At 57.9% G+C, this 54,369-nt stretch carries 63 protein-coding genes and 4 tRNA genes (1 of these 67 only partly in view); 59 read left to right on the top strand and 8 right to left on the bottom strand.

Annotation, left to right across the window (positions count from 1 at the left end; all coding sequences use genetic code 11):
• From B9Z48_RS13165 to B9Z48_RS13055, 23 genes are all read left to right on the top strand, one after another.
• Window positions 1-143 carry the 3' portion of a copper chaperone PCu(A)C gene (locus B9Z48_RS13165; protein WP_233261120.1) on the top strand. It extends 403 nt beyond the left edge of the window, so only the last 143 of its 546 coding nucleotides appear in the window; the start codon falls outside the window, past its left edge; its stop codon occupies window positions 141-143.
• 20 nt (window positions 144-163) lie between these two features.
• On the top strand, window positions 164-1,048 hold the full coding sequence (locus B9Z48_RS13160; protein WP_108378977.1) for an MbnP family copper-binding protein: 885 nt from the start codon (window positions 164-166) through the stop codon (window positions 1,046-1,048).
• Between the two features lie 21 nt (window positions 1,049-1,069).
• A complete protein-coding gene (locus tag B9Z48_RS13155) occupies window positions 1,070-2,218 on the top strand; it encodes a methanobactin export MATE transporter MbnM (RefSeq protein WP_108378975.1) in 1,149 nt (382 codons plus the stop codon).
• 9 nt (window positions 2,219-2,227) lie between these two features.
• Window positions 2,228-2,590 carry a DUF2946 family protein gene (locus B9Z48_RS13150; protein WP_108379094.1) on the top strand — a complete coding sequence of 121 codons (363 nt, stop codon included), beginning with the start codon at window positions 2,228-2,230 and terminating at the stop codon, window positions 2,588-2,590.
• 91 nt (window positions 2,591-2,681) lie between these two features.
• Window positions 2,682-4,799, top strand: a complete 2,118-nt coding sequence (locus B9Z48_RS13145) for a TonB-dependent siderophore receptor (RefSeq protein WP_108378973.1) — start codon at window positions 2,682-2,684, stop codon at window positions 4,797-4,799.
• 54 nt (window positions 4,800-4,853) lie between these two features.
• A complete protein-coding gene (locus B9Z48_RS13140) occupies window positions 4,854-5,735 on the top strand; it encodes a DJ-1/PfpI family protein (protein ID WP_199233521.1) in 882 nt (293 codons plus the stop codon).
• Window positions 5,736-5,868: 133 nt separating this feature from the next.
• Window positions 5,869-6,231 (top strand): DUF2946 family protein, encoded by a 363-nt coding sequence (locus B9Z48_RS13135; RefSeq protein WP_108378971.1) that lies wholly within the window; start codon window positions 5,869-5,871, stop codon window positions 6,229-6,231.
• A 98-nt stretch (window positions 6,232-6,329) separates the two neighbouring features.
• Window positions 6,330-8,459 (top strand): TonB-dependent receptor, encoded by a 2,130-nt coding sequence (locus B9Z48_RS13130; protein ID WP_108378969.1) that lies wholly within the window; start codon window positions 6,330-6,332, stop codon window positions 8,457-8,459.
• 89 nt (window positions 8,460-8,548) lie between these two features.
• Window positions 8,549-9,784 (top strand): hypothetical protein, encoded by a 1,236-nt coding sequence (locus B9Z48_RS13125; RefSeq protein ID WP_233261119.1) that lies wholly within the window; start codon window positions 8,549-8,551, stop codon window positions 9,782-9,784.
• On the top strand, window positions 9,768-10,307 hold the full coding sequence (locus B9Z48_RS13120) for a hypothetical protein (protein WP_146186280.1): 540 nt from the start codon (window positions 9,768-9,770) through the stop codon (window positions 10,305-10,307). Before B9Z48_RS13125 ends, B9Z48_RS13120 begins: the two co-directional genes overlap by 17 nt.
• Window positions 10,308-10,467: 160 nt before the next feature.
• On the top strand, window positions 10,468-11,001 hold the full coding sequence (locus B9Z48_RS13115) for a spore coat U domain-containing protein (RefSeq protein ID WP_108378965.1): 534 nt from the start codon (window positions 10,468-10,470) through the stop codon (window positions 10,999-11,001).
• Window positions 11,002-11,119: 118 nt separating this feature from the next.
• A complete protein-coding gene (locus tag B9Z48_RS13110; protein WP_158273263.1) occupies window positions 11,120-11,794 on the top strand; it encodes a molecular chaperone in 675 nt (224 codons plus the stop codon).
• Window positions 11,784-14,150 carry a fimbria/pilus outer membrane usher protein gene (locus B9Z48_RS13105; protein WP_108378961.1) on the top strand — a complete coding sequence of 789 codons (2,367 nt, stop codon included), beginning with the start codon at window positions 11,784-11,786 and terminating at the stop codon, window positions 14,148-14,150. The genes B9Z48_RS13110 and B9Z48_RS13105 overlap by 11 nt, the downstream gene beginning before the upstream one ends.
• Complete coding sequence (locus tag B9Z48_RS13100) at window positions 14,147-14,716, top strand: spore coat protein U domain-containing protein (protein ID WP_108378959.1); 570 nt, start codon at window positions 14,147-14,149, stop codon at window positions 14,714-14,716. The genes B9Z48_RS13105 and B9Z48_RS13100 overlap by 4 nt, the downstream gene beginning before the upstream one ends.
• A gap of 62 nt (window positions 14,717-14,778) precedes the next feature.
• Window positions 14,779-15,657: a TauD/TfdA family dioxygenase gene (locus B9Z48_RS13095; RefSeq protein WP_108378957.1), complete on the top strand. Its 879-nt coding sequence runs from the start codon at window positions 14,779-14,781 to the stop codon at window positions 15,655-15,657.
• 273 nt (window positions 15,658-15,930) lie between these two features.
• Window positions 15,931-16,941 (top strand): sulfate ABC transporter substrate-binding protein, encoded by a 1,011-nt coding sequence (locus B9Z48_RS13090; RefSeq protein ID WP_108378955.1) that lies wholly within the window; start codon window positions 15,931-15,933, stop codon window positions 16,939-16,941.
• A 157-nt stretch (window positions 16,942-17,098) separates the two neighbouring features.
• The gene (locus B9Z48_RS13085) at window positions 17,099-18,091 is read left to right on the top strand and encodes a sulfate ABC transporter substrate-binding protein (RefSeq protein WP_108378953.1); all 993 of its coding nucleotides are present in this window, start codon (window positions 17,099-17,101) and stop codon (window positions 18,089-18,091) included.
• Between the two features lie 9 nt (window positions 18,092-18,100).
• A complete protein-coding gene (gene cysT, locus B9Z48_RS13080; protein ID WP_108378951.1) occupies window positions 18,101-18,964 on the top strand; it encodes a sulfate ABC transporter permease subunit CysT in 864 nt (287 codons plus the stop codon).
• A complete protein-coding gene (cysW, locus tag B9Z48_RS13075; protein WP_089951969.1) occupies window positions 18,961-19,860 on the top strand; it encodes a sulfate ABC transporter permease subunit CysW in 900 nt (299 codons plus the stop codon). Before cysT ends, cysW begins: the two co-directional genes overlap by 4 nt.
• 116 nt (window positions 19,861-19,976) lie before the next feature.
• Window positions 19,977-21,071 (top strand): sulfate/molybdate ABC transporter ATP-binding protein, encoded by a 1,095-nt coding sequence (locus B9Z48_RS13070; protein ID WP_108378949.1) that lies wholly within the window; start codon window positions 19,977-19,979, stop codon window positions 21,069-21,071.
• A 5-nt stretch (window positions 21,072-21,076) separates the two neighbouring features.
• On the top strand, window positions 21,077-21,385 hold the full coding sequence (locus B9Z48_RS13065) for a metalloregulator ArsR/SmtB family transcription factor (RefSeq protein WP_108378947.1): 309 nt from the start codon (window positions 21,077-21,079) through the stop codon (window positions 21,383-21,385).
• A gap of 68 nt (window positions 21,386-21,453) precedes the next feature.
• Window positions 21,454-22,296, top strand: a complete 843-nt coding sequence (locus tag B9Z48_RS13060) for a PhaM family polyhydroxyalkanoate granule multifunctional regulatory protein (RefSeq protein ID WP_108378945.1) — start codon at window positions 21,454-21,456, stop codon at window positions 22,294-22,296.
• Window positions 22,297-22,303: 7 nt separating this feature from the next.
• Window positions 22,304-23,551 (top strand): FIST N-terminal domain-containing protein, encoded by a 1,248-nt coding sequence (locus tag B9Z48_RS13055; protein ID WP_108378943.1) that lies wholly within the window; start codon window positions 22,304-22,306, stop codon window positions 23,549-23,551.
• On the opposite strand, the gene B9Z48_RS13050 is transcribed toward B9Z48_RS13055, so the two are convergent.
• The gene (locus B9Z48_RS13050) at window positions 23,538-24,707 is read right to left on the bottom strand and encodes an ATP-binding protein (protein ID WP_108378941.1); all 1,170 of its coding nucleotides are present in this window, start codon (window positions 24,705-24,707) and stop codon (window positions 23,538-23,540) included. The two genes, B9Z48_RS13055 and B9Z48_RS13050, sit on opposite strands and share 14 nt — an antisense overlap.
• 47 nt (window positions 24,708-24,754) lie before the next feature.
• On the bottom strand, window positions 24,755-25,927 hold the full coding sequence (gene tgt / locus B9Z48_RS13045; RefSeq protein ID WP_108378939.1) for a tRNA guanosine(34) transglycosylase Tgt: 1,173 nt from the start codon (window positions 25,925-25,927) through the stop codon (window positions 24,755-24,757).
• A 218-nt stretch (window positions 25,928-26,145) separates the two neighbouring features.
• Here tgt and B9Z48_RS13040 point away from each other — a divergent pair, with 218 nt between their 5' ends.
• Window positions 26,146-26,874, top strand: coding sequence for an alpha/beta hydrolase family protein (locus B9Z48_RS13040; RefSeq protein WP_108379088.1), 729 nt, complete (start codon window positions 26,146-26,148; stop codon window positions 26,872-26,874).
• Here B9Z48_RS13040 and queA read toward each other — a convergent pair.
• Window positions 26,852-27,937, bottom strand: a complete 1,086-nt coding sequence (gene queA / locus B9Z48_RS13035; RefSeq protein ID WP_108378937.1) for a tRNA preQ1(34) S-adenosylmethionine ribosyltransferase-isomerase QueA — start codon at window positions 27,935-27,937, stop codon at window positions 26,852-26,854. The two genes, B9Z48_RS13040 and queA, sit on opposite strands and share 23 nt — an antisense overlap.
• Window positions 27,938-28,227: 290 nt before the next feature.
• On the opposite strand from queA, the gene B9Z48_RS13030 reads away from it, so the two are divergent.
• From B9Z48_RS13030 to ubiA, 4 genes are all read left to right on the top strand, one after another.
• On the top strand, window positions 28,228-28,641 hold the full coding sequence (locus B9Z48_RS13030; RefSeq protein ID WP_108378935.1) for a hypothetical protein: 414 nt from the start codon (window positions 28,228-28,230) through the stop codon (window positions 28,639-28,641).
• A gap of 79 nt (window positions 28,642-28,720) precedes the next feature.
• The gene (gene recG / locus B9Z48_RS13025) at window positions 28,721-30,790 is read left to right on the top strand and encodes an ATP-dependent DNA helicase RecG (protein ID WP_108379086.1); all 2,070 of its coding nucleotides are present in this window, start codon (window positions 28,721-28,723) and stop codon (window positions 30,788-30,790) included.
• A 16-nt stretch (window positions 30,791-30,806) separates the two neighbouring features.
• Window positions 30,807-31,769 (top strand): LysR substrate-binding domain-containing protein, encoded by a 963-nt coding sequence (locus B9Z48_RS13020; protein ID WP_089951940.1) that lies wholly within the window; start codon window positions 30,807-30,809, stop codon window positions 31,767-31,769.
• Window positions 31,770-31,844: 75 nt separating this feature from the next.
• Complete coding sequence (gene ubiA / locus B9Z48_RS13015) at window positions 31,845-32,696, top strand: 4-hydroxybenzoate octaprenyltransferase (RefSeq protein WP_108379084.1); 852 nt, start codon at window positions 31,845-31,847, stop codon at window positions 32,694-32,696.
• A 52-nt stretch (window positions 32,697-32,748) separates the two neighbouring features.
• Here the strand turns inward: ubiA and proC are convergent, their stop codons facing one another.
• Window positions 32,749-33,573: a pyrroline-5-carboxylate reductase gene (proC, locus tag B9Z48_RS13010; RefSeq protein ID WP_108379082.1), complete on the bottom strand. Its 825-nt coding sequence runs from the start codon at window positions 33,571-33,573 to the stop codon at window positions 32,749-32,751.
• Between the two features lie 411 nt (window positions 33,574-33,984).
• Between proC and rplN the strand changes: the two genes are divergently transcribed.
• The 18 genes from rplN to B9Z48_RS12920 all read left to right on the top strand — a co-directional run bounded on the left by rplN (window position 33,985) and on the right by B9Z48_RS12920 (window position 42,799).
• Window positions 33,985-34,353, top strand: coding sequence for a 50S ribosomal protein L14 (gene rplN, locus B9Z48_RS13005; RefSeq protein ID WP_089951934.1), 369 nt, complete (start codon window positions 33,985-33,987; stop codon window positions 34,351-34,353).
• A gap of 9 nt (window positions 34,354-34,362) precedes the next feature.
• Complete coding sequence (rplX, locus tag B9Z48_RS13000) at window positions 34,363-34,683, top strand: 50S ribosomal protein L24 (RefSeq protein ID WP_108378933.1); 321 nt, start codon at window positions 34,363-34,365, stop codon at window positions 34,681-34,683.
• A gap of 2 nt (window positions 34,684-34,685) precedes the next feature.
• Complete coding sequence (gene rplE / locus B9Z48_RS12995; protein ID WP_089952546.1) at window positions 34,686-35,225, top strand: 50S ribosomal protein L5; 540 nt, start codon at window positions 34,686-34,688, stop codon at window positions 35,223-35,225.
• Window positions 35,226-35,233: 8 nt separating this feature from the next.
• Window positions 35,234-35,539 carry a 30S ribosomal protein S14 gene (rpsN, locus tag B9Z48_RS12990; protein WP_089951928.1) on the top strand — a complete coding sequence of 102 codons (306 nt, stop codon included), beginning with the start codon at window positions 35,234-35,236 and terminating at the stop codon, window positions 35,537-35,539.
• 20 nt (window positions 35,540-35,559) lie between these two features.
• Window positions 35,560-35,955: a 30S ribosomal protein S8 gene (gene rpsH / locus B9Z48_RS12985; protein WP_089951926.1), complete on the top strand. Its 396-nt coding sequence runs from the start codon at window positions 35,560-35,562 to the stop codon at window positions 35,953-35,955.
• 16 nt (window positions 35,956-35,971) lie between these two features.
• The gene (rplF, locus tag B9Z48_RS12980; protein ID WP_108378931.1) at window positions 35,972-36,505 is read left to right on the top strand and encodes a 50S ribosomal protein L6; all 534 of its coding nucleotides are present in this window, start codon (window positions 35,972-35,974) and stop codon (window positions 36,503-36,505) included.
• A gap of 11 nt (window positions 36,506-36,516) precedes the next feature.
• Complete coding sequence (rplR, locus tag B9Z48_RS12975) at window positions 36,517-36,882, top strand: 50S ribosomal protein L18 (RefSeq protein ID WP_089951920.1); 366 nt, start codon at window positions 36,517-36,519, stop codon at window positions 36,880-36,882.
• Between the two features lie 17 nt (window positions 36,883-36,899).
• A complete protein-coding gene (gene rpsE / locus B9Z48_RS12970) occupies window positions 36,900-37,418 on the top strand; it encodes a 30S ribosomal protein S5 (protein WP_019429274.1) in 519 nt (172 codons plus the stop codon).
• Between the two features lie 14 nt (window positions 37,419-37,432).
• Window positions 37,433-37,615 carry a 50S ribosomal protein L30 gene (gene rpmD, locus B9Z48_RS12965; protein ID WP_089951917.1) on the top strand — a complete coding sequence of 61 codons (183 nt, stop codon included), beginning with the start codon at window positions 37,433-37,435 and terminating at the stop codon, window positions 37,613-37,615.
• Window positions 37,616-37,625: 10 nt separating this feature from the next.
• Window positions 37,626-38,057 carry a 50S ribosomal protein L15 gene (gene rplO, locus B9Z48_RS12960; RefSeq protein ID WP_089952544.1) on the top strand — a complete coding sequence of 144 codons (432 nt, stop codon included), beginning with the start codon at window positions 37,626-37,628 and terminating at the stop codon, window positions 38,055-38,057.
• Window positions 38,058-38,079: 22 nt separating this feature from the next.
• The gene (secY, locus tag B9Z48_RS12955) at window positions 38,080-39,399 is read left to right on the top strand and encodes a preprotein translocase subunit SecY (RefSeq protein WP_108378929.1); all 1,320 of its coding nucleotides are present in this window, start codon (window positions 38,080-38,082) and stop codon (window positions 39,397-39,399) included.
• A 105-nt stretch (window positions 39,400-39,504) separates the two neighbouring features.
• Window positions 39,505-39,618, top strand: coding sequence for a 50S ribosomal protein L36 (rpmJ, locus tag B9Z48_RS12950; RefSeq protein ID WP_011481465.1), 114 nt, complete (start codon window positions 39,505-39,507; stop codon window positions 39,616-39,618).
• Between the two features lie 24 nt (window positions 39,619-39,642).
• Window positions 39,643-40,008 (top strand): 30S ribosomal protein S13, encoded by a 366-nt coding sequence (gene rpsM, locus B9Z48_RS12945; RefSeq protein ID WP_019429278.1) that lies wholly within the window; start codon window positions 39,643-39,645, stop codon window positions 40,006-40,008.
• Between the two features lie 18 nt (window positions 40,009-40,026).
• A complete protein-coding gene (rpsK, locus tag B9Z48_RS12940; RefSeq protein WP_019429279.1) occupies window positions 40,027-40,431 on the top strand; it encodes a 30S ribosomal protein S11 in 405 nt (134 codons plus the stop codon).
• An 86-nt stretch (window positions 40,432-40,517) separates the two neighbouring features.
• Window positions 40,518-41,141, top strand: a complete 624-nt coding sequence (rpsD, locus tag B9Z48_RS12935; RefSeq protein ID WP_089951911.1) for a 30S ribosomal protein S4 — start codon at window positions 40,518-40,520, stop codon at window positions 41,139-41,141.
• A 100-nt stretch (window positions 41,142-41,241) separates the two neighbouring features.
• A complete protein-coding gene (gene rpoA, locus B9Z48_RS12930) occupies window positions 41,242-42,234 on the top strand; it encodes a DNA-directed RNA polymerase subunit alpha (protein WP_089951908.1) in 993 nt (330 codons plus the stop codon).
• An 83-nt stretch (window positions 42,235-42,317) separates the two neighbouring features.
• Window positions 42,318-42,704: a 50S ribosomal protein L17 gene (gene rplQ / locus B9Z48_RS12925; RefSeq protein WP_053172513.1), complete on the top strand. Its 387-nt coding sequence runs from the start codon at window positions 42,318-42,320 to the stop codon at window positions 42,702-42,704.
• Window positions 42,705-42,722: 18 nt separating this feature from the next.
• Window positions 42,723-42,799, top strand: a tRNA-Met gene (locus B9Z48_RS12920).
• Between the two features lie 68 nt (window positions 42,800-42,867).
• Here B9Z48_RS12920 and B9Z48_RS12915 read toward each other — a convergent pair.
• Genes B9Z48_RS12915 through apaG form a run of 4 tightly spaced genes read right to left on the bottom strand, consistent with a single transcriptional unit; the run spans window position 42,868 to window position 45,263 of the window.
• The gene (locus B9Z48_RS12915) at window positions 42,868-43,347 is read right to left on the bottom strand and encodes a CinA family protein (protein ID WP_255419491.1); all 480 of its coding nucleotides are present in this window, start codon (window positions 43,345-43,347) and stop codon (window positions 42,868-42,870) included.
• A complete protein-coding gene (locus B9Z48_RS12910; protein ID WP_108378927.1) occupies window positions 43,344-43,874 on the bottom strand; it encodes a phosphatidylglycerophosphatase A in 531 nt (176 codons plus the stop codon). The genes B9Z48_RS12915 and B9Z48_RS12910 overlap by 4 nt, the downstream gene beginning before the upstream one ends.
• Before the next feature lie 2 nt (window positions 43,875-43,876).
• Entirely contained in the window at window positions 43,877-44,836 is a 960-nt protein-coding gene (gene thiL, locus B9Z48_RS12905) for a thiamine-phosphate kinase (protein ID WP_108378925.1), read from the bottom strand.
• Window positions 44,837-44,870: 34 nt separating this feature from the next.
• On the bottom strand, window positions 44,871-45,263 hold the full coding sequence (gene apaG, locus B9Z48_RS12900; RefSeq protein ID WP_108378923.1) for a Co2+/Mg2+ efflux protein ApaG: 393 nt from the start codon (window positions 45,261-45,263) through the stop codon (window positions 44,871-44,873).
• 29 nt (window positions 45,264-45,292) lie between these two features.
• Here apaG and rpe point away from each other — a divergent pair, with 29 nt between their 5' ends.
• The 13 genes from rpe to B9Z48_RS12835 form a co-directional block, all read left to right on the top strand.
• A complete protein-coding gene (gene rpe, locus B9Z48_RS12895; RefSeq protein ID WP_108378921.1) occupies window positions 45,293-45,973 on the top strand; it encodes a ribulose-phosphate 3-epimerase in 681 nt (226 codons plus the stop codon).
• A gap of 16 nt (window positions 45,974-45,989) precedes the next feature.
• Entirely contained in the window at window positions 45,990-46,712 is a 723-nt protein-coding gene (gene gph, locus B9Z48_RS12890) for a phosphoglycolate phosphatase (protein ID WP_108378919.1), read from the top strand.
• Between the two features lie 285 nt (window positions 46,713-46,997).
• On the top strand, window positions 46,998-48,497 hold the full coding sequence (gene trpE / locus B9Z48_RS12885) for an anthranilate synthase component I (RefSeq protein WP_108378917.1): 1,500 nt from the start codon (window positions 46,998-47,000) through the stop codon (window positions 48,495-48,497).
• A 2-nt stretch (window positions 48,498-48,499) separates the two neighbouring features.
• Window positions 48,500-49,081, top strand: coding sequence for an aminodeoxychorismate/anthranilate synthase component II (locus B9Z48_RS12880; RefSeq protein WP_199233520.1), 582 nt, complete (start codon window positions 48,500-48,502; stop codon window positions 49,079-49,081).
• On the top strand, window positions 49,078-50,154 hold the full coding sequence (ltaE, locus tag B9Z48_RS12875; protein ID WP_108378913.1) for a low-specificity L-threonine aldolase: 1,077 nt from the start codon (window positions 49,078-49,080) through the stop codon (window positions 50,152-50,154). Before B9Z48_RS12880 ends, ltaE begins: the two co-directional genes overlap by 4 nt.
• A 4-nt stretch (window positions 50,155-50,158) precedes the next feature.
• Window positions 50,159-50,854, top strand: coding sequence for a LysE family translocator (locus B9Z48_RS12870; RefSeq protein WP_108378911.1), 696 nt, complete (start codon window positions 50,159-50,161; stop codon window positions 50,852-50,854).
• 38 nt (window positions 50,855-50,892) lie between these two features.
• The gene (trpD, locus tag B9Z48_RS12865) at window positions 50,893-51,921 is read left to right on the top strand and encodes an anthranilate phosphoribosyltransferase (protein ID WP_108378909.1); all 1,029 of its coding nucleotides are present in this window, start codon (window positions 50,893-50,895) and stop codon (window positions 51,919-51,921) included.
• A gap of 136 nt (window positions 51,922-52,057) precedes the next feature.
• Window positions 52,058-52,846 (top strand): indole-3-glycerol phosphate synthase TrpC, encoded by a 789-nt coding sequence (gene trpC / locus B9Z48_RS12860; protein ID WP_108378907.1) that lies wholly within the window; start codon window positions 52,058-52,060, stop codon window positions 52,844-52,846.
• A complete protein-coding gene (locus tag B9Z48_RS12855; RefSeq protein ID WP_108378905.1) occupies window positions 52,846-53,607 on the top strand; it encodes a uracil-DNA glycosylase in 762 nt (253 codons plus the stop codon). The genes trpC and B9Z48_RS12855 overlap by 1 nt, the downstream gene beginning before the upstream one ends.
• Before the next feature lie 61 nt (window positions 53,608-53,668).
• Window positions 53,669-53,754: transfer RNA gene (locus B9Z48_RS12850), tRNA-Tyr, on the top strand.
• Window positions 53,755-53,841: 87 nt separating this feature from the next.
• A tRNA-Gly gene (locus B9Z48_RS12845) sits at window positions 53,842-53,915 on the top strand.
• A 32-nt stretch (window positions 53,916-53,947) separates the two neighbouring features.
• Window positions 53,948-54,022: transfer RNA gene (locus tag B9Z48_RS12840), tRNA-Thr, on the top strand.
• Between the two features lie 73 nt (window positions 54,023-54,095).
• The coding region (locus B9Z48_RS12835; protein ID WP_233261118.1) for a GTP-binding protein at window positions 54,096-54,369 on the top strand (274 nt) is incomplete at its 3' end.

Below are 54,369 nucleotides of genomic sequence, written 5' to 3'. Positions count from 1 at the left end.
ACCTGATGCTGCTGGACATGGTCAAACCCCTCCAAGACGGTGACCGCTTCGATCTGGAGCTGGTCTTTGAAAAAGCAGGCACCCGGCGTGTGAACGTCTGGGTGCAAACACCGCGTGCAGGTGCGCCTGCGCACAAGCATTGATTTTTGAACTGGAGAACACGATGAAAAATCTTTTCACCCTGACGGCATTGGCCTTGACCGTGAGCGCCTGCAGCACCTTGCACAGCCCACCCACTTCCCAAGCCGTTGAGCTGAAGTTTGCTGCCCAAATCAACGGCCAGCCCTTTGCCTGCGGCCAGCGTTACGAAGGCGTGGGCAGCACGCGTTCGACCATCACGCCCAGCGACTTTCGCATGTACGTGAGCGAGGTCAAGCTGGTGCGCCAAGACGGCAGCACCGTACCCGTGCAACTCGCGCAAGACGGCGTGTGGCAACAGCAATCGGTGGCGCTGCTGGACTTTGAAAACGGCGCAGGCCCTTGCCGCAATGGCACTGAAGCCACCAACACCAGCGTGCGTGGTCAAGTGCCTGCGGGTGAGTACACCGGGGTGGAACTCACCGTGGGCGTGCCCTTTGCACAAAACCACCAAGACCCCACGGTCGCCCCCGCGCCGCTCAACTCCACAGCCATGTTCTGGAACTGGCAAGGCGGCTACAAGTTCATCAAGTTCGACACCGCCAGCAGCGGCATCAGCACAGACAAACCCGCAGCAGCCAACGCCATGGGCCCGGTCACGCGCTACTCGGTGCACCTGGGCAGCACGGCATGCGCGGGCGAGAGCAAAACCCAGGCCCCCAGCGCTTGCCAAAACCCCAACCGCATGACGGTGCGTTTCGAGGGCTTTGACCTGCGCAAAAACACCGTGGTGGCCGACATGGGCGCGGTGCTGGCACAGGCCAATGTGGACGTCAACGCCAAAGGCACATCGCCCGGCTGCATGAGCTTCCCCAAAGACGGCGACTGCCCACCTGTGATGCAGGCGCTGGGTCTGGCCTATGACGGCGTGGCCGCTGCAGGCCCTCAACGCCTTTTGTCCAAGCGCTGATCTGCACCCCAGAGCTCGGCCATGAACCCTTTGCGCAAAACCCTGAGCACCTGCCTGCTGGCCTTGGCTGGCTGGGCTGTGCTCACGGGCAGTTCCACAGACGTTTTTCATTGGGACCTGCCTGCCTGGGTGCCACGCCCTGTGGTGCCCGCAGACAACCCGATGAGTGCGGCCAAGGTCGAGCTGGGGCGGCACCTGTTTTACGACCAACGCCTGTCGGCTGACAGCAGCATGTCGTGCGCCACCTGCCACCACCAGGACAAAGCCTTCACCGATGGATTGGCCGTGGCCAAGGGCGTGACCGGGCAAGCGGGGCAACGCAGTGCCATGGCGCTGGCCAATGTGGCCTATCTGCCTGTGCTGACTTGGGCCAACCCCAACCTCACGGCTTTGGAGGTGCAGTCGCTCATTCCGCTGTTTGGTGAGCACCCGGTCGAGATGGGCATGGCAGGGCGAGAGAAAGAACTGTTTGCACGCCTGCAAGCCGATGCGCGTTACCGCGACTTGTTTGCCAAAGCCTTTCCGGTCGAAGCCGCAAAAGGCAGCGAGGCTTTGTATTCGCTGGGCACTCTGACCAAGGCGTTGGCCAGTTTTCAGCGCAGCCTGCTCTCGTTTGACAGCCCGTATGACCGCTACAAATACGGCGGCCAGCCCACGGCCATATCCCCAGCGGCCAAGCGCGGAGAAAGCCTGTTCTTTGGCGAAAAGATGGAGTGCTACCACTGCCACGGCAGCTTCACCTTCACCGACAACATCCGCCACAGCAAGCTGCCATTGGCCGAGCGCGGCTTTCACAACACAGGCTTGCACAACCTGGATGGCCGGGGTGCTTACCCCGCAGACAACCCGGGCATCAGCGAGTTCACGGGCGACGCCGATGACATGGGCAAGTTCCGCACGCCCAGCCTGCGCAACATTGCGCTGACTGCGCCCTACATGCACGACGGCTCGATGGCCACGCTCGACCAAGTCATCCGCGCACACTACGCGCAGGCCGGCCGCGCAGGTGGTACGGCCAACGGGCCCAGCCCCTTGCGCAGTTCATTGATCGGGGGCTTCGAGGTCAGCGAGCAAGAAGTCAGCGACCTGGTCGCTTTCTTGAACACCTTGACCGACCAAACCTTTGTTCACAACCCTCGCCACGCGAATCCGTGGGCTGTCAGTCGCTGAGGCATGGACATGCACCGTTCACACCCCTTCTTTCGCTCACTGAGCCGCCTCGTGCTGGTTGGGTACATGTTGTTTGTGGGCGTTTCGGTTTTGGCCGCCACGCTGCAGCCCAAAACCATGGACGTGGTGTGTTCCACCATGGGCATCATGAAGGTGGTGGTGCAAGGCGAGGGTGACGCCGCCCCCTTGAGCAGCAGCATGGACTGCCCGCTGTGCGCTCACGCCACACCCGCATTGCCGCCGCCCACGGTGGCAGCCTTGGCCCATGTGCCAGATGCACGCGCGTACATCGTGCAAGCCTTGCCCGAGGCGCTGCTGCTGGCCCGCACTGCGCCGCCACTGCCTTCTCGCGGGCCGCCTGACCTGATCTGAACGCCGCAAGGCGATTTGTCTCCACCCGAATTGATTGGGTGATGTCTTTTTGCGTGCTGTTTTTTCTTGCACACACAGATCTTGTCAGAACATGAAAACAAAACTGAACTTCTCCACCGTGGCCATGGCCGCATCGGCTTGCTGCGCCGCTTTAGCGCAAGCCCAAACTCAAACCATCGAAGTCACGGCTGACAAAGACCGATATCAGCCAGCCTTGACGCAAGCCGCCACCCGCTCAGCGGTGCCTGTTGAGCAAGTGCCTCAGTCGATCGTGAGCATTCCGCGTTCGGTCATCGAGGACCAGGGCAGCAAAACGGTTTCGGACGCCTTGCGCAATGTCAGCAATGTGAATGAAATCGATCCACGCGACAGCAACAACGTGGGCTTCAAAATCCGCGGTTTCAATGCGGCCATGGTGGTCGATGGTGTCTCGGTGCCAGGTTGGTTCCAAAACCAGGAGAGCCTGGTGGGCGTTCAGCAAATGGATGTGATCAAAGGCCCGGCCGGTGGCCTCTACGGCAGCGGCCAGGCGATTGGCAATTATTCGACGGTGGGCGGCACGATTGCCGTGACGACCAAAGACCCTGTTGCCAAGGCCTCGCGTGAAGTGGGTGTCAAGTTGGGTAACTTTGGCCGCCGCAATGCGCACGTTGATTTGAACCAGCCGATCAACGAGGCGTGGGCGTTTCGGGTCAACGGCGAGCATGACCGCTCTGACAGCGAAACCCAAGGCGTGTTCTTCCGAAAATCGGCTTTGAATCCGAGTCTGTCTTGGTCGCCCGATGCCAAAACCAAAGTGGTCATCAAGGCCCGCATGCTGGACAACACCACGGTGGATTATTCGGGCTTGCCCCGCGCCAGCGCCTCGGCCACCGAGCCTGCTGCAGGCGTAGGCCGAAGCACCTTTGTCACGGCCACGGGCTTGCCCGACACCACACAAAAGTCACGCGGTCTGAATGTGCAGTGGACGCAAGTCTTGAACAATGACTGGACCTTGAAGGCGCTGGCCGCACACAACACCGCAGAAGTGGATCAGCGAGGGGTGTTTCCATTCCCTTATGGCAGCGAAGGCCAGTACGGCAGTGGTTTTGGCTCCAACGTGGTCTTGAGTGGTGCCCGTCTGTGGGAAAAGCTCACATCGAACACGGTTCAACTCAGTTTGGCGACGGCCATCCAGTCGGGCAAGGCGCTGCACCGTGTCAGCTTGGGTCTGGACCGCGATGAGACTCGCGACGATGGCTTCATGGCCTTCGCCAATATGCCGTTTGTGATGACCGATTTGACCGGCAATGTGCGTCCAGCTTGGGGCGAGCCTGCTGTGCCTGCTGCGGCCAATCAGCAACAAAACCGCAGCACTTCGACTGTGGTTTATGTCCAAGACCAAATTCAAGTGGGTTCCTGGCACCTGCATGGCAGCTTGCGCCATACACGCACCGAGGCCAAAGATTTGTATGCGGATTGGGGTATCAACAACCAAAGCACCAACAACAAAGTCACGCCACGTTTCGGTGCCGTTTTTGACGCCAGTGAAGTCGTCTCGTTCTTTGGTGGATACAGCAAGATGTCTCGCGTGCCCTTTGGATCTCAGTTCAGTGTGGCGCCCAAAATGGAAGAGGCCGAGCAAAAAGAACTGGGTTTTCGCATCAAGGGCTGGCAGGGTTTGAGCGCCACAGCTGCTTTGTTTGACATCCAACGCAAGAACGCCGCCGTGGCTGACCCCGACCCCCTCAAGCCGGGATTTTCTGTACAAACGGGTGTTCAGCAAGCCAAAGGCCTCGATGTGGACGTGCGCTGGCAAGCCACACCTTCACTGGCCTGGATTGCGGCCTATACGCACCAAACTGCAGAAATCACGCAAGACACCAATGCCGCTTGGGTGGGCAAGCGCCTGTTCAATGTGCCTGAACAAACACTGCGCGTGGCAGCACGTTACGACGTGCGACAAGGCGAGTGGCGTGGCCTGGGACTGGGCTTGGGCGCGTCGCATCGCTCCAACCTGGCTGGTGACACCAGCAACACCTTCTTGATGCCCGCGGTCACCTTGTGGGATGCACAGGCCAGTTACAAACGCGGCGACATCCAGTACAGCGCCAGCATCAGCAACCTGCTCAACAAACAGTATTACGCGCCCATGGCCTATTTTGGTGGTGGCCAAGTCGTACCCGGTTTGCCGCGCAGCCTGGTGGTGGGCATCAGCACGAAATTCTGATTCATCCACCACGCCACAGGAGGGGGCATCCGCAAGGGTGCCCCTTGAACTCTCATGAACCGTCGTTATTTCTCTCGTTTGTTGTCCTGGCCCTCTGTGGTGCTGGGCTACTCGGCCGTGCAAACGTCCCAAGCGTTGGCCAAGCCCGCTGCCGTGCAAGCGCCCTCGAAGCAAGCTGCTGACGAGCACCACTTGGCCACCATGGACCGTTACGCGCCTCTCATTGGCGGTCCCAAAATCACCATCGGCATGTTGGTTTATCCAGGCATGTTTTTGCAGGATTTGGTCGGGCCCTTGACCGTGTTCGAGGCCTTGATGAACAAGGAAATCCACCTGCTCTGGAAAGATCTGGAGCCCGTGGGCAATGAAAGCCCGGGGCCTGCCGCGCTCATTCCGGTCAAACCCACCACCACCTTCGCGCAATGCCCCGAGCAGCTGGACGTGTTGTTTGTGCCGGGTGGCGTGCCGGGCACCTTCACCATGATGGAAGACCCGGAAGTCCTGGCCTTTCTCAAGGCCAAAGGTCAAACCGCCCGCTATGTGACCAGCGTGTGCACCGGCTCCTTGATTTTGGGGGCAGCGGGTTTGCTCAAGGGCTACAAAGCCACCTCGTATTGGGACACCCGCGATGTGCTCAAGGAGTTGGGTGCCATTCCCACGCGGGGCCGCATTGTGGTGGACCGCAATCGCATCACAGGCGGCGGCGTGACGGCCGGGATCGACTTTGGCCTCAAGTTGGTGGCACTGCTGAAAAGCCGGGTCTATGCCGAGGCGGTGCAGTTGTACCTGGAGTACGACCCGCAGCCTCCCTTCAATGCCGGTTCGCCCGAAAAAGCGCAGCCACTGGCCAGACAGTTCTTGAAAGACATGTTTGCCGGGATGCGTGCCAATGCGTTGGCGACAGCCAAGAGGGCGATGCAAAGGCTGGGTGCGTGAAGTTCATTCAGGGTGGCATGCCCCAACATCGCCATCTTCATGTGTGCGTTACCGCGATGAACTTGCCGCATAACAATCGTGGTCAATTTGATTTGGATCATTTCAAGTAGGTCGTTTTGCGATAATCCACGCCATGTTTTTCCAACGCCCATTCCTGCGCCAACTGAGCCGCCTCGTGCTGGTTTGGTACGTGCTGTTTGTGGGTGTGTCGGTTTTGGCCGCCACGCTGCAGCCCAAAACCATGGATGTTGTGTGTTCCGCCATGGGCATCATGAAGGTGGTGGTGCAAGGCGAGGGTGAGGCCACCCCAGTGAGCAGCAGCATGGAATGCCCTCTGTGCGCCCACGCCACACCCGCATTGCCGCCGCCCACGGTGGCGGCTTTGGCCCATATGCACGATGCTCGCGCGTACATCGTGCAAGCCTTGCCCGAGGCGCTGCTGTTGGCCCGCAGTGCGCCGCCTTTGCCTTCTCGTGGGCCGCCTGTTTTTAATTGATCCACACCTTCGCACGCTGAGCCCACCTTGGGTGGTCGGCGGCTGTTGTAGCCCTTGGCCTGAATGGCCGATGGCGACCGATCGATTGAAAACTTGTCATGAAAAATTCCCTCTCTCTTTCTCCTTTGTCTGTGGCCGTGTTCGGCTTGTTGTCCAGTTTGAGTGCCGCTGCGGTGGCCCAAACCGCGCCTGCGCTGGACACCATCGTGGTGTCGGGCTCGCGCTCTGAAACCAAATTGTCCGAAACCCCCGTGTCCATTGGGGCCGTCAGCCGCGCCCAGTGGGACGCCGACAAGCCCAAGTCGGTGGGCGAGATCATCAACCGCATTCCGGGCGTGCACTGGAACGATCTGGGCAACGAGCAGCACAGCATGGCCATTCGCCAGCCCATCAGCACCAACGCGGTCTACCAGTACCTGGAAGATGGCATCCCGATCCGTCCATTGGGCGTGTTCAACCACAACGCCCTGAACGAAAACAACATGAACGGCTCGGGCGGGGTTGAAGTGGTCAAGGGTGCGGCCTCGTCGCTGTACGGCAGCAATGCCGTGGGTGGTGCGGTCAACTTTTTGACGCAACGTCCTTCACGCACACCCACGGGCTATGTGGGTATTCGACACGACAACACCGACGGCTTCACCCGTGTGGACTCGGGTGCGAGCAACACCTGGGGTGATCTGGGTTTGCGTTTCTCGCACTACAGCTCGCAGCGCGACACTGATAACTGGCAGCAGTACAGCGGCGGCAAAAAAGACTCTTTCACACTGCGTGGCGACTACAACCTGAGCGACAAGTCTTGGTTGCGTGCCTCGCTGGTGCACACGAACCTGGACTCGGACACACCCGGCAGCTTGTTTGAAAACGACTTCCGCAGCAACCCCGGCAAAAGCATCAACACCTTCACTTGGCGCAAAGACAAAACCACCCGCGCCAACCTGGCTTGGGAAGGCGAAACCACGCAAGGCGGCTTGACCACGGTGACCCTGTTTGCCCGCAACAACGACCACGGCCAGTTGCCCAACTACACCATCTCGGCTTGCTCGGGTGCCACCTGCAAGGGCACCTTGAACAACAACCACGTTGAGTCTCTGGGCGTGGACGTGAAGCACGAGCAAAAGCTGGACTGGCTGCGCGCCCGCCTGGTCACAGGCGTCTACATTGACCGCAGTCAGAACGACTATGTGTCGGACAACCTGAAAGTGGTGCGCGATGTGCCGACTGGCCGTTACATCAGCTACACCTTGAACAGCGTGGCCAACCCCGGCGGCGTGCGTGACTACGGCGCGGGCATTGCCAACGATGCCGCGTTTGCACAGCTGGAGTTCAGCCCCAGCGAGCAAATCCGTGTGGTGGCCGGTGGCCGTTATGACAGCATCCGCTACGACTTCAAGAACAACCTGACGCCAGGGGCCAACTACGGTGCCGCCAACGAGGTGCGCAGCTTTGCCAAGTTCAGCCCCAAGTTGGGCGCGACCTATGCCCTGAGCCCCACCAGCAGCCTCTACAGCAACCTGAGCATGGGCTTCACACCGCCTGAGGTCAGCCAGCTGTACGGCAAGACCGCCATTCCAGAACTGAACTCGGCCACCTACGACAACGTGGAAGTGGGCTGGCGTGCCTTGTTGGCCTCGGGCATTCGCCTCGATTCGGCCTTGTACCAACTCAGCGGCAAAGACACCATCGTGTCTTACACCTCTGAAATTGGGGACAGCTTCAACAAAAATGCGGGCAACACCCGCAGCCGGGGTCTGGAGCTGAGCCTGAACCAGGATTTGCGTGGATGGGATTGGCGCGTGGGCGCAACTTGGGCCGAGCACACTTTTGTGAGCTACCGCGTCAGCGACAAAGTGGGGGCCATCGAAGACTATTCGGGCAAAGGCATGCCGCAGGCCCCCAACCACACCCTCACCGCCCAAATCGGCTGGAAATTCACGCCAGCATCCCGTGTGGCTTTGGGCCTGGTCAAGCAAGGCAGCTACTGGATGAACAACGCCAACACGGTGCGTTATGCGGGCCACACCCTGCTCAACCTGACGGCCAGCCACAAGTTGCAAGATGGCTGGGAAGTCTGGGGCCAAGTGCGCAACCTGACCGACAAGTTGTATTCGGACAATGCGTCCAGCAGCTACAAAAGCGGCGCTTACACACCCAACACGCAAAACACCTACGCCGCTGGTGCGCCGCGCAGCGTCATGTTGGGTTTGACCAAGTCGTTTGGTCAACGTTGACGTGAAGTCTGGCTGGCGATGATTTGTCAAAAAGTGACGATGATTTCGCCAGCCTTCAATTCAATCTCCCGACTTTGTGAGAGAAGCCCATGAACTTATTGAACCGTTGGTGTGCCGTGTTGGGCCTGGTGATGGCCGGGCTGTGTGTGGTGCCGCAGGCTGGGGCGCAAGATGCTGCCAAAGAAGTCAGCAAGCCTGCTGCGACTTCACAGCACCGCCACCAGCGCCCGCAACTGGCCATAGGCGCAGCCATTGCACCCGATGGCCGTTTGTGGGTGGTGGGTTTGAATGCGCAAGCGCAACTCTTTGTGCAAAGCACGCCTTTGGGCGGCGCTTTGCAATGGAGTGAAGCACGCATCTTGAACACCGGTGCTGACCCGATTGCGGCCGATGGTGAAAGCCGCCCAAAAATCGCGTTTGGCCCCCAGGGCTGGGCGGTGATCAGCTACACCATGCCGCTGTCCAAGCCCTACACGGGTTTCATCCGCATGTTGCGCAGCAGCGATGGTGGGCAAACCTTCAGTGCGCCCTTCACGGTGCACCAGGATCGGCAAGAAATCACCCACCGTTTTGATTCGGTGGCCTTTGACGCGCAAGGTGTGTTGCACACACTGTGGGTGGACAAGCGCGACCAGCCGCCCAAGGGTTCGGCACAAAAATACGCTGGTGCCGCGATTTACCGCAACGAGTCCAAGGACGGAGGTCAGACCTTTGGCCCCGACACCAAGCTGGCCGACCACTCGTGCGAGTGCTGCCGCATCGGTTTGGCCCGCAACCCGCAAGGGCAGTTGCAAGCCACTTGGCGGCATGTGTTCGACAGCAGCACGCGAGACCATGCTTTTGCCAGCGTGGGCGCCCCCGCCAACCGCATCACCCGCAGCACGCACGACAACTGGCAGATCAACGCTTGCCCGCACCACGGCCCCGGTTTGGCGCTCAATGCAGGCACGTCGGGTTACCACACCGTCTGGTTTGGCATCCGCAAAGTGAATGGCCAAGACCAAGCCGCCGTGCGTTATGCCCGTCTGAATGCGCAAGGTGAGCCTTTGCCCGAAACCCTTCGCGTGTTGCCCGATGCACGGGCCGAGCATGCCGATGTGTTGGCCGATGGCCAAAACGTGGCGGTGGTCTGGCGCAGCAGCGAAGGCGCTGTGACCTCACTCAAAGCCTGGCTATCCACCGATGGTGGGCAAAACTTCACGCTCAAAACTTTGGGCCAAGCCACGGGCTACAACGACCACCCCCGCCTGGCCCAAAGTGGCGCACGCATGGTGGTGGTCTGGCGAAACACACAAGAGACACAAGTCCATGAACTCCGTTTTTAAATCCACTGCACTCGCCATCTGCACTGTCGTGCTGGGCCTGAGTGCCTCGGCGGTTTGGGCACAAGCACACCACCATGCACACCCTCAGGCTCAAGCCAAGCCACCTGCCCCGCGAACGGTGTTGCCGTTTGACGAAAAAACCTGGGCGCATGCGCTGCAACACGGCCCACGCCCAGCGGCTTATTTGTTCACCACCTCGTATTGCAGCACCTGCCCGGCCGCGTTTGCGGTGCTTCACAAGGCGGTTCAGCAGCGCAAAGACAAGCCCGAAAGACAGGTTGAACTCAATGCCGTCATGATGGATGTGGCCGGCCCGCAGGCACTGCGCCATGCCTCTCACTTCAAGGGCATGACACAGATGTACGCCTTTGATGGCTTCGAGCCCGCCATCCGTCAGGCGGTTGATCCGGCTTGGCCCAATGTCACGCCCTATGTGGTGCTGGTGGACGCCAAAGGCCAGACGCAAAGGGTGATTGGGCCGCCTGCGCCAGAGCTGCTCAAGCGCTGGTTGACACCGACTTGATGGTGTGTGTTTTTCCTGAAAGCAGGCTGTAGCCAAAAAGATTGCAGCTGTGTATGTGCTGGCGCACAGTGAGGTGGCAAGCTTTGGCGTAGTCTGGACTGATCCCTGCAGTGGGTGGACCGTTTGGTGCACTTGAGCGGGTTTTTCAAAAGGAAACACCATGAACGCCCGATTCACCCCGCGCACCTTTCGCACGGGCTTGCTGTTGTGGGCCGTTTCGCTGGTCACGATGGGCCAGGCCGCCACAAGCACCGGCAATTTGACCGTGAGCGCCACCATCGAGACCGGTTGTTCCGTCACGGCCAGTCCGATGGATTTTGGTGTCGTTGTGCCCGGCGTGACCAAAGAGACCGAGTCCACACTTTCGGTGGTGTGCACCTCGGGCACCACGTACACCGTGGACTTGGGTGACGGCCTGAACCACACCACAACCGGTGGCACGGGCATTCAGTACCGCAGGCAAATGGCCTCGGCCGCCAACCGTTTGCCCTACGTGGTTTACCAAGAGGTGGCCCGTGTCACAGAAATTGCGGCCACTTCTTCTTTGGCGGCCAACAACAACGTGTTGACCTCCACCGTGGGCAATGGTTTGGCGCAGGACAAAGTGATTTTTGGCCGTGTCATTGGTGCTGAATCGGTGGCCAATCCTGCGGGGGTTTATGTCGACACGGTCATTGTGACGGTGGCCTTTTGATGCGGGCTTGGCCGTTGTGATGACTTTATGGGGTCCGCTGAGGTGGTGGCGTCTGAGGCCTTGGGGCCGGTGTTGGCCGGCGTTGCTCGTGGGCGTGTGCACGGGCGTTCAGTGTGCGGTGACCATCAGTCCGGTCATCGTGCACATCCCCTCACAGGGGCGGGCGATCATCACGGTTCGCAATGACCGTGCCCACGAAGTGATGTACCAATTGACGCTGCTGCGCTGGTTTCAGCAGGACGGTGCGGACCATTTCGAGCCCACCCAGGATTTCATCGCCAGTCCCCCGCATTTCGCTTTGGCGGCGCATGCCACACAAGTCATTCGTTTGGGTTTTCGGCGCCCCGAACGCTCGCCTGTGGAGCAGTCGTATCGACTGGTCCTGGCCGAGGTGCCCCAAGTCCGCGACACCCAGCGCGGGCCAGGGCGTGTGGACTTTTCAATGCAATACGCCTTGCCTGTTTTTGTGGCACCCGCTCAGCCCGAGAGCCCACCTACTTTGATTTGGCAATGGCGGCAAGAGGCCGGTGCGGTCGTGCTGCGTGCTGACAACCCGTGTACACGCCACATGGTCGTGAACCAAGTGGGCTTGACCGATGCCGCCCACCCCAATCCAGTGGTGCAACACCTCAGCCAGCGACGGGTGACGGTGTTGGCCCACGCTTGGCGAGAGTGGCGTTTTCCAGGGGCCCGCCTTGAGGGGCCGTTGCCATGGCAAATTTGGGTGATGAAAGACGGGCAAGAGGCCCCAGAGCACGTTCCCGTGGGCCAATTGCCCCGTCATGCGTGCTGAAGCCCAACGCTGTGCTTGGCGGCTGCTGTTGAGTGGCCTTGTCTTTGGGGTCGGTCGCTTGGCCGCCATGACCCCCGAAAGTGGTGCCGTGGCAGGGGCTTTTTATGGTGTGGTGCTCAATGGCGTGCCCCAGACCGGTTTTGCCCTGTTGGTCTTGGACGCCGATGCGCGGCCCTACATGGCACAAGAAGATTTTGTGCGTCTGGGTTTGGCCAGGGCCATTGCGCCGGTCATGCGCGATGGCGTGGCCCTGGTGCCGCTGCAAGGTCACCCAGGCATGGTGGTGTACAGGGATGCGCAGCAGCTGAGTCTGAGGCTAGAGGTTGAACCCGAGTGGTTCGCGCCCACCCGCATGAACCTGCATGCACCACAAGCCGGTCGTCCCTTGCCTGCGTCACCGGGTGCCTTGCTCAATTACACCCTGCAAGCCACACGCAGCGAAGGCCATCCCATGGCTTGGGGTGGGACGCAATCTTTGTCTTTGTTTGGCTCGCCAGGCTTGTTGCAGCTGAACACGGCCATCCATTCGGGTGACGGGGGGGCTGCATCTTGGCGTCGGCAGTCAAGCGCCCGAGTTTCCCGCTTGGCGACCACTTTTTTGCACGATGACGAGCAGCACCTGAGCACCTGGTCCGTGGGGGACGCGGTTTTGCAGTCCACCTCAGGCGTGCCGAGCTTGCGCTACGGTGGCGTGACCTGGCAGAGCAATTTTGGGCTGGACCCGGCCTTCTCGGCCTTGGAGTCGCCCACCTTGTTTGATTCGGCCCGCTTGCCCAGCACCTTGGAGTTTTTTCTCAACGATCGGCGAGTCGGCGCTCCGGTGGCTGTGGCGGCAGGGCCTTTTGAGGTGAGTGGTTTGCCCACGGTGGGCGTGAACGGCACAGTGAATGTGCTCATCCGCGATGCCCTGTTGAACGAACGCACCGTCACCGTGCCCTTTCTGAACACGACCAGCTTGTACCGGCAGGGGCTGCGCAGCTTCAGTTACACCGTGGGTTGGCTGCGACCAGAACTGAACACATACCAAACGCCTTTCTTGAGCACATCGCACCGTTGGGGGGCCACGCGCAGGGTGACCTTGGACGCCGGGGCCACACTCAGCACCGACCAGCGCAGTGCAGGCCTTGGGGCCAGCGCTGCGCTGTGGGGACCACTGTTGGGCCATGCCCATGCAACGTGGAGTCAGGCCCTGAGTGGCGCAGGACAACAGTGGGGTGCTTCACTTCAGTGGCAAGACACGCGCACGCGCATGGGGGCCAGCTTCAGCCGTGCATCGCCCCATTTCAGCCTGTTGGCCGACCGTGTGGATTCACCGTTTCAAGTCAGGGACGAGTTTCGTTTTTTTGCAGCCCAAGCCTTGGGTCAGGCATGGGGCAGTGTCAGCGTCAGCGCGGGAGGTCTGTCGGATGGGCAAGGGGGCACACGCCGCATGGGCAGTGTGGGGTGGTCCAAAAGTCTGGGGCTTGCCAACGTGTCTCTCAGTGCGGTGCGCAGCACAGACCAGACGATTTTGCAGGTGTTGCTCAGTGCGCCTTTGGAGCGGGGGGCCTTCATGAGTGGCAGCGTGCAAAAGATGGCCCATGCCCTGACCGGTCGTGTCGATTACGCCAGTGCCCCGGTCACCTCAAAAGGTATGGCCTGGCGCTTGGGCCTGTTGGCCAAGGACCCCACCATCACCCACGAGCGCACCGGCTTTGTGGGCGCGGTGGATGTGTATTCGGGCGTCGGTCAACATGGTGTGGATGTGGCCAGCAGTGCGGCAGGACAAACTTGGCGGGTGCGAACGGCTGGCAGCGCAGGGGGCTTGGGCGGACACTATTTTGTGGGCCCACCCATCACGGGTGGCTTTGCGCTGGTGTCGACGGGCGATGCCCCGCAAATACCGGTTTACCGCTGGAACTTGCCGGTGGCGGTGAGTGATGCACGGGGTGTGGCCTTGGTCACCGCTTTGAGTCCCTATCAAAAAAATCTGCTGGCCATCAAGCCCGAGGAGGTGCCCCTGCAGTACCGTGTGGCCAGCCACGAAGTCACCGCCATACCCCGAGGTCGTGGCGGGGTGTGGGTTGATTTTTCGGTCTTGCGGGAGCGTTCGGCGGTGTTGATTTTGACGGGGCCTGATGGCCAGGTTTTACCTGCAGGCAGCCGGGTGCATGTGTCGCCTGGTGCCATGTCTGCCGCCGTTGGTTTGCGTGGTGAGGTGTATGTTCAGAACTTGCCAGCCCGTGCTCAATTGCAAGTGGACGCCCAGGTGCTGGGGCTCACCCAGCATTGCCTGATCGAGGTCGATGCCCCCATCACCGACGACCCGCAGCCGCGCCTGGGGCCCTATGTTTGTGCACTGAGGCCTGGGCCATGAGCCCGCTTGCCAAGGCCGTGTCTGAGGCTGCCACTGCAAGCCGATCTAAGGACAAGAGTCAACGCGGCTGGATGCTGGTTGGGGCCTTGGTTCTGGGCTTGGGCGGGCAGCACAGCGGCAGTCGCGCAGGGGCTGCTTTTGAAGCGCCAGCGGTGCAATGCCTGTTGCAATCGACCTCGTTGCACTTTGGCACGCTCAGCATGCAGCGTGCCGCAGGGGTGCCAGGGCAGGGGCAAGTGCTGGTGGCTTGTCAAAACCCATCGCAGACGATTCAGCGTGTGGATGTGGCGGTGGGGCTCATGGCTTCAGGGCCCGGCACGGTCACTTTGCAGTCGGGCCTGGGCCAGATGCGGGCTGACTTGTTTTTGGATGCGCAAGGCACCGTGCCCTGGGGCAGTGGATGGGATGGTGCCCAGGTCTTGCAGGCCAGCGTGACACTCGGCCCCGGGCAATACCAAGTTGTGCCGCTGTCCATCTATGCCCGGTTGCAGCTTCGGCGCGACGCTGCAGCAGGCGCGTATGCCGTTCATATTCCGCTTTTGCTTTCCGTGTTGCCAAGACCATGAGCGCATGGGGGGGCAAGTGCTTTTGAGGTACAACCCTCACACGCCACTCGAAAGCCCACACCATGACCCTTTGCAAGGACGTTGATCTGTCCCACCTTGACCCCTGTGTGGAGGTCGAGCCCTACACCCCCTACATCGGTGCGGTCATCCATGGGCTGGACCTGTCCAAGCCTTTGAGCATGGAAGTGCAATGCGCACTGCAACAAACGCTGGCCAAGTACGAGGTGATTTTCTTTCGTGATCAGCCACTCACGCCTGCACAGCAGGTCGCTTTCACCCGCATCTTTGGACAGGTGAACGAAGTCAAAGCCTTCTTTCCGCGCGTGCAAAGTCAGCCCGAGATCGAAGTGGTTGAAAGCACGCCCGAGCGACCCGGTGCGTCCAACAATTGGCATGCCGACATCACTTGGCAAGCCAACCCGCCCATTGGCACCAGCCTGTCTGCACAAGTCATTCCGGCCCGTGGTGGTGACACCGTGTGGGCCAGCATGACCCGGGCTTATGAGGCCTTGCCCACCGAGTTCAAAGCCTATCTGGAAACCCTGAGCGCCACGCACACCTGGGAGCTCAGTGGATGGACTGAATATCTGTTGCGCCAAGACGCCAGCGGCGACCAACTGCAAGCGGCCCGCGTCAAATACCCACCCGTGACACATCCGGTGGTGCGCGTGCACCCCGTCACGGGCAAAAAGATTTTGTACGTCAACCCGACGTTCACCACCCACATCCATGGCCTGCCGCGCATGCAAAGCGATGCGCTCTTGACCCAGTTGTTCGCATTGATCACCGCACCCGAAATTCAGGCGCGGTTTCGTTGGCAGGCCCACTCATTGGCCGTGTGGGACAACCGATCCACCCAGCACTACGCCGTGGCCGACTTTTACCCTCAACACCGCAAGTTGCACCGGGTCACGTTCACAGCAGATCGGGCGTTTGGATGACTGCCCCAGGGTCTCCTGAGCCAGGGTGGGTTCAGGGGCTGTGCATCAGTTGTGGCACCTTTTAACCCAAGTTTTTCGTGTCCTGTGTGTCAGTCAGGCTCAAGCACTTCTGGCCCACGCTTGAAGACGTCATCGATGCGAAGGAAAAATCAGCTGCGGTGAATAGATTTTTTGTGCATGAACAAATAGAAAAACAGTCGTTTGTTTTTTTCCGGTTGACTTCCAGAATCCAGTTCATTCCATGTCTGATCTGCATTGCTGGATTTCTCCCTTATGAAAATCAAATCTCTTTTCCTCAAGCTGGCGGCATCTGCAGCCCTGTCCTTCGCAGCAGGGTCGGTTCATGCCCAGGCCCCGGTCAGCTTGCTCAACGTGTCTTATGACCCAACCCGCGAGTTGTACGCCGAATTCAATCAGGCCTTTGCCAAACACTGGAAGACCCAAACCGGCCAAGACGTGAACATCAAGCAGTCCCACGGTGGCTCGGGCAAACAAGCCCGCTCCATCATCGACGGTCTGGACGCCGACGTGGCGACCCTGGCCCTGGCCGGTGACACCGATGCCCTGCACAAAAACGGCAAGCTGATTCCCAAAGACTGGCAAAAGCGCCTGCCGCACAACAGCGCACCCTACACCTCGACCATCGTGCTGGTGGTGCGCCAAGGCAACCCTAAAGGCATCAAAGACTGGGACGACTTGGTCAAACCAGGCATCAGCGTGATCACGCCCAACCCCAAAACATCGGGCGGGGCCCGCTGGAATTACCTGGCCGCCTGGGAGTTTGCCAAACGCCAATATGGCAGCGAAGCCAAGGCCAAAGACTTTGTAACAGCCTTGTACAAAAACGTGCCTGTGCTCGATACCGGCGCACGCGGATCGTCCATCAGCTTTGCGCAACGTGCGCAGGGCGACGTGTTCATCAGCTGGGAAAACGAAGCCCATTTGCTGGAAAAAGAATTCGGCAACAAGATCGACTTTGTCTACCCCTCCTTGTCCATCCTGGCCGAGCCAGCGGTCACTGTGGTCGATAAAAACGTGGACAAAAAAGGCACCCGCAAAGTGGCCGAAGCCTATTTGCAGTTCTTGTACACCGATGAAGCACAAGACCTGATCGGCAAGCATTTTTACCGTCCAATCTCGGCCAAAGCCCAAGCCAAATACGCCAAGCAGCTGCCCAAGATCAAGCTCTTCACCATCGAAGAGGCTTTTGGCAGTTGGGAGCAAGCCGCCAAAACCCATTTCGCTGATGGCGCGTATTTTGATCAGATTTACACCGCCAAGTGATGCATTTGCTTTAGCCGTGAATTGGCATAAGCAAACAACAAATGAGTTGTTTGAGATTGAAGCGTCTCCTTCCACAATCGCCGCCATGACTTGATGTTGCCCTCCGCTGCGATGGCCAGATTCAAGTGACGGCATCCATTTTTCCCTCACATTCCCCATGAAGAAACACACCCACATCGCTTTGGCGATCACACTGGCCTTGTCAGGCTTCGCGGCCAACGCCCAGACCTTGCTCAACGCCTCGTACGACGTGGCGCGTGAGTTTTACAAAGACTACAACAGCGCCTTTGCGGCGCATTACAAAAAGACCACGGGCAAAGACGTCAAGATTGACCAGGCCCACGGCGGCTCCAGCGCCCAAGCGCGTGCGGTCAATGACGGCCTGGACGCCGATGTGGTGACCATGAACACCACCACCGATGTGGACTTTTTGGCCAGCACCGGCGTGGTGGCCAAAGACTGGAACAAGCGCTTCCCGCAGAGTGCGTCGCCCACCACCTCGACCATGTTGTTCCTGACCCGCAACGGCAATCCCAAGGGCATCAAGGATTGGGATGACTTGGTCAAACCCGGCATCAAGGTGATCGTGGTCAACCCCAAGACCGGCGGCAATGGCCGCATGGCTTACCTGGCCGCTTGGGGCTATGTGAAGAAGAAGGGCGGCTCGGACGCCAACGCGGCCGAATTTGTGAGCAAGCTCTACAAAAACGTGCCCGTGCTGGCCAAAGGTGGGCGCGATGCGACCACCATCTTCTTGCAACGAAACATCGGTGATGTGCTGATCACGTTTGAGTCGGAAGTGGTCTCGGTGGACCGCGAGTTTGGCGCGGGCAAGGTCGACGCCATCCACCCGTCCATCAGCATCGTGGCCGAAAACCCGGTGGCCGTGGTCGAGCGCACGGTGGCCAAGAAAGGCACGGGCGAGCTGGCCAAAGCTTACTTGGACTATTTGTACTCTGAAGAAGCCCAAGAGATCGCGGCCAAACACGCTTTGCGTCCACGCTCGGCCACGGTGCTCAAAAAGCACGCCGCCACCTTCAAGCCTTTGCAGTTGTTCACCGTGAACGAGGTGTTTGGTTCTTTTGCTGAGGCGCAAAAACTGCACTTCAACGACGGCGGTCAGTTCGACAAGATTTACACCGTCAAATAAGTTCTCTCCATGACCGCATTGCCCATTGCGGCACCCGCCTCACGGCGGGCGCCAGCCAGGGTGTTGCCCGGGTTTAACCTGACCCTGGGCTTCACCGTCTTTTACCTGAGCCTGATCGTGCTGATTCCGCTGTCGGCGCTGGTCTTCAAAACCTTCACCCTCACCTGGGACCAGTTCTGGGCCGCTGTCACTGGGCCGCGTGTCTTGGCGTCGTACCGCCTGACCTTTGGCGCTTCATTCATCGCTGCACTGGTCAATGTGTTCTTTGGTCTGTTGATCGCTTGGGTGCTGGTGCGCTACGATTTTTTTGGCAAAAAAATTGTGGACGCTTTGGTGGATTTGCCTTTTGCTTTGCCCACGGCGGTGGCGGGTATTTCGCTCACGGCGCTGCTCGCAGGCAACGGCTGGATTGGCCAATACCTGGAGCCGCTGGGCATACAGCTGGCGTTCAACCCCAATGGGGTGGTGATTGCCCTCATCTTCATCGGTTTGCCCTTTGTGGTGCGCACTGTGCAGCCGGTGCTGGAAGACACCGAAAAAGAACTCGAAGAAGCGGCCACCTGCTTGGGTGCCACACGCTGGCAGACCTTCAGTCGGGTCATTTTTCCGACCATCGCCCCCGCATTGCTCACGGGCTTTGCCATGGCTTTTGCGCGTGCGATTGGTGAGTACGGCTCGGTCATCTTCATCGCGGGCAACATGCCCATGGTGTCCGAGATCACGCCGCTCATCATCATCGGCAAGTTGGAGCAATACGACTACGCGGGGGCCACTGCCGTGGCGCTGGTCATGTTGGTGTTTTCCTTCATCTTGTTGCTGATCATCAACGCCTTGCAAACCTGGCAACGCCGCCGCTCGGGAGCTTCCTCATGAGTCAGACACTCACCGCCAGCAAGGTGCAGGCGGGCACCACCGAAGCCCGCTGGATACGCCGAAGCCTGATTGGCTTGGCGCTGGTTTTCATGTTTTTGTTTTTGGTCTTGCCACTGGCCGCGGTGTTCACCGAAGCCTTGCGCAAGGGACTAGACGCGTATCTGGAAGCGCTGAAAGAGCCGGACGCCTGGTCGGCGATTCGGCTGACCTTGATCACCGCTGCAGTGGCTGTACCGCTGAACTTGGTGTTTGGCGTGGCAGCGGCCTGGGCCATTGCCAAATACGAATTCAAGGGCAAGTCGCTCTTGACCACGCTGGTGGACTTGCCGTTTTCTGTTTCGCCCGTGGTGGCGGGTTTGATCTATGTGCTGATGTTTGGCGCACAGGGCTGGTTTGGCCCCTGGCTGCAGGCACACGACATCAAGATTGTTTTTGCCGTGCCGGGCATCATTTTGGCCACGGTGTTTGTCACCTTCCCCTTCATTGCACGCGAGCTGATTCCGCTCATGCAGGCCCAGGGCAACGACGAAGAACAAGCGGCCATTGTGTTGGGGGCTACGGGCTGGCAAACCTTTTGGCGCGTGACGCTGCCCAACATCAAATGGGGCCTGTTGTACGGCGTGATCTTGTGCAATGCACGGGCCATGGGCGAGTTCGGCGCGGTGTCGGTGGTGTCGGGTCACATCCGGGGGCAGACCAACACCATGCCCTTGCACGTCGAGATCCTCTACAACGAATACCAGTCGGTGGCCGCGTTTGCCGTGGCGTCTTTGTTGGCCTTGCTGGCGCTGGTGACCCTGGCCATCAAGTCCTTCATCGAGTGGCGTCATGAGAAGGAACTGAAAGCCGCAGCTGAGACGCCACCTGAGCGTCCCCATCCACAGAGTTTGTCATGACTTTGCAGGAGCCCACCCCGTGAGCGATCTTGAGTGGGCCATGAAGGTCTGCAACGCCCACAGAGTGGGCTTCTAAAGCAACAGCCATCCGTTACAGCACACAGTTTAAGAACACCATGAGCATCGAAATCCGCAACGTCCACAAACAGTTTGGCGAATTCAACGCACTGAACAATGTCAGCCTTGACATCGAGTCGGGTGAACTGGTTGCGCTGCTGGGCCCGTCGGGCTGCGGCAAGACCACGCTGCTGCGCATCATCGCGGGGCTGGAGACGGCCGACAGCGGCACCATCGGCTTCAGCGGCGAAGACACCACCCATGTGCATGTGCGAGAGCGACAGGTGGGCTTTGTGTTCCAGCACTACGCTTTGTTCCGCCACATGACGGTGTTCGAGAACGTCGCCTTTGGGTTGCGCGTCAAGCCGCGCAACCAGCGCCCCAGCGAATCCGAAATCAAGCGCAAAGTGCACGACCTTTTGGGCTTGGTGCAGCTCGATTGGCTGGCCGACCGTTACCCCTCGCAGTTGTCGGGCGGTCAGCGCCAGCGGATTGCACTGGCCCGTGCGCTGGCAGTCGAGCCCAAGGTGCTGCTGCTCGACGAGCCCTTTGGCGCACTGGACGCCAAGGTGCGCAAAGAGCTGCGCCGCTGGTTGCGCCGCCTGCACGACGAGTTGCATGTGACCAGCATTTTTGTCACGCATGACCAAGAAGAAGCCCTCGAGGTGGCCGACCGGGTGGTGCTGATGAACAAGGGCAACATCGAGCAAATTGGCTCGCCCCAACAGGTATGGGACCACCCTGCGAGCCCCTTTGTGTATGGGTTTTTGGGTGATGTGAACCTGTTTCATGGCCGTGCACACGAAGGCGAGATGCTGATTGGCGCGGACCAGCACGCTGTTCGGCTGGAAGCGCCTGAGCATTGGCGGGCGCAAGATGCCAAGGCTTTTGCTTATGTGCGTCCACATGACTTGGAGGTGACCCGTTACACCCCAGACTTGGTGCACACGGGCATCGTGGCCAAGCTGAGCCGCGCCATTGTCGTTGGACCCGTGGCGCGTTTGGAGTTGGACCCCGTGGAAGTGGGCATGTTTGGCAAAGACGCGGTCATCGAGGCGCAGTTGTCGGCATCTCATTACCGCCAGGAAGACTTCAAGGAAGGCGAAACTTTGGTGCTCACGCCGCGCAAGGCGCGGGTGTTTGTGGAAGCTTGAGCGTCATGCCAACGCATGACGCTGGGGATTTGGAGACGGTTCTGAAGGACGCGGCCGAGTTTTTTGGCTTGTTGTCTGCCCCCATGCGCTTGCACATCATCAGTGCGCTTTGCCATGGTGAAAAGAACGTGGGGCAATTGATCGAGGCCGTCAAAACGACGCAGCCGAACATGTCGCAGCACCTGAACCAGCTGTATCGAAAAGGCATTTTGAGCAAGCGGCGAAAGGGGGTGCAAATTTATTATGCGATTGCAGACCCGCAAGTCGTGCAAATTTGCCAGACGATGTGCGATCGGGTGACGCATCAGCGTTGAAGGGCAGTTGGCTGGATCTGAAAGCGTCTTCAGGTAAGCTTTGCAGACCATTTTTTCAAGGAACTGCCATGAGCGAACCTTCTGCCTTCGGGTTTGGCCAATTTGTGCCAGGCTTTGACTTTTTGCAAAACCTGTCCAAAACCGCTTCTCAGGCTCAGCCTGCCGGTGCGGCAGGTATGCCCGGCATGGGCAATTGGGTTGCTCCCACACTGAGCATCGAAGACATTGACAAGCGCATCCAAGAGTTGAAGTCGGTGCTGTTTTGGCTAGAACAAAACACCACGGCGCTCAAAGCCACCATCCAGGCGATGGAGGTGCAAAAGATGACCTTGACCACGCTGCAAAGCATGAACGTGAACATGGCCGATCTGGCCAAAGCGTTCACGGTCAAGCCTCCGGTGGCCGAGCCGAAAACCGCAGCGCCAACATCGGTTTTTGCCTCTGCCCCAGCCCCTGCAGCAGCGCCCAGGCCTTCGCTGTTCACGCCCAAGGCCGCACCTGAGGCGCAGCCCGAACCCGCGCCACCTGCCCAAGCCGAGTCGAGCGTGGATTCGCCCAGTGACACCGGCTCATCGCCCAACCCAGCGGCCCCAGTTGCTGTCGATCCAATGCAATGGTGGGGTGCTTTGACCCAACAGTTTCAAGGCATTGCCGCCGCAGCTTTGAAAGATGTGGCGGGCGAGGCCATGAAAGCGGGCCAGTCTGCGAAGGCGGCCAAGGCGAAGAAAACAGCCAAGACCTCGGCCGGCAAAGCCACAGATCAGGCCTTTGCCGCACCGCGCCGGACCCGGTCAACACCTTCTTCGACGTCCGTGTCTTCAGCGAAGCCTGCTCGCGCCCCTTCGGCTTCGAAGCCGGGAGCAGCCCGAAAAACAAGCCCTCAATCGACCGCCAAAACGACTTCGAAGTAAAACGCCCATGAATCTGTTTCCTTGTGGGCATGCCACCCACCCGCAGTGGCGCATGGCGGCGGGTTTGGTGCTCGCCCAATTGCAGGCCCAGATGGCCCTGCCGGACTACGCCAGCCACCCTCGCTTGGGCCTGCTCTACATCACCGACCATTACGCCCCGCATGCACAAGCCTTGCTCGATCATCTGCGGCAGGCTTTGCCCGGCGTGAGCGATTGGGCGGGTACCGTGGGCATTGGTGTGGCGGTCAACAACGCCGAGTACTTTGACGAGCCGGCCATGGCACTCATGCTGTGTGATTTGACGCCTGAGCAATACCGTGTGTTTTCCGGGGTGTCGCCGCTGCCATCGGCTTGGGCCGATGCAGCCTTGGTCCATGCCGATCCGCACACGCCCGATTTGGCTGAATTGATTGGCGAGATGGCTGAGCGAACCCAGCAAGGCTATTTGTTTGGGGGCTTGAGCGCCAGCCGCACACGCAGCGTGCAGTTTGCCGTGCGTGCCGATGACGCGGGTGGGGCCGAGGTGAGCGGCGGTGTGCTGGAAGGGGGCTTGAGCGGTGTGGCTTTTGCTCCAAACGTGTCTTTGTTGTCACGCGTCACGCAAGGCTGCCAGCCAGTGGCTCCCGAACGCGAGATCACCGAATTTGAAGGCCATGTGGTGCTCAAGTTGGCTGGCGAGCCTGCTTTGGAGGTCATGCTGGGTGACTTGGGCATCAGCCTGAAGGACCCACAAAAAGCCATTGCCGTGGTCCGATCCACTTTGGTGGGCCTGAGTGCTGCAGGTCAGTCCGGCGTGGGACGAGCGGGCAATCTGGGCAACGATGTGCGGGTGCGCCACATCATTGGCCTGGACCCTTTGCGTCAAGGTGTGGCGATTGCCGAGCACTTGGAGCCTGGCATGCGTTTGACCTTTTGCCGCCGCGATGTGCAAGCAGCCCGCGCCGATTTGACGCGCGTGTGCGCTGAAATTCGCGAAGCGCTGGAGCCTGAGATGCTCTCCATCGAGGCCATCAATGCCTTGAGTGATGACCCCGTGCCGACCGTACCGCAAGCGGGCCAACGCATTGCAGGTGCGGTGTATGTGAGCTGCACCGGACGCGGTGGTCCGCACTTTGGCGGACCCAGCGCCGAGCTGCAAATCATTCGCCATGCTTTGGGCGATGTGCCCTTGGTGGGCTTTTTTGCCGCAGGTGAGATAGCGCACAAGCAGCTGTATGGCTATACCGGGGTGTTGACGGTGTTCACGACCGATTGAGGGCGAGTTTCTCGCACAGGCCGTGCAATGAAATCGCCTGAATGTCTGCCGCAAGTGGGTAGGTCTCCTGGCCCGGGTAGACCACCCATTTGTGGCTGGGTTTTAAGTCATCGCAGGCGCTGTGAAAACCGCGCTCCACTTTGGGGGCGCTGCTGCGTTTGATTTCGATGGCCCACAGATCTCCACCTGGCCAAACCAGCAGCAAATCAATTTCTGCACCGCCGCTGGTTCTGTAAAAGTAGCCCGTCACGCCCGCAGGCGCACAGGCCAGCAGGGTTTCAATGCAATACCCTTCCCAGCTGGCGCCCACCACCATGTGCGAGAGCAGACTTTCTTTGGATTCGATGTTCAGCAGCGCATGCACCAGACCGCTGTCGCGCACATACACCTTGGGTGCTTTGACCAAGCGCTTACCGGTGTTGGTGTGCCAGGGGGCCAGCCTGCGCACCAGCAGCAAGTCACACAAGAGGTCGGTGTAGCTTTGCGCGGTTTTGACATCCACACCCAAGTTGCGCGCCAGTTGGGCGACGTTGAGCAGGCCGCCTTGGTGGTGGGCCAGCATGGTCCAGAAGCGGCGCAATGTTTCGGCGGCGATGCGCGGGCCGAATTGCGGAATGTCGCGCTCCAGATAGGTGCGGATGAAATTTTCTCGCCAGCGCAGGCTGCGGGCATCTGAGGGGGTGGTCAGACTTTGCGGAAAACCACCCCGCAGCCACAAGGCATCTAGGGCGCTCTGGCCTGTTTCCAGGACATTCAAGGGGCCCAGTTCCAGATAAGCGATGCGACCGGCCAGCGTTTCGCCTGACTGATGCAGCACATCCAGGCTGGCCGAGCCCAATAACAAATACTGTCCGGATGCTCGGCCTGAGCGCCGGGCTTGGTCAATCAGGCCGCGCAACACCGGAAACAGGCCCGGTGCCCGGTGCACCTCGTCCAGGATGACCAGTTTGTCCAGGTGACTTTCCAGATACAACTCCGGCTGGGCCAGCTTGCCGCGATCCCGCTCCGATTCCAGGTCGAGATAGACGTGTGGCATGTTGCGCGCCACTTCCAGTGCCAGTGTGGTTTTGCCCACTTGCCGGGGGCCGAGCAAGGCCACGGCCGGTGAAAACTGGAGTTCTTCACTCAGTAAAGCTTGCAAATGGCGTTTAAACATCCTTGCAATTATGGAGTTTCATTCCATGATTTGCAAGGATAAATGCCTCAGACGCCGCGTGCCCGATCTGTCTTGAACTGAGCCCGGAACTGCGAGAATTGCCCCGCGTCCAGCGATTCGCGCACTTCTCGCATCAGGTTCAGGTAGTAGTGCAGGTTGTGGATGGTGGTCAGCATGGGGCCGAGCATTTCGCCGCAGCGGTCCAGGTGGTGCATGTAAGCGCGGCTGAAACCCTCGCGGCCGCCTTTGTCCCATGACACACCTGAAGTGCCTGCACAAGCGTGGCAGGTGCAGCTGGTGTCCAGCGGTTGCGGGTCGTTTTTGTGGCGGGCGTTGCGCAGCTTCAGGTCGCCAAAGCGGGTGAACACCGTGCCGTTGCGGGCGTTGCGGGTGGGCATCACGCAGTCGAACATGTCCACGCCATCGGCCACGCCTTGCACCAGGTCTTCGGGCGTGCCCACGCCCATCAGGTAGCGCGGCTTGTGGGCAGGCAGGCGGTGGGGCGTGTGCGCCATGATTTGCAGCATCAGGTCTTTGGGTTCGCCCACGCTCACGCCGCCAATCGCGTAGCCCGGAAAGTCCATCTCCACCAGCGCGTCGAGCGATTCCTGGCGCAAGTTCTCGAACATGCCGCCTTGCACAATGCCAAACAGGGCGTTGGGGTTTTCCAGGCGGGCGAACTCGTCTTTCGAGCGCACGGCCCAGCGGCGGCTCATCTCCATGGATTTACGCGCTTCGGCCTCGGTGGTCAGGTGCCCCTTGGTCTCGTAAGGCGTGCACTCGTCGAGCTGCATCACGATGTCCGAGTTCAGGATCGTCTGGATCTGCATGCTGACCTCGGGCGACATGAAGAGCTTGTCGCCGTTCACGGGGCTGGCAAAGGTCACGCCTTCTTCGGTGATCTTGCGCATGTCGCCCAGAGACCAGACCTGAAAACCGCCCGAGTCGGTCAGGATCGGTTTGTCCCACTTCTCAAACTGGTGCAAGCCGCCAAAGCCTTTCATGATGTCCAGCCCCGGGCGCATCCACAGGTGGAAGGTGTTGCCCAAAATGATCTGCGCGCCCATCTCGTGCAGGCTGCGCGGCATCACGCCCTTGACGGTGCCATACGTGCCGACGGGCATGAAGATGGGCGTTTGCACCACACCATGGTTCAGGGTCAGGGTGCCCCGGCGGGCGTGGCTGGAAGGGTCGGTTTTGAGCAGGTCGAATTGGAGCATGTAAGGCCTAAAGCTGAGGGCTGAATTGTAGGAGCTTGACTTGCCGACGATGGAGAGCTTTTCTGGGGCCGAGTCAGTCGGGGAAAACCACTTGGGCATTGCGTGTGACTGCGGCAAGAAGGGTTTTCCTTCAATTGACGCTTGGAACCTCGCTGGATGTAATGAGTGCCATGCCCGGCAAGGTGCGGGGCATACATCACCACATTCAGGAGACATACATGAGCGATACCTACGTTTTGGTGCACGGCGCTTGGCACACCGGCGCTTTGATGGAGCCCACGGCAGAGCACATCCGCCGCCAAGGCCACACCGTGCATTGCCCCACTTTGACGGGCAACCGACCCGGCGACGACCGCAGCCAGATTGGTCTGGAAGACGCGGCGCAATCGGTGTGCGAGTATTTGCGCGAACACGATTTGAAAAACGTGCGGTTGGTGGGCCACAGCTACGGCGGCATGATCATCTCGCGTGTGGCCGATGTGATGCCCGAGCGCATCGCACGCCTGGTGTACGTGAACGCCTTTGTGCCCAATCCGGGCGAGTGCCTGAACGACATGGTGCCGCCGCATTACAAAGAGCTGTTTGACGCCGTGGCCGCCGCCAGCAACAACGCCGTGATGCTGCCTTTCCCCATCTGGCGCGAAGCCTTCATCAACGATGCGGACATGGCGCTGGCCCAATCGGCGTTTGACCAGCTCAACCTGCAGCCTTACAAGACCTTCACCGACCCGATCTCGCTCAAAGCGCCCTTGGCTGCGCTGGAGATCGGCAAGTCGTATGTCAATTGCCTCCAAGACACTGCACTGCCCCACAGCATGCCTTGGCACCCCCGCCTGTCAGAGCGCCTGGGCCTGTTCCGTTTGGTCGAGTGCCAAGGCAGCCACGAAATCTGGTTCACCGATCCGGCCACCATTGCTGATGCGGTCATCCGCGCGGGACGTGATTGAGCAGCATCGCATCGCCATAGCTGAAGAAACGGTACCGGTTCGCGATCGCGTGCCGGTACAGGCCCATGATCTGCTCGTAGCCCGCAAAGGCGCTGACCAGCATCATGAGCGTGCTTTTGGGCAGGTGGAAGTTGGTGATGAGCCGATCGACCACCTGGAACTCAAACCCCGGTGTGATGAAGATCTGCGTGTCGCCGCTGGCTTGGCCGAACTTGGCCCACGATTCGAGTGTGCGCACCGTCGTTGTGCCGATGGCGAGCACCTGGCCGCCCCGCGCTTTGCAGTCGGCAATGGCCTGCTGTGTGGCTTCGGGCACTTCGTACCATTCGCGGTGCATGGTGTGGTCGGCAATGTTTTCGGTCTTGACGGGTTGGAACGTGCCCGCGCCCACATGCAGCGTGACGCTGGCGCGTTGCACCCCCCTGGCATCGAGCGCCGCCAGCAAGGCTTCATCAAAGTGCAGCGCCGCTGTGGGGGCCGCCACCGCACCGGGCACTTTGGCAAACACGGTCTGGTAGCGCTGGGCGTCTTCTTCGGTGTCGGTGTGCTCAATGTAAGGTGGCAGCGGCACATGGCCGTGCTTTTCCATCAGCGCATGGGGCTCGTCGCTCAGCTGCAAGTGAAACAGCTGGCCATTGGCATCGGGCCAGCGGCCCAGCAGCACGGCATCAAAGCCGCCATGTCGAGCGCCGCCTGCCATGAACATCTTGCCGCCCACCAGAGGTTTTTTGCTGACCTTCATGTGTGCCACCACTTGGTGCTCGCCAAGCACGCGTTCAATCAGCAGTTCAAGCTTGCCGCCCGAGGCTTTCTCGCCAAAAATCCGCGCTTTCACCACTTGGGTGTTGTTGAAAACCAACAAATCCCCAGGATTGAGCAAACCGGGCAAGGCGCTAAAAATGCGGTCTCTGGGTTCTGCGGATGTGCCGTCCAGTAAGCGTGAACTGCTGCGTTCTGGGGCGGGATGTTGTGCAATCAGTTCAGATGGCAGTTCAAAGTCGAAATCGCTCAGAGTGAATGAGCGGTGGGCCGAAGTCTGTTGGAGAGGGGGCAAAGAGGACATGCTTCAGGGCTGGACAAGCCCGTTCGAAGTGGTAAAGCTGCAAATTTTAGGGCAATCAAGCACCTCGCCAGAGTTTGCACAGCGTCACTTGCTCGGAGACGGTAAGGGTTTGTGCTGATGACCTTGAAATTCGCAGGAAGTCAAAAAAACAATGCTTCGCCACCCTGTTAGTGATGTTTGTTTTGATAATGTTGTTTATCAAACTGACGCAATGAATATATTTACTGATAGTAACAAAGAAACTAATTTGCAATTACATTGTAAAGATGCTCAAGCATTAATTTAAGAGCATGTCCACATCCACAGAGACCCAAGCCTTTGCACTCCGTTTACGGCAAGCGTTGGAGAGTTGCGGCGTGCGCTTGTCGCCGACCGTGGTTGCCAACGAGTTTAACTTGCGGTATTGGGGCAGAAGCATCACCCCACACACGGCCCGTAATTGGCTATTGGGCAAAGCCATTCCCACGCAAGACAAGCTCCGGGTGCTGGCCGATTGGTTGCAGGTGGGGCCTGATGAGTTGCGATTTGGACAAGCTGCTTTGACCCCCAAAGTCAGTGAAGGACTGGATGCCGGTGGCGCTTTGAGCATGGTGGACCGGGAAATGCTCAGCCGATACCTGTCTTTGTCATTGCATTACCGTAAGACCGTGCGCGATGTGGTGTCTGCTTTGGTGCTGGCCAGCCAAGCACAAAAACCCGACTGAAACTTGACTTGTCGGTGCATGCCGGGCCCCCATGCTCATTTTGCAGGGCAAAGTGCCCGGCGAGCGGCACAATCGGTGCATGTTGCAAAACGCACCCTCCTTGCCCGCCAAAACTTTGTCAGCCCCCCAAAAGGCGCTGATCAAGCTTGGCCTGAAGCGCGACATTGACCTGGCGCTGCATTTGCCGCTGCGCTATGAGGACGAGACCCGCATCGTCATGTTGCGCGATGCGCGGGAGGGCGATACCGCGCAGATAGAGGCCACCGTGACGGCTTGCGAGATCACACAGCGGCCGCGCCGCCAGCTGCTGGTGACGGTGGACGATGGCTCGGACACCTGTGTGATGCGGTTTTTCAGCTTCTACCCTTCGCACCAAAAGGCGCTGGCGGTGGGCAACCGCATCCGGGCGCGGGGCGAAGTCAAGGGCGGCTTCATGGGGCTGACCATGATGCACCCGACCTTCAAGCCGGCGGGCGGCAATCTGGCCGAGGCGCTGACGCCGGTGTATTCCACCGTGGCGGGGCTGGCCCAGGCTTATTTGCGGCGCGCCGTGATCACCGGCCTGAACCACGCCGACCTGAGCGAGACCCTGCCCCCGGGCGTGCCCTGGCCGGACCCGCGTGGGGCCTGGTCGCTGCGCGATGCGCTGCGGTTTTTGCACCACCCCACGCCCGATGTGTCGCTGGCCGCTTTGGAGGACCGCAGCCACCCGGCCTGGGTGCGCCTGAAGTGCGAGGAGTTGCTGGCGCAGCAGCTGTCGCAACTCACGGCCAAGCGCGAGCGCGATTTGCTGCGGGCCCCGACGCTGAAGCTCAAATCCAAGGGCTTGTATGGCCAACTTTTAAAGGCCTTGCCTTTCGGATTGACCCGCGCACAACAACGCGTGGGCCAGGAAATTGCCAAAGATTTGGCCCGCCCGGTGCCCATGCACCGCCTGCTGCAAGGCGATGTGGGCGCGGGCAAGACGGTGGTGGCGGCGCTGGCGGCCATGGTGGCGGTGGATGCGGGCTGGCAATGTGCCCTGATGGCGCCCACCGAAATTCTGGCCACCCAGCACTTTGCCAAGTTGGTGGGCTGGCTGGAGCCGCTGGGCGTGAAAGTGGCCTGGTTGATTGGCAGCCAAAAGAAGAAAGAACGCGCCGCCATGCTGGCGCTGATCGAGTCGGGCGAAGCGGCCCTGGTGGTGGGCACACACGCGGTCATTCAAGAACACGTCAAGTTCAAAAACCTCGCGCTGGCCGTGATCGACGAGCAGCACCGCTTTGGTGTGGCCCAGCGCCTGGCCTTGCGCGGCAAGATGCAAGCTGACGGCATGGAGCCCCACATGCTGATGATGACGGCCACACCCATTCCGCGTACGCTGGCCATGAGCTATTACGCGGACCTGGACGTGTCGGTGATTGACGAGCTGCCGCCCGGGCGCACGCCCATCGTGACCCGGGTGGTGTCCGACCACCGCCGCCACGAGGTGGTCGAGCGCATTGGGGCTCAAATTCAGCAGGGGCGGCAGGTGTATTGGGTGTGCCCACTGATTGAAGAAAGCGAGGCGCTGGACCTGACCAACGCCACCCAAACCCACGCCGACCTGAGCGAAGCGCTGCCGGGCGTGATGGTGGGTCTGCTTCACTCGCGCATGCCTGTGGCCGAGAAAAAGGCAGTGATGGAGCTCTTCACCGCAGGTGTGATGGGCGTGCTGGTCAGCACCACGGTGATCGAGGTGGGGGTGGATGTGCCCAATGCTTCGTTGATGGTGATCGAACACGCGGAGCGCTTTGGCCTCTCCCAGCTGCACCAGCTGCGCGGCCGGGTGGGGCGCGGTGCTGCGGCGTCGGCCTGTGTGCTGCTGTACGGCACGCCCGAGGGAGGACGTCTGAGCGAAACCGCCCGCGAGCGGCTGCGGGCCATGGTGGAGACCAATGATGGTTTCGAGATCGCCCGGCGCGATTTGGAAATTCGCGGGCCAGGCGAGTTTTTGGGGGCACGCCAGTCGGGTGCGCCTTTGCTGCGCTTTGCCGATCTGGAGACCGACAGCCATTTGCTGGACTGGGCGCGGGCCCTGGCCCCACAGATGCTGAACCAGCACCCACAACTGAGCGAGCGCCACATAGGCCGCTGGTTGGGCGGGAAATCCGAATACCTCAAGGCTTGATGTTCCAATACCTCCTATGACCCTGACCGAACTCAAATACATCGTGGCCGTGGCCCGAGAAAAGCACTTTGGCAAGGCCGCAGAGGCCTGTTTTGTGTCGCAGCCCACCTTGTCACTGGCCATCAAGAAGCTCGAAGAAGAGCTGGAGGTCAAGCTGTTTGAGCGCAGCGCCAGCGAGGTCTCGGTCACACCGTTGGGCGAAGAGATCGTGCGCCAGGCGCAAAGCGTGCTGGAGCAAGCGGCCGAGATCAAGGAGATTGCCAAGCGCGGCAAAGACCCGCTGGCCGGTACCATGCGGCTGGGTGTGATCTACACCATCGGGCCGTATTTGCTGCCCGATCTGGTGCGCCAGATCATCACCGACATGCCGCAGATGCCGCTGATGCTGCAAGAGAACTTCACCGTGCGCTTGCTGGAGATGCTGCGCACGGGCGAGATCGACTGCGCCATCCTGGCCGAGCCCTTTCCCGAGTCGGGTCTGGCGGTGGCGCCCTTGTACGACGAGACCTTCATGGCCGCCTTGCCGCTGAATCACCCGCTGGCCAAAGAAGCGTTCATCACCCCCGAGCAGCTGAAAAACGAAACCATGCTGCTGCTGGGCACGGGCCACTGCTTTCGCGACCATGTGCTGGAGGTGTGTCCTGAGTTTGCCCGCTACGCCAGCCAGACCGAGGGCATTCGCAAAACCTTTGAGGGTTCGTCGCTGGAGACCATCAAGCACATGGTGGCCGCAGGCATGGGCGTGACGTTGGTGCCGCGCATGTCGGTGCCCGAACTCAAGCCTGTGATCAAGCGCTCGGGTGGACGGCACGATGCGCCTGTGCGCTACCTGCCCATCGTGGACCCTTTGGGGGCTAAGCCGCCGACCCGGCGGGTGGTGCTGGCTTGGCGACGCAGTTTTACCCGCTATGAAGCCATTGCTGCCGTACGCAATGCCATTTATGCCTGTCCCCTGCCGGGTGTCACGCGCTTGACCTGATCTGTCTGTGATGTTCGCCTCCTTGGCCTTTGCAGACGACTCAGGGTGAAGCATTTGGGCGAAGATAATCTGAGCATGATCGACAAACTCAAGCTTTATCTGGATTTGATCCGGTGGAATCGGCCTGCGGGTTGGCTCTTGTTGCTGTGGCCTTCGCTGGCCGCCTTGTGGGTGGCAGCCGAAGGTTTTCCTGGTTGGCATCTGGTCATGGTCTTTACCCTGGGAACCATCCTCATGCGCAGTGCAGGGTGCTGCATCAATGATGTGGCTGACCGTGACTTTGACAAGCACGTCAAACGCACCGCCAATCGACCAGTCACCAGCGGGCGTCTCAGCACCCCAGAAGCTTTGATGGTCGGCGGGGTGTTGGCGCTGTGTGCATTTGGCTTGGTACTGACCACGAACCGGGCCACCATCGCCTGGTCATTTGCAGCGTTGGCTGTGACCTTGGCTTACCCTTACGCCAAACGTTTTGTGGCCATGCCCCAAGCGGTGCTGGGAGTGGCTTTCAGCTTTGGCATTCCCATGGCCTTTGCCGCGGTGCAAGGTGAGGTGCCGCCATTGGCTTGGGGCTTGTTGTTGGGCAATTTGTTTTGGGTGCTGGCCTACGACACCGAATACGCCATGGTGGACCGGGACGACGACTTGAAAATTGGCATGAAGACATCGGCCATCACCTTGGGAAATTGGGATGTCCCGGCCATCATGGGCTTTTATGGAACCTATTTGATCATTTGGGCGTGGCTACTGTCCGGTCTGGCCCAGCGGGCATGGTTTTGGTTGGCATTGGCGGTTGCTTTGATTCAAGTGATTTGGCATTACTTTTTGATCCACCAGCGCAGCCGTGAGGGGTGCTTCACGGCTTTCAAGCAGAACCATTGGCTGGGTTTGACCCTGTTTGTGGGGGTGGTATTGGCACACCTGTGAGCGCTGGTGACACAGGGGGTCAAACCCGAAGATCCCAGCGCATCAAGGCAGATCAGGCCTTGCCGAATTCGTCACCCAGCTCGCGTGCTCGCACTTCGGCGGCTTGCATGGCTTTGACAAAAGAGGCTTTTACGCCGGAGTCGTCCAGCGATGTGATGGCGGCATAGGTGGTGCCTCCTTTGGAGGTGACCCGCTGGCGCAGCACTTCGGGCGATTCAGTTGATGCTGCAGCCAAAGAGGATGCGCCTGAAAAAGTGGCCACGGCAAGTTTGTAGGCCTGTTCAGCGCTCAGTCCCATGCCCACCCCTGCCTGCGTCATGGCTTCAAGGAAGTAAAACACGTACGCTGGACCCGAACCGGACAAGGCGGTGACAGCATCAAGTTGCGACTCTTGCTGCACCCAAAGGTGCTGACCCGTGGTACCAATGACTTGTTCGACCAGACTTTTGTCCTGCGAAGTGACCGATGGGCAAGCGAACAAGCCCGTGACGCCTTGACCAATCAAAGCCGGGGTGTTGGGCATGCAGCGAACAACACGTTCACTGTGGGTCCAGCGACAAATGCTGTCCGTGCGAATGCCAGCTGCGACAGACAAGTGCAATGCACCTTGAGTGTGTGGAGTGACGGGGATGGCCGCTTCGAGGAAGACCTGGGGTTTGACTGCCCAAACCACCAAGTCGGCCATGGCCAAAGTTGATCCTGCAGAGGTCAAGGCGGTGATGCCGTAGTCTTGCATCAGCTTGGCTGCGGTTTCAGAAAAAGGCTCAATGACGGTGATTTGAGTGGGCTGCAGACCTTGGCGCAGAAGACCGCCGATGATGGCACTGGCCATGTTGCCGCCACCAATGAATGCGATGTGAACAGGGGAGGGGGACAAGGTGAACTCCAATGTGATGCGGTGAACTCAAAAATGCAGAAGTGCTCCAACAATTGTCGCTGTGAACGAAAGAGGAGATGTCCAAAATTGAGAGGGAGAGAAATTTTAGGAGAGCGATTTGGCGAAGTTGAATACGCAAGTGATGGTATTTCGAGGAAAAAACCAGGAGAACAGTGTGCACAGGACTGGCGGACGTCAAAAAAGAGGCGTGAGCGTGGTTTTTTTAAAAAGATGCTTGCGTAATGCAAATTTGTGGGAGATAATTTAAGACTTCGCTTTTGAAAGAGCGCAAGTATCTGCCCAAACTGAAGCATTGCGAGTGGTTCGCAGTGTGAATGACGGGTCCAAGACTGATTCCTGTTTGTTGGCTTTGGGGCTGGCAGATAAAGAATACAAGTTGGGAACAAAGAAATGATCCAGACAGAAACTCGGTTAGATGTAGCCGACAACACCGGCGCCAAGTCCGTGCTGTGCATTAAGGTGCTCGGCGGGTCGAAGCGTCGCTATGCAAGTGTTGGCGACATCATCAAAGTGAGCATCAAAGAAGCCGCTCCACGTGGTCGCGTCAAAAAAGGCGAAATCTACAGTGCAGTGGTGGTCCGTACAGCCAAGGGCATTCGCCGTGGTGATGGCTCGCTGATTAAATTTGATGGCAATGCAGCAGTTTTGTTGAACGCCAAATTGGAGCCTATTGGCACCCGCATCTTCGGACCAGTCACGCGTGAACTGCGTACTGAGAAGTTCATGAAGATCGTGTCCTTGGCTCCTGAAGTACTGTAAGGACGCGCCATGAACAAGATTCGCAAAGGCGACGAAGTCATCGTCATCACAGGTCGTGACAAAGGCAAGCGTGGCACCGTGTCACTGCGTGCCAGCGATTCGCACTTGTTGATTGAAGGTATCAACCTCGTCAAAAAACACGCCAAACCCAATCCCATGAAGGGCACAACGGGTGGCATCATCGAAAAGGCCATGCCAATTCACCAATCCAATGTGGCGATCTTCAACGCTGCAACCGGTAAGGCTGATCGCGTGGGCATCAAGCTGCAAGCTGACGGAAAACGCGTTCGCGTTTACAAGTCCAGCGGCGAAGAAATCAAGGTGGCATGAGCATGGCACGTTTGCAACAACTCTTCCGTGAAAAAATTGCTGGTGAATTGACGGCCAAGTTTGGCTACACATCACCGATGCAAGTTCCTCGCATCACGAAAATCACCTTGAACATGGGTGTCTCTGAGGCAGTGGCTGACAAAAAAGTCATGGACCACGCCGTGAGCGATTTGACGAAAATTGCAGGTCAGAAACCTGTGGTGACCAAGGCCAAAAAAGCGATCGCGGGTTTCAAAATCCGTGAACAGCAGGCCATCGGTTGCATGGTGACACTGCGTGGCGTTCAGATGTATGAATTCCTGGATCGTTTCGTGACCGTTGCTTTGCCACGTGTTCGTGACTTCCGTGGTATCTCTGGTCGTGCATTCGATGGTCGTGGTAACTACAACATCGGCGTCAAAGAGCAGATCATTTTCCCTGAGATTGAGTACGACAAGGTGGATGCCTTGCGCGGTCTCAACATCAGCATCACCACAACGGCAAAGTCTGATGAAGAGTGCAAAGCTCTTTTGACAGCTTTCCGCTTCCCCTTCAAGAACTGAGGTGTCACGTGGCTAAAGTAGCTTTGATCGAGCGCGAGCTCAAGCGTGAAAAACTGGCGGCCAAATTCGCGAAAAAATACGCCGAATTGAAAGCCATCGCCAACGATGCCAAGCGCAGCGATGAAGAGCGTGCAGCTGCCCGTTTGGGCTTGCAAAAGCTTCCGCGCAACGCCAACCCGACCCGCCAACGCAACCGCTGTGAAATCACCGGTCGCCCACGCGGTACGTTCCGTCAATTTGGTCTGGGCCGCGCCAAGATCCGTGAATTAGCCTTTGCAGGCCACATTCCGGGCGTGACCAAGGCCAGCTGGTAAATCGGCAGGAGAGATACAACATGAGCATGAGTGATCCTATTGCCGATCTGTTGACCCGCATCCGTAACGCACAAATGGTGTCAAAAGCCAATGTGATGGTTCCTTCATCCAAAGTGAAGGTTGCTATCGCACAAGTGTTGAAAGATGAAGGCTACATTGACGGTTTCCAAGTCAAAACCGAAGGTGGCAAAGCCACCCTCGAAATTGTCCTGAAGTACTACGCTGGTCGCCCAGTGATTGAGCGCATCGAGCGCGTCAGTCGCCCTGGTCTGCGTGTATACAAAGGCCGTGAAGATATTCCGCAAGTCCAAAATGGCTTGGGTGTCGCTATCGTCACCACACCTCAGGGTGTGATGACCGACCGCAAAGCGCGTGCAGCCGGTGTCGGCGGCGAAGTGCTGTGCTACGTCGCTTAAAGGCAGGAGAGACTGAATGTCCCGAGTAGGAAAAATGCCTGTGACCATCCCCGCTGGTGTGGATGTGTCAATCAACCAAGATCAAATCAGTGTGAAAGGCACGGGTGGTCAATTGTCCATCTCCGCCAACACACTGGTGACAGTGAACAACGATGGCGGCAAGTTGAGTTTTGCCCCTGCCAATGATTCACGTGAAGCCAATGCCATGAGCGGAACCATGCGTCAGCTGGTGAACAACATGGTAACCGGTGTGACCAAAGGCTTTGAAAAGAAGCTGAACCTGGTCGGCGTGGGTTACAAAGCGGCTGCCTCAGGTGCCAAATTGAACCTCGCTGTGGGTTATTCACACCCCGTCAACATCGACATGCCTTCGGGCATCACCGTGGCGACCCCAACCGCGACCGAAATCGTGATCAAGGGTGCAGACCGTCAACGTGTTGGCCAAGTTGCTGCTGAGATTCGTGCTGTTCGTCCACCTGAGCCCTACAAAGGCAAAGGCATCCGTTATTCGGATGAGAAGATCACGATCAAAGAGACCAAGAAGAAATAAGGAGCTGCATCATGATGACCAAGAAAGAGCAGCGTCTGCGTCGTGCACGCCAAACTCGCATCCGCATTGCACAGCAAGGCGTGGCACGTTTGACAGTGAACCGCACCAACCTGCACATCTACGCCAGCGTCATTTCTGGCTGTGGCACCAAAGTGTTGGCCAGCGCATCAACTGCCGAAGCCGAAGTGCGCACAGCGTTGGGCGCAACTGGCAAAGGCGGCAATGCCGCTGCAGCAACAGTGATTGGCAAGCGCATTGCTGAAAAAGCAAAAGCTGCCGGCGTTGAGAAGGTCGCTTTCGACCGCGCAGGTTTCGCTTACCACGGTCGTGTCAAGGCTTTGGCCGAAGCAGCCCGTGAAGCAGGTCTGCAGTTCTAAACGGATCGGAGTTACAAATGGCTAAATTTACAGCAAAACCGCAGAGCGACGGTCCTGAAGACGGTCTCCGCGAGAAGATGATCGCGGTCAACCGCGTGACCAAGGTGGTCAAGGGTGGCCGTATCTTGGGTTTCGCAGCGTTGACCGTCGTCGGTGACGGCGATGGCAAAGTGGGCATGGGCAAGGGCAAGTCAAAAGAAGTGCCCGCTGCCGTGCAAAAAGCGATGGAAGAAGCTCGTCGCAACTTGGCCAAAGTGCACTTGAAAAATGGCACGATCCACCACGCAGTGCATGGTCACCATGGCGCAGCCCGCGTCATGATGGCTCCAGCGCCAAAAGGTACCGGCATCATTGCTGGCGGCCCAATGCGCGCTGTGTTCGAAGTGGTGGGTATCACCGACATCGTGGCCAAGAGCCATGGTTCGTCCAACCCCTACAACATGGTTCGTGCCACATTGGACGCTTTGTCCAACTGCACAACAGCTTCCAACGTGGCTGCCAAGCGTGGCAAGTCGGTTGAAGAGTTGTTCGGCTGAACTGGAGATCGAACATGACGACACAATCTACCGTGAAAGTCCAATTGGTTCGCAGCCCAATTGGCACCAAAGAGTCACACCGCGCCACAGTGCGTGGCCTGGGCTTGCGCAAGCTGAATTCTGTGAGCGAGTTGCAAGACACGCCCGCAGTGCGCGGCATGATCAACAAGATCAGCTATCTGGTCAAAGTTCTCTAAGAGGCGAATGATGGAACTCAACAGCATCAAGCCCGCAGAAGGCTCCAAGCACGCTCCTCGTCGCGTGGGCCGTGGAATCGGTTCCGGTTTGGGTAAAACCGCCGGCCGTGGACACAAAGGTCAAAAGTCACGCTCTGGCGGATACCATAAAGTGGGTTTTGAAGGCGGTCAAATGCCTTTGCAGCGCCGTTTGCCAAAGCGTGGTTTTAAATCACACCTGCTGAAGTTCAATGCAGAAATCACATTGACAACCTTGTCCCGTTTGGACATGGCCGAAGTGGATGTTCTGGCATTGAAGCAAGCTGGTTTGGTCTCTCAAATGGCTAAAGTGGTCAAAGTTATCCATACAGGTGAATTGACCAAAGCGGTCAAATTGACAGGTATTGGCGCAACAGCCGCTGCAAAAGCAGCGATTGAAGCAGCTGGCGGCTCTTTGGCCTGAACTTAGATTGACGAGAAATACAGTGGCAACCAGCGCAAACTCATCAGTAAAAGCAGACAAGTTCGGTGACTTGCGTCGTCGATTGATCTTCTTGCTTCTTGCGCTGGTCGTCTACCGGGTTGGCGCACACATTCCTGTACCTGGCATTGATCCAGACCAACTGAAACAGTTGTTCAACGGTCAGCAAGGTGGAATTCTGAGCTTGTTCAACATGTTCTCAGGTGGTGCACTGTCTCGTTTCACGATTTTTGCGCTGGGCATCATGCCTTATATTTCTGCATCGATTGTGATGCAGTTGTTAACCTACGTTCTTCCTGCTTTCGAGCAAATGAAGAAAGAGGGTGAGGCTGGCAGAAGAAAGATCACGCAATACACGCGATTCGGAGCATTGGCTCTAGCTGTATTTCAGTCATTCGGCATAGCTGTGGCTCTTGAAGCATCTGCAGGTTTGGTGATCAATCCTGGTTACGGTTTCAGAATGACAGCCGTGGTGAGTCTGACAGCCGGAACCATTTTCTTGATGTGGCTTGGTGAGCAGATCACAGAGCGCGGTCTTGGTAATGGCATTTCGATCCTGATTTTCGCAGGCATTGCTGCTGGTTTGCCAAGTGCATTGGGTGGCTTGTTTGAATTGGTACGTACCGGTGCGATGAATCCATTGATCTCCATGATGATCGTGGTTGTCATTGGCTTGGTGACTTACTTTGTGGTGTTTGTGGAAAGAGGCCAACGGAAAATATTGGTCAATTACGCTCGCAGACAAGTCGGGAACAAAGTTTATGGTGGTCAGTCTTCGCATCTGCCATTGAAATTGAACATGGCAGGCGTGATCCCTCCGATCTTTGCTTCTTCAATCATCTTGTTGCCAGCGACAGTGATTGGGTGGTTCAGTTCTGGCTCATCTGAAAACATCGTTGTTCGATTCTTCAAAGATGTGGCCAGTGCATTGACTCCAGGTCAGCCAATCTACGTCATGCTTTATGCTGCTGCGATTGTGTTCTTCTGCTTTTTCTACACAGCCTTGGTGTTCAACAGTCGTGAAACGGCTGACAACTTGAAGAAAAGTGGTGCTTTCATTCCCGGGATTCGTCCAGGTGATCAGACAGCAAAGTACATTGACAAAATTTTGCTCCGCCTGACGGCTGTGGGTGCTGCGTACATCACCTTTGTGTGTTTGTTACCTGAGTTCTTGATTCTGAAATACAATGTTCCGTTTTACTTTGGCGGAACCTCACTTCTGATCATTGTGGTGGTCACGATGGATTTCATGGCCCAGGTGCAGAACTACCTGATGTCACAGCAGTACGATTCACTGTTGAAAAAAGCAAGCTTCAAATCTTGATGAATAGATGCACTGAAGGTAAAGAACCCTGAGTCTTGTACACAGGGAACCCATTTAATGCCTGTACCAAAAAGTGCAGGTGAAGATAAGTTTTAGGAGAAAACCATGAGAGTTTCGGCTTCGGTGAAAAAAATTTGCCGCAACTGCAAAATCATTCGCCGTAAAGGCGTTGTTCGTGTGATCTGCACAGATCCACGTCACAAGCAGCGTCAAGGCTGATTGACTTAGTTTTAGAGGACGAAAATGGCACGTATCGCTGGCATCAACATTCCGCCGCACAAACATGCTGAAATTGGCTTGACAGCCATTTTTGGTATTGGTCGCACCCGCGCTCGACAAATTTGCGAAGCTTCTGGCATCGCTTATTCGAAAAAGATCAAAGATCTGACGGACGCTGATCTTGAAAAAATCCGCGATCAAATCGCAGTCTTCACCATTGAAGGTGACCTGCGCCGCGAAACAACCATGAACATCAAACGTTTGATGGACATCGGTTGCTACCGTGGATTCCGTCACCGTCGTGGCTTGCCAATGCGTGGTCAGCGTACACGTACCAATGCACGTACTCGCAAGGGTCCGCGCAAAGGCGCCGCGGCTCTGAAGAAATAAGCAGATTGAGAGACCATCATGGCTAAAGCACAATCCAACAGCGCATCACAACGAGTTCGCAAAAAAGTCCGCAAAAATATTGCTGACGGCATTGCACACGTTCATGCTTCTTTCAATAACACCATCATCACGATCACTGATCGTCAAGGCAATGCGTTGTCTTGGGCGTCATCAGGTGGACAGGGTTTCAAGGGATCACGAAAGTCAACTCCCTTTGCTGCCCAGGTTGCATCTGAAGTTGCCGGTCGTGCTGCTCAAGAACAAGGTATCAAAAACCTCGACGTCGAGATCAAAGGTCCAGGCCCTGGTCGTGAATCTTCGGTTCGAGCTTTGGGTGCTTTGGGTATTCGCATCACATCCATTGCCGATGTGACGCCAGTACCTCACAATGGATGCCGCCCTCAAAAGCGTCGTCGTATCTAATTTCAATCAAAGCCCACCGCCAGGCGCTGCTTGCAGCGCCTGGCTCCCGCATTTCTGATGCGGTAGTTGCATAAAAGGAAAATCAAGTGGCACGCTACCTCGGCCCCAAGGCCAAACTCTCTCGCCGTGAAGGCACTGACCTGTTCCTCAAGAGCGCTCGTCGTTCGATTGCAGACAAGTCAAAATTTGACTCCAAGCCAGGCCAGCACGGTCGCACATCCGGTCAGCGCACCTCTGACTACGGACTTCAATTGCGAGAAAAGCAAAAAGTCAAACGCATGTACGGCATTTTGGAAAAGCAATTCCGCCGTTATTTTGCAGAAGCAGATCGCCGCAAAGGCAACACAGGTTCCAATCTGTTGGCCCTGTTGGAATGCCGTTTGGATAACGTGGTTTATCGCATGGGTTTCGGCTCGACACGTGCTGAAGCGCGTCAAATGGTTTCTCACAAAGCCATCACTGTCAACGGCCAATCAGTGAACATTCCTTCATACCTGGTCAAGGCCGGTGATGTGATCGCTGTTCGCGAAAAGTCCAAAAAGCAAAACCGCGTCGTTGAGGCTTTGCAATTGGCTCAACAAGTGGGATTGCCTGCTTGGGTGGAAGTCAATGCAGACAAAGCTGAAGGTACCTTCAAAAAGGTGCCTGACCGCGATGAATTTGGTGCCGATATCAACGAATCGTTGATCGTCGAACTGTATTCACGTTAATTCGTTGTTTCAATCGTTCCCGACGCACAAGGCATTGTGTGTCGGGTGCTCCATCAGCCTTACCGGTGTAACGAACCGGGGGTATTGAGAGGAAGTCTGAATGCAAACCAATCTGTTGAAACCCAAAGCAATCCAAGTCGAACAATTGGCCAACAACCGTGCCAAAGTCACGTTGGAGCCTTTCGAGCGCGGTTACGGTCATACGTTGGGTAACGCTCTGCGCCGTGTCTTGCTGTCTTCAATGGTTGGCTATTCTGCCACTGAAGTGACCATTGCGGGTGTGGTGCATGAATACTCATCCATTGATGGTGTTCAAGAAGATGTTGTGAACATTCTTCTGAACTTGAAAGGTGTGGTTTTTAAATTACACAATCGTGATGAAGTAACGCTGAGTTTGCGCAAAGACGGTGAAGGTGCCGTGACTGCAGCAGATATCCAGACACCGCATGATGTTGAAATCATCAATCCGGAACATGTGATCGCTAATTTGTCACACGGCGGCAAGCTGGACATGCAAATCAAGGTCGAAAAAGGCCGTGGTTATGTTCCCGGCAGCATGCGCCGTTTTGCTGATGAGCCCACAAAGGCTCTTGGTCGCATTGTGTTGGACGCCTCATTTTCTCCGGTCAAGCGTGTAAGCTATACCGTTGAGAGTGCACGTGTCGAACAACGCACGGATCTCGATAAGCTGGTCATTGAAATCGAGACCAACGGAGCCATTTCCGCAGAAGACGCCGTTCGTTCTTCTTCTAAGATTTTGGTTGAACAGCTTGCAGTTTTTGCTCAACTTGAAGGCAGTGAACTGTCTGCATTTGATGCACCCGCTGCGCGAGGTGGTGCTGGAAGTTTTGATCCAATTTTGCTGCGCCCAGTTGATGAGCTTGAATTGACTGTTCGCTCGGCCAACTGTCTCAAAGCAGAAAATATTTATTACATCGGCGATTTGATTCAGCGTACTGAAAATGAATTGTTGAAGACACCCAATTTGGGTCGTAAATCATTGAATGAAATCAAGGAAGTTTTGGCTTCTCGTGGTTTGACTTTGGGCATGAAGCTCGAAGCTTGGCCACCAGCAGGCCTGGATAAACGTTGATTGAATGAATTCCCGGAGCGATCTGGGTTGTGCACGAGCAGTACCTGATACGGCTGCTTGTTAAATAAAGAAAGGTAAGCACCATGCGTCACGGACACGGTCTCCGTAAATTGAACCGCACCAGCGAGCACCGCCTCGCTATGTTGCGCAACATGATGAACTCGCTCATTGAGCACGAAGTCATCAAAACCACACTCCCTAAAGCCAAAGAACTTCGTCGAGTCATTGAACCGATGATCACCTTGGCCAAAGAAGATAATTTGTCCAACAAGCGCCTGGCATTCAATCGCCTGCGTGACCGTGACAACGTCGTCAAATTGTTTGCAGATCTGGGTCCCCGTTTTGCCAAGCGTCCTGGTGGTTACACACGTATCCTGAAAATGGGTTACCGCGTGGGTGATAACGCACCGATGGCCTTGGTTGAATTGGTCGATCGTGCAGATTCTTCTGCAGAAACAGCCGCAGAGTAAGGTATAATTCAAACATACCGCGGGGTGGAGCAGTCTGGTAGCTCGTTGGGCTCATAACCCAAAGGTCGTTGGTTCAAATCCGGCCCCCGCAACCAAATTTCAATTTCGGTTGAATACAAAAAAACCTTCTTCGGAAGGTTTTTTTGTTTCCGCTTCAAACAGATCAAAGAGGCGGGAGGCGTTTCAACAGACCTTCAAGCGCGCAGTCTGTTGTCGCCACTCGGATTTGATCGCGGTTGCCTGAAAATGTTTGAAGCTCTGTGTAAACACGCCCACCAATACACCATGCCAACCAAACTGTTCCAACAGGCTTTTCTTGGCTACCACCGCTGGGTCCGGCTATCCCCGTGACGGCCACAGAAACGACAGATTCTGAGCGGTAAAGGGCACCCAAAGCCATGGCTTGGGCAACAGCTTCACTGACCGCACCATGCTGGGCAATCATTTCTGAAGGAACTCCGAGCAAGTCGGATTTGGCGTGGTTTGAATAGGTCACAAATCCCCTGTCAAACCAGGTGCTGGATCCAGCCAGATCGGTGCATCGGCTGGCAATCATGCCTCCTGTACAGCTCTCTGCGGTGGACATCATCCAGTGCAATAGAGATAGTCGTTCTGCGAGCAGTGGTGTGAGAAGGTGGATCAAAAAAATCTCCAAATTGCAATGCACAAAAGTGTGCAAAGAGCAGCCACAAGATCATCAAAGATGATGCCAAAGCCACCTTGCCATCCGAAACCTTTGAAGAGTTGATCAGCCCAAGCCACAGGTCCAGGTTTGACGGCATCAAAAAAACGAAACAAGACAAATGCTGCTAATTGACCGGCAAAACTGCATGGCATGATCAAACTCAAAATCAACCACATGGCGACCACTTCATCCCAAACAATTGAACCAGGATCACTGACGCCCATGTGCCTCGCAGTCACTGTGCATGACCACCAACCCACTGTAAAGGCCAAAACGATGAGTACGGCTTGAGCAGTGAGGGTCAAATGCTGTTGAATCAGTAACCAAGAAACCCAGCCCCATAAGCTGCCGATCGTCCCTGGTGCTTTGGGTGCAAGACCAGAGCCAAAGCCCAAAGCAATCAAGTGCGCAGGGTGCGACAGCATGAATGAAGCTGTGGGCTTGATCGGTGGACGATGTTGAAGTGTGCTGTTGGACAAGTTCATCTTCACGCAAAGTGGTCAAAGGATTCGAATGAGGAGGTGATGGGTAGACCCTCAACACCCAACAAGACCAAACGCTGAGAATCGGTCACGCGGCCAATGCGCGTCACAGGAGTTCTTGTGGATTGGGCTGCAAGTTGTACTTGCGCAGCGGCCAGAGGTGAAGCGCTGAACACCAATTCATAATCATCACCCCCCGACAAAACACAGGTCAGGGCTAAATCATGAGGGCAAGACCAAAGCGTTCCCGTTTGCATCAGTGGGGTGACAGCGAGCGTGTCAATCTCAGCTCCGACATGGCTGGCTTTGAGAATGTGTCCCAAATCACCCAGCAAGCCATCGCTGATGTCCGCCATCGCGTTGGCAATGCCGCGAAGTGCTTGGCCCAAAGCGACACGGGGTGTGGGGCACTCCATGCGGCGTCTGGCCATGTCAAAAACAGCTTGTGGCAAACTCACCTTGCCTCGAAATGCTTCAAGGGCCAAACGTGCATCACCCAGGTGACCGCTGACATAAAGATCATCGCCAACGCGCGCACCACTGCGCAAGATGCTTTGCCCTTGAGGCGTGTCGCCCATGACGGTGATTGCAATGTTCAAAGGGCCTTGTGTCGTATCACCGCCGATCAGTTCACAGCCATGCAGCTCTGACAACTGAAACAAGCCTTCTGAGAAACCAGACAGCCAGGCTTCATCTGCGCGAGGCAAAGACAGTGACAACAAAAAGGCTTGGGGCGAGGCTCCGCAAGCAGCAAGGTCACTCAAATTCACCGCCAAGGATTTGTGACCCAAAAATTTCGGATTGACGGTCGTCAGAAAATGACGACCTTCAACAAGCATGTCTGCAGAAAATGCCAGTTGATGGCCCGGGCGGGGCGTCCACACGGCGCAATCATCGCCAATGCCCACATCCGCACGCTGAGCAGGTCGTTTGAAGTAACGTTCAATGAGGTCAAATTCACCCATGGTGAGAGCTTAACCGCAAGTGATCAGTCGATACTCAGTGAAGTGTGCGGCCTGAAAAGCCAGCGGACGAAGACTCCAGAACAAAGGTGCCAATACTGGCATCAAAGCGGTGCCCATCTTCTGCCACAAAAAAGTAGCTGCCATGCATGGTGCCGCTGGGGGCGCGCAATCTGCAGCCGCTGGTGTACTGGAAGGATTCACCGGGGCGCAGCAAAGGCTGTTGTCCAACCACGCCCAGGCCTTTGACTTCCTCGCTGTGACCACGCTCATCCTGAATCACCCAATGTCGAGAAATCAACTGAACAGGAACCCGGCCCGTGTTGGTGACGGTGATGGTGTAGGCGAAAGCGAAAACATCTTGCAGGGGATTGCTCTGGTCAGCCAAGTAATGGGGCAGTACTTCAATTTGAACGGTGTAAGCAGTCATGAACACATGTTAACTGCGACAATTCAAGGATGACGACGACCTACCGCATTGCCCCCTCCATCCTCTCGGCTGATTTCGCCCGCTTGGGCGAGGAAGTCAAAAGCGTCATCGACGCCGGTGCCGACTGGATCCACTTTGACGTGATGGACAACCATTACGTGCCCAACCTCACCTTTGGCCCCATGATTTGCCAAGCGCTTAAGCCGCATGCTAAAACTGCATCGGGCGTGGCCGTGCCCATCGATGTGCATTTAATGATCTCGCCCGTCGATGCACTGGCCGCATCTTTTGCCGAAGCCGGTGCCGACCTCATCAGTTTTCACCCCGATGCCAGCGCCCATGTGCACCGCAGCATTCAGGCCATCAAGAGCAAGGGTGTCAAGGCCGGGCTGGTGTTCAATCCGGCCGAACCCCTGGATGTGCTGGAATGGACCATCGACGAGATCGACCTTATCCTGATCATGAGCGTCAACCCGGGCTTTGGTGGCCAAAGCTTCATCGATTCAGCCTTGCGCAAGGTCGAGCTGGCGCGCCAGTGGATCGAGAGAAGCGGTCGCGATATTCGACTGGAAGTGGACGGGGGCATCAAGGCCGACAACATCCGCCGCGTGGCCGATGCCGGGGCCGACACCTTTGTGGCGGGCAGCGCCATTTTTGGCAAACCTGATTACAAAGGCGTGATCGACCAAATGCGTGTGGCTTTGTCCTGACGAAAGGTGAGCCCAAATGCAGAATCTGACAGAAATCGAAGCGGTCATTTTTGACTTGGACGGCACCCTGGTGCACACCTTGGGTGATTTTCAGGTGGCCTTGCACCGCACCATGGCCGATCTGGACTTGCCGCCGGTGTCGGACGCGCTCATCGAGCAAACCATCGGCAAAGGCTCCGAACACCTGATTCGCACCTTGCTGGCGCATCAAATCAACCGGCCCGAAGTCAAAGGCGTGGGCCAGGCTTGCCCGGCCCTGTCGGTGGACGCGCTTTTCAGCCGTGCATGGCTGCGCTACCAGCACCACTATTTGGAAATCAATGGTCAGTTTGCTGATGTCTACCCAGGTGCTCTGGACGCCCTGGAGGCTTTGGCTGCGCAGGGTATGCCCATGGCCTGCCTGACGAACAAGCCTTTGGCCTTTGCCCAGGCCTTGCTGAAAGAGAAGTCACTGGCGCACTTTTTTGGCCCCGTGTTTGGTGGAGACAGTTTCGAGCGTAAAAAGCCCGACCCCTTGCCCTTGATCAAAACCTGTGAGGCGCTGGGTACCCACGCCGCACGCACCTTGATGGTGGGGGATTCGAGCAACGATGCGCAGGCTGCTCACGCAGCGGGCTGCCCGGTGGTGTTGGTCACTTACGGCTACAACCACGGTCACCGCGTACAAGACACCCCAGCAGCTGCTTGGTTGGACACGTTGGCCGACTTGCCGGAGCGCATGAACGCCACGGGCCGATGAGCTAAAGCCAAGCAAACTGCAGATCCGGTGAAAACGCGTCTCTGGGCTTTGCTACACTTGACAAACCATGTTCATCATCCACAGCCACCTCAGCGCAGTCCGTCTGCCGAGCCATTCCCCAGCGGAAGGCCGGGGAGCCTGGCCCTGGCGTCGGCCAGCCTGACCCCATCGACTGTGCGGCTTGTCCGCCACCCGCGCCCGGTTTTATACACACCATGACTGGGCACCTGGATGAATGAAAAGCACCTCGCCCGAGGTCGCTGAGCGCTTTGGAGGCTCTAGCCTGTGATCACCGAACTTGAATTCAAAAGCCTGGCCAGCCAAGGCTACAACCGCATTCCCCTCATGCTCGAGGCCTTTGCGGACCTGGAAACCCCCCTGTCGCTTTACCTGAAGTTGGCCCACACCAAGGACAACGGCCAACACAGCTTTTTGCTCGAATCGGTGGTGGGCGGCGAGCGTTTTGGACGCTACAGCTTCATTGGACTGCCAGCCCGTACTTTGTTGCGCGCCAGTGGTTTTGGTGCCGAGGCCAAGACCGAAGTGGTGCGAGATGGCGAAGTGACCGAAACAGCCGTTGGCAACCCGCTGGACTTCATTGAGCAATACCAAAAGCGTTTCAAAGTGGCCTTGCGCCCGGGTCTGCCCCGTTTTTGTGGCGGCCTGGCGGGCTATTTTGGTTACGACGCGGTGCGCTACATCGAGAAAAAGCTCGAAAAATCCTGCCCGCCTGACACCTTGGGCACACCCGACATCTTGCTGCTGCAGTGCGAAGAACTGGCGGTGATCGACAACCTTTCTGGCAAGCTCTACCTGATTGTTTATGCCGACCCGGCCACGCCCGAGGCCTATGTGGTTGCGAAAAAACGCCTGCGTGATTTGAAAGAGCAACTCAAGTACTCGGTGAGCGCTCCGGTGGTCAAACCCACCCAGTCGTACCCGGCCGAGCGGGACTTCGCCAAGGCCGATTACATTGCCGCCGTTGAAAAAGCCAAGGAGCTGATCGCAGGCGGCGACTTCATGCAGGTGCAAGTGGGGCAGCGCATCAAAAAACGGTACACCGAAAGCCCGCTGTCCTTGTACCGTGCGCTGCGCTCGCTCAACCCCAGCCCCTACATGTACTTCTACAACTTCGGCGACTTCCATGTCGTCGGAGCCAGCCCCGAAATTTTGGTGCGGCAGGAGCAAACCGACGAGGGCGCCAAAGTCATCATCCGTCCTTTGGCGGGCACACGCCCCCGTGGTGCGACGCCAGAAAAAGACAAGGCGGCAGAGCATGAACTGATCAACGACCCCAAGGAACGGGCCGAGCATGTGATGTTGATCGATCTGGCGCGCAACGACATTGGACGCATCGCCCAGATCGGATCGGTCAAGGTGACCGAGGCCTTTGTGGTCGAGCGCTACAGCCACGTCATGCACATCGTGAGCAACGTCGAGGGCGTGCTGAACGAGGGCATGAGCAATATGGACGTGCTCAAAGCCACCTTCCCGGCGGGCACCTTGACGGGCGCGCCCAAGGTGCACGCCATGGAGCTGATTGACCAGTTCGAACCCGTCAAGCGCGGCATTTACGGCGGCGCTTGCGGCTACATCAGCTATGCGGGCGACATGGATGTGGCGATTGCGATCCGCACCGCCGTCATCAAGGACCAGACGCTGTATGTGCAAGCGGCAGCGGGTGTGGTGGCTGATTCGGTGCCCGAGATGGAATGGCGCGAAACCGAACACAAGGCGCGTGCCTTGTTGCGGGCCAGCGAGTTGGTGGAAGAAGGCTTGGAGTGATCATGGCGAAAAAAATCAAACTCCTGATGGTCGACAACTACGACTCGTTCACCTTCAACATCGTGCAGTACTTCGGTGAACTGGGCGCGGAGGTCGAGGTCTTTCGCAACGATGAAATCACGCTCGAAGGCATTGCGGCCCGCCAGCCTGACCGCTTGGTGATTTCGCCCGGTCCCTGCTCGCCAGCCGAGGCGGGCATTTCGGTCTCTGCGATTCAATATTTCGCAGGCAAGCTGCCCATTTTGGGTGTGTGCCTCGGTCACCAAAGCATTGGTGCGGCCTTTGGCGGCAAGATCGTTCGGGCGCAGGAATTGATGCACGGCAAGACCAGTGTCATCACCACCACGCAAGAAGGCGTGTTCGCGGGCTTGCCCGAGCAGTTCACGGTCAACCGCTACCACTCCTTGGCCATTGAGCGGGCCACTTGCCCACCCTGCCTGAAAGTCACGGCTTGGACGGATGACGGCGAGATCATGGGCGTGCGGCACACCGAGCTGGACATCGAAGGTGTGCAGTTTCACCCCGAATCCATCCTGACCGAGCACGGCCATGCCATGCTCAAAAACTTTTTGGTGCGACCATGACTACGACCATTGATCTGCGCAGCGACACCGTGACCCAGCCCACCACTGCCATGCGCGAGGCCATGCTGGCTGCGCCAGTGGGCGACGATGTGTTTGGCGACGACCCCACGGTCAATGCCTTGCAAGAACGAATTGCAGAAATCACGGGCAAAGAAGCGGCGCTGTTCATGCCATCGGGCACACAAAGCAACCTGTGCGCCCTGATGGCGCATTGCGAGCGGGGCGACGAGTACATCGTGGGTCAAAACGCGCACACCTACCGCTACGAAGGCGGCGGTGCAGCGGTGCTGGGCAGCATCCAGCCGCAGCCGTTGGCACAAAACGTTTCCGGCGAAATGGCGCTGACCGACATCGCCGCAGCCATCAAACCCATCGACTGCCACTTTGCCCGCACCCGCCTGCTGGCGCTGGAAAACACCTGGAACGGCCACCCCATGTCGCTGGCTTATTTGGCGCAAGCCACAGCGCTCGCCCGGCAGCACGGCTTGGCCGTGCATCTGGACGGTGCCCGTCTCTTCAATGCGGCTGTCGCACAAGCCGAAGGTGGGGCAGTCACGGCCAGCGTGCGGCGCATCGTGGACCACTTTGACAGCGTGTCGGTTTGCTTCAGCAAAGGTTTGGGAGCCCCTGTGGGTTCGGCCTTGTGCGGCTCGCGTGAACTGATCGCCAAGGCGCTGCGCTGGCGCAAGGTGTTGGGCGGTGGTTTGCGCCAGTCCGGCATTTTGGCGGCAGCGGCTTTGCACGCGCTTGACCACCACGTCGAGCGCTTGGCCGATGACCATGCGCTGGCGCAGAGGCTGGCCCAAGGCCTGCAAGGCGTGCCTGGCTTGAGCGTTCGTTCGGCGCAAACCAACATCGTGTTTGTGGATGTGGCCGATGGACGTGGCCCGGCCCTGCTTGAGGATCTGAAGGCCCATGGCGTTTTGGCCACGGGTTTGATTGGCCTGCGCTTTGTGACGCACCTGGGGGTGGATGCGGCGGGCATCGACCACGCCATCGATTGCATCCAGCGCTTCATGGCGAACGCGTCTGCACAGACAAGCCCGACTTCCGCCCGAGTGGGCGTTTACTGAAGCCATGTTTGATACGCAGCAAGTCCTGATGTTCATGTTGGCCGGTGTGCTGCTCAACCTCACGCCTGGGCCGGATGTGCTCTACATCGTCAACCAGTCGCTGAGGGGCGGTGTGCAGCGTGGATTGGTCGCTGCCTGGGGCATCACGGCGGGGTGTTTTGTGCACGTGGCTGCGGCCGCTTGGGGCTTGGGGGCCGTCCTGGCCACTTCGGCAGACGCCTTCAATCTGGTCAAGTGGATCGGTGCGACTTATTTGCTGTGGATGGGGGGGCGCCTGTTGTGGCGTACAAGTCAAGCGGGTGCCGATGGCGATCAAGCGCAAGTTCCGGCGTTGATCGGCCATTCTGACCTGCACGGGCGTGGGCCAGCCTCCAAAGAGGTCACTGGTTTATGGGCCGTGTTCTTCGGCGCGTTCGCTACCAACGCCTTGAATCCGAAAGTGGCGCTGTTTTTTCTGGCCTTTGTGCCGCAGTTCATCCCGGCGCATGCCCCCGACCCGGCCTGGTCTTTTGTGCTCTTGGGCTGCTTGTTCAATCTGAACAGTTGGCTGGTGTGCATGGGCTGGGCTGTGGCCGCCTCTTGGTTGGCCCGCAGAGGCCAATGGCTGCAGCGTGGCATGCGCCACTTAGACCGGCTGACGGGCTTGTTGTTTCTTGGGTTTGGGCTGAAGCTCGCCCTGACCGACGCGCCAACCCGCTGAATTGTTTAACGATCTCCATCATCCGACAGGAAACGACCATGCCCATCACCCCTCAGGAAGCGCTTCAACGCACCATCGAGCACCGCGAGATTTTTCACGACGAAATGCTCCACCTCATGCGCATGATCATGAACGGCGAGTTGTCGCCCGTCATGACCGCCGCGCTCGTCACCGGTCTGCGCGTGAAAAAAGAAACCATTGGCGAAATTACAGCCGCAGCGCAAGTCATGCGCGAGTTCTCGACCAAAGTGCATGTGGCCGACCCCACACACCTCGTGGACATTGTGGGCACAGGAGGCGATGGGGCCCACACCTTCAACATCTCGACTTGCGCCATGTTTGTGGCCGCTGCCGCCGGGGCCAAAACGGCCAAACACGGTGGGCGCAGCGTCAGCAGCAAATCGGGCAGCGCCGACGTGGTCGAGGCCCTGGGTGGCAACATCCACCTGTCTCCAGAGCAGATCGCGCGGTCGATCCAAGAGGTGGGCATCGGCTTCATGTTCGCACCCAACCACCACCCGGCCATGAAAAACGTGGCCCCGGTGCGCAAGGAGTTGGGGGTGCGCACGATGTTCAACATTTTGGGTCCATTGACCAACCCAGCCAGCGCGCCCAACATTTTGATGGGGGTGTTCCACTCCGACCTGGTGGGTATTCAGGTGCGTGCCCTGCAGCGCTTGGGGGCCGAGCATGCGTTGGTGGTGTACGGGCGCGACGGCATGGACGAAATCAGCTTGGGCGCGGCCACTTTGGTGGGCGAACTCAAAAACGGCCAGATCACCGAATATGAAATTCACCCGGAAGACTTCGGCCTGACCATGGCCAGCAACCGGGCCCTGAAAGTGGACACACCTGAGCAATCCATGGCCATGCTGCGTGGCGTGCTGGACAATGAGCCCGGCGCGGCGCGGGACATCGTCATGATCAATGCGGGCGCTGCCTTGTACGCGGCCAATGTGGCCAGCAGCATCGCCGATGGTTTGGCCCGTGCGCGTGTGGCCGTCGAGTCGGGCGCGGCCAAAGCCAAGCTGGCGCAGTTTGTGGCCTTTGGCCAGAAGGCGGCTTGAGCCATGTGGCGGGACGAGGGCGCCTGGATCGCTTTGGGGGTGTCGGCCTTGTTTGTGGTCATGGCCTGGGTGATGCACCGCGTCTTTGTTCGCATATTGAAAAACGGTGCCACTGAGCCCGCACAGAAAGAAAATCATGAGTGACATCCTGGACAAAATCGTCGCGGTCAAACGCGAAGAAGTGGCAGCAGCCTTGAAGCAAAAATCGCTGGCCGTGGTGCGCGCCGATGCCGAAAGCCGCGTGCTGACCCGTGACTTCGAAGGCGCGATGCGTGCCAAGATCGCTGCAGGCCAAGCGGCTGTGATCGCCGAAATCAAGAAGGCCAGCCCGTCCAAAGGCGTGCTGCGGGCCGACTTCATTCCGGCCGACATCGCCCAAAGCTACGCCGAATTCGGCGCGGCTTGCCTGTCGGTGTTGACGGACAAGCAGTTCTTTCAGGGCAGCGTGGATTACCTCAAACAAGCTCGTGCCAGTTGCGACCTGCCGGTGCTGCGCAAGGATTTCATGATCGATGCCTACCAGGTGTACGAGGCCCGGGCCATGGGGGCTGACGCCATTTTGCTCATCGCCGCCTGCCTGGACGATGCCCACATGGCCGAGATGGAGGCGGTGGCCCGCAGCCTGGACATGGCGGTGCTGGTGGAGGTGCACGACAAAGCCGAACTGGAACGCGCCCTCAAGCTGAAAACACGTCTGGTCGGCATCAACAACCGCAACCTGAAAACATTCGAGGTGTCCTTACAGACGACTTTGGACATGTTGCCCGATGTGCCAGCCGACCGCTTGCTGGTCACCGAAAGCGGGATTCAAAGCCCGGAAGATGTCAGGCGCATGCGCGAGGCCAAGGTCAACGCCTTCCTGGTGGGGGAGGCTTTCATGCGTGCCCGTGAGCCCGGCGAAGCCCTGGCGAAACTCTTTGCCTGATGCTTGACGGTCAAAGTCAGCAAGCTTTTGCTTTCGGGAAGGAAGATGAGCCAGGGAGCTGCTTGGCTCAGTGGCCGCCCGATCTGCAAGCCTTGGACGAGGGCTGGAGACCTTTGCTTGAGGATTTTTTGGCATCCGCGACGGGTGCGGCGTTGTCCAAACGTTTGAATCAGGCCTTGAGTGAAGGAAAAGTCATCTATCCACCAGAGCCTTTGCGTGCTTTGGCATTGACGCCATTGAAGCAGGTACGCGTGGTGATCTTGGGGCAAGACCCTTACCATGGGCCCGGACAGGCTGAGGGTCTGGCATTTTCTGTGCAGCCTGGTGTGAAAGTTCCGCCGAGTTTGCGCAACATATTCAAAGAACTGCAACAGAGCCTCGGTGTTCCCATTGCGAGGGATGGTTCATTGGTGCGGTGGGCAAAGCAAGGGGTTTTGCTGCTCAACACATGCCTGACCGTTGAGGCAGGACACGCAGCCAGTCATGCCCGTTGGGGGTGGGAGGCCTTGACCGACGCCCTGCTAAAAGCAGCAGCGCAAAACACGCAGCCCTTGGTGTTTATGTTGTGGGGTGCTCACGCGCAAGAAAAAAAACAGTTGATAGATGGATTGATCGCGTGTGGACAGCATTTGGTGTTGAGCGCGCATCATCCGTCCCCATTGTCTGCCAATCGGCCACCGACCCCTTTTTTGGGCTGCAATCACTTTGCAATGACAAACGATTTTTTGGGATCTATGGGTGGGAAAACCATCATTTGGTGAAAAAATTAGGCAGGTTGTTGAGAAGTCGTAGAAAAGATGGCATAATTCAAGGCTTGCTTCAGGAGGGGTGCCCGAGTGGCTAAAGGGGGCAGACTGTAAATCTGTTGGCTTACGCCTACACTGGTTCGAATCCAGTCTCCTCCACCAGCAAACTGGCCTAAAGCCGGATGATCAGAGTCATTGGAAATGCTGTCCAAGCATTGGTGTTGCAGCCACTCATGCAGCACAAACAATGCGGGAGTAGTTTAATGGTAGAACCTTAGCCTTCCAAGCTAATGACACGGGTTCGATTCCCGTTTCCCGCTCCAGTCATTCGATGACAGTTTGCAAGAAGTAATTCGCCCTTGTGGCTCAGTGGTAGAGCACTCCCTTGGTAAGGGAGAGGTCGCGGGTCCGATTCCCGCCAAGGGCACCAGTTTTTGGGCGTGTGACGTGAGTTGCACGCCCTCTGTCTTGGTTGTTGACCACTACTTTTCGGAGTCGAAGAAATGGCAAAAGAGAAATTCGAACGGACCAAGCCCCACGTGAACGTGGGCACCATCGGTCACGTTGACCACGGCAAAACCACCCTGACTGCCGCCATCACCACCGTGTTGGCTGCCAAGTTCGGCGGTGCTGCCAAAGCGTACGACCAGATCGACGCGGCTCCCGAAGAGAAGGCTCGTGGTATCACGATCAACACCGCTCACGTTGAGTACGAAACAGAAAACCGTCACTACGCCCACGTGGACTGCCCTGGCCACGCTGACTATGTGAAGAACA

This window comes from Limnohabitans sp. WS1 (assembly GCF_003063265.1).
Classification (GTDB): Bacteria; Pseudomonadota; Gammaproteobacteria; order Burkholderiales; family Burkholderiaceae_C; genus Limnohabitans_A.
This window is presented reverse-complemented; position numbering and strand designations above follow the sequence as displayed.

What these genes read in the sequence shown, in the direction of transcription:
- B9Z48_RS13160 (WP_108378977.1), top strand. Translation starts at nt 164, where the DNA reads ATGAAAAATCTTTTCACCCTGACGGCATTGGCCTTGACCGTGAGCGCC.
- thiL (WP_108378925.1), bottom strand. Translation starts at nt 44,836, where the DNA reads ATGGGTGAATTTGACCTCATTGAACGTTACTTCAAACGACCTGCTCAG.
- B9Z48_RS12880 (WP_199233520.1), top strand. Translation starts at nt 48,500, where the DNA reads ATGGCGAAAAAAATCAAACTCCTGATGGTCGACAACTACGACTCGTTC.
- cysT (WP_108378951.1), top strand. Translation starts at nt 18,101, where the DNA reads ATGACCGCATTGCCCATTGCGGCACCCGCCTCACGGCGGGCGCCAGCC.
- B9Z48_RS13105 (WP_108378961.1), top strand. Translation starts at nt 11,784, where the DNA reads ATGCGTGCTGAAGCCCAACGCTGTGCTTGGCGGCTGCTGTTGAGTGGC.
- B9Z48_RS13140 (WP_199233521.1), top strand. Translation starts at nt 4,854, where the DNA reads ATGAACCGTCGTTATTTCTCTCGTTTGTTGTCCTGGCCCTCTGTGGTG.
- B9Z48_RS13135 (WP_108378971.1), top strand. Translation starts at nt 5,869, where the DNA reads ATGTTTTTCCAACGCCCATTCCTGCGCCAACTGAGCCGCCTCGTGCTG.
- gph (WP_108378919.1), top strand. Translation starts at nt 45,990, where the DNA reads ATGCAGAATCTGACAGAAATCGAAGCGGTCATTTTTGACTTGGACGGC.
- B9Z48_RS13055 (WP_108378943.1), top strand. Translation starts at nt 22,304, where the DNA reads ATGAATCTGTTTCCTTGTGGGCATGCCACCCACCCGCAGTGGCGCATG.
- B9Z48_RS13145 (WP_108378973.1), top strand. Translation starts at nt 2,682, where the DNA reads ATGAAAACAAAACTGAACTTCTCCACCGTGGCCATGGCCGCATCGGCT.
- B9Z48_RS13095 (WP_108378957.1), top strand. Translation starts at nt 14,779, where the DNA reads ATGACCCTTTGCAAGGACGTTGATCTGTCCCACCTTGACCCCTGTGTG.
- rpoA (WP_089951908.1), top strand. Translation starts at nt 41,242, where the DNA reads ATGCAAACCAATCTGTTGAAACCCAAAGCAATCCAAGTCGAACAATTG.
- queA (WP_108378937.1), bottom strand. Translation starts at nt 27,937, where the DNA reads ATGTCCTCTTTGCCCCCTCTCCAACAGACTTCGGCCCACCGCTCATTC.
- rplO (WP_089952544.1), top strand. Translation starts at nt 37,626, where the DNA reads ATGGAACTCAACAGCATCAAGCCCGCAGAAGGCTCCAAGCACGCTCCT.
- rplE (WP_089952546.1), top strand. Translation starts at nt 34,686, where the DNA reads ATGGCACGTTTGCAACAACTCTTCCGTGAAAAAATTGCTGGTGAATTG.
- ubiA (WP_108379084.1), top strand. Translation starts at nt 31,845, where the DNA reads ATGATCGACAAACTCAAGCTTTATCTGGATTTGATCCGGTGGAATCGG.
- apaG (WP_108378923.1), bottom strand. Translation starts at nt 45,263, where the DNA reads ATGACTGCTTACACCGTTCAAATTGAAGTACTGCCCCATTACTTGGCT.
- B9Z48_RS12855 (WP_108378905.1), top strand. Translation starts at nt 52,846, where the DNA reads ATGCTTGACGGTCAAAGTCAGCAAGCTTTTGCTTTCGGGAAGGAAGAT.
- rpsE (WP_019429274.1), top strand. Translation starts at nt 36,900, where the DNA reads ATGGCTAAATTTACAGCAAAACCGCAGAGCGACGGTCCTGAAGACGGT.
- B9Z48_RS13150 (WP_108379094.1), top strand. Translation starts at nt 2,228, where the DNA reads ATGCACCGTTCACACCCCTTCTTTCGCTCACTGAGCCGCCTCGTGCTG.
- B9Z48_RS13060 (WP_108378945.1), top strand. Translation starts at nt 21,454, where the DNA reads ATGAGCGAACCTTCTGCCTTCGGGTTTGGCCAATTTGTGCCAGGCTTT.
- B9Z48_RS13090 (WP_108378955.1), top strand. Translation starts at nt 15,931, where the DNA reads ATGAAAATCAAATCTCTTTTCCTCAAGCTGGCGGCATCTGCAGCCCTG.
- rplR (WP_089951920.1), top strand. Translation starts at nt 36,517, where the DNA reads ATGATGACCAAGAAAGAGCAGCGTCTGCGTCGTGCACGCCAAACTCGC.
- B9Z48_RS13100 (WP_108378959.1), top strand. Translation starts at nt 14,147, where the DNA reads ATGAGCCCGCTTGCCAAGGCCGTGTCTGAGGCTGCCACTGCAAGCCGA.
- B9Z48_RS12910 (WP_108378927.1), bottom strand. Translation starts at nt 43,874, where the DNA reads ATGAACTTGTCCAACAGCACACTTCAACATCGTCCACCGATCAAGCCC.
- ltaE (WP_108378913.1), top strand. Translation starts at nt 49,078, where the DNA reads ATGACTACGACCATTGATCTGCGCAGCGACACCGTGACCCAGCCCACC.
- rpmD (WP_089951917.1), top strand. Translation starts at nt 37,433, where the DNA reads ATGACGACACAATCTACCGTGAAAGTCCAATTGGTTCGCAGCCCAATT.
- rpe (WP_108378921.1), top strand. Translation starts at nt 45,293, where the DNA reads ATGACGACGACCTACCGCATTGCCCCCTCCATCCTCTCGGCTGATTTC.
- B9Z48_RS13155 (WP_108378975.1), top strand. Translation starts at nt 1,070, where the DNA reads ATGAACCCTTTGCGCAAAACCCTGAGCACCTGCCTGCTGGCCTTGGCT.
- B9Z48_RS13070 (WP_108378949.1), top strand. Translation starts at nt 19,977, where the DNA reads ATGAGCATCGAAATCCGCAACGTCCACAAACAGTTTGGCGAATTCAAC.
- recG (WP_108379086.1), top strand. Translation starts at nt 28,721, where the DNA reads ATGTTGCAAAACGCACCCTCCTTGCCCGCCAAAACTTTGTCAGCCCCC.
- B9Z48_RS13125 (WP_233261119.1), top strand. Translation starts at nt 8,549, where the DNA reads ATGAACTTATTGAACCGTTGGTGTGCCGTGTTGGGCCTGGTGATGGCC.
- rplX (WP_108378933.1), top strand. Translation starts at nt 34,363, where the DNA reads ATGAACAAGATTCGCAAAGGCGACGAAGTCATCGTCATCACAGGTCGT.
- rpsH (WP_089951926.1), top strand. Translation starts at nt 35,560, where the DNA reads ATGAGCATGAGTGATCCTATTGCCGATCTGTTGACCCGCATCCGTAAC.
- B9Z48_RS13085 (WP_108378953.1), top strand. Translation starts at nt 17,099, where the DNA reads ATGAAGAAACACACCCACATCGCTTTGGCGATCACACTGGCCTTGTCA.
- rpsK (WP_019429279.1), top strand. Translation starts at nt 40,027, where the DNA reads ATGGCTAAAGCACAATCCAACAGCGCATCACAACGAGTTCGCAAAAAA.
- B9Z48_RS13120 (WP_146186280.1), top strand. Translation starts at nt 9,768, where the DNA reads ATGAACTCCGTTTTTAAATCCACTGCACTCGCCATCTGCACTGTCGTG.
- rplF (WP_108378931.1), top strand. Translation starts at nt 35,972, where the DNA reads ATGTCCCGAGTAGGAAAAATGCCTGTGACCATCCCCGCTGGTGTGGAT.
- B9Z48_RS12870 (WP_108378911.1), top strand. Translation starts at nt 50,159, where the DNA reads ATGTTTGATACGCAGCAAGTCCTGATGTTCATGTTGGCCGGTGTGCTG.
- rpsM (WP_019429278.1), top strand. Translation starts at nt 39,643, where the DNA reads ATGGCACGTATCGCTGGCATCAACATTCCGCCGCACAAACATGCTGAA.
- rpmJ (WP_011481465.1), top strand. Translation starts at nt 39,505, where the DNA reads ATGAGAGTTTCGGCTTCGGTGAAAAAAATTTGCCGCAACTGCAAAATC.
- cysW (WP_089951969.1), top strand. Translation starts at nt 18,961, where the DNA reads ATGAGTCAGACACTCACCGCCAGCAAGGTGCAGGCGGGCACCACCGAA.
- B9Z48_RS13130 (WP_108378969.1), top strand. Translation starts at nt 6,330, where the DNA reads ATGAAAAATTCCCTCTCTCTTTCTCCTTTGTCTGTGGCCGTGTTCGGC.
- B9Z48_RS13050 (WP_108378941.1), bottom strand. Translation starts at nt 24,707, where the DNA reads ATGTTTAAACGCCATTTGCAAGCTTTACTGAGTGAAGAACTCCAGTTT.
- tgt (WP_108378939.1), bottom strand. Translation starts at nt 25,927, where the DNA reads ATGCTCCAATTCGACCTGCTCAAAACCGACCCTTCCAGCCACGCCCGC.
- rplQ (WP_053172513.1), top strand. Translation starts at nt 42,318, where the DNA reads ATGCGTCACGGACACGGTCTCCGTAAATTGAACCGCACCAGCGAGCAC.
- trpC (WP_108378907.1), top strand. Translation starts at nt 52,058, where the DNA reads ATGAGTGACATCCTGGACAAAATCGTCGCGGTCAAACGCGAAGAAGTG.
- B9Z48_RS13020 (WP_089951940.1), top strand. Translation starts at nt 30,807, where the DNA reads ATGACCCTGACCGAACTCAAATACATCGTGGCCGTGGCCCGAGAAAAG.
- trpD (WP_108378909.1), top strand. Translation starts at nt 50,893, where the DNA reads ATGCCCATCACCCCTCAGGAAGCGCTTCAACGCACCATCGAGCACCGC.
- B9Z48_RS13030 (WP_108378935.1), top strand. Translation starts at nt 28,228, where the DNA reads ATGTCCACATCCACAGAGACCCAAGCCTTTGCACTCCGTTTACGGCAA.
- B9Z48_RS13040 (WP_108379088.1), top strand. Translation starts at nt 26,146, where the DNA reads ATGAGCGATACCTACGTTTTGGTGCACGGCGCTTGGCACACCGGCGCT.
- B9Z48_RS13065 (WP_108378947.1), top strand. Translation starts at nt 21,077, where the DNA reads ATGCCAACGCATGACGCTGGGGATTTGGAGACGGTTCTGAAGGACGCG.
- rplN (WP_089951934.1), top strand. Translation starts at nt 33,985, where the DNA reads ATGATCCAGACAGAAACTCGGTTAGATGTAGCCGACAACACCGGCGCC.
- B9Z48_RS13115 (WP_108378965.1), top strand. Translation starts at nt 10,468, where the DNA reads ATGAACGCCCGATTCACCCCGCGCACCTTTCGCACGGGCTTGCTGTTG.